The following is a 57,184-nucleotide window of genomic DNA, read 5'->3' as shown; positions in this document are numbered from 1 at the left end:
CGGTTGAACGCGTAGAATAGCACGCTCGGTTGTCGATTTTGTCATCTGGACATTTACTTACAGGCGGATACGCAATGCCCGAACTACCCGAAGTCGAGACCACGCGTCGCGGCGTGGCGCCGTTTCTTGACCAGGCCCGCCTTCGCGGCGCAGTGGTGCGCGAGGACCGCTTGCGCTGGCCGGTGCCGCCGGGTCTTGATGCCTTGCTCAATGGCCAGACAGTACGCGCAGTGCGCCGCCGTGCCAAGTACTTGCTGGTGGAGCTCGACAGCGGCAGCCTCATCATCCACCTGGGCATGTCCGGCAGTCTGCGCCTGGTGCCGGCAGGCTCGCCGGCGGAAAAACACGACCATGTAGACCTGCTGCTCACTGACAGGATACTGCGCTATCGCGACCCGCGCCGCTTCGGCGCCATTCTCTGGCATGTCGGCCCGCTGGAATTCCACCCCTTGCTCAAGGATCTCGGTCCGGAGCCGCTGGGAGAGGCGTTCAACGGCGCCGCCCTGCACGCCGCCATCGCACGACGCAGCAGCCCGATCAAGACCGTGATCATGGACAACCATGTGGTGGTGGGCGTGGGCAACATCTACGCCAACGAATCCCTGTTCAATGCCGGCATTCATCCTACCCGTCCGGCCAACTCGCTCAGACCGGGAGAATGCGACAAGTTGGCCGAAGAGATACGGCGGGTGTTGCTGCGCGCCATCGAAGCCGGCGGCAGCACCCTGCGGGATTTTGTCAGCGCGGAGGGCAAGTCGGGTTACTTCCAGCAAAGCTATATGGTGTACGACCGGCAGGATCAGCCGTGTCGCGCCTGCGGTACGCCTATCCGTCAGATGCGGCTGGGCCAGCGGAGTTCCTACTATTGCCCGCTGTGCCAGCCATGCTAGAGTGACGGGCATTCACTCTGCAGATAAAGCGTTTCACACCTTGAAGGCTTCCCCTACTACCTCGTCGGCGGTCCGTCTGGGCCGCCTCGCCCGTCTTGGCTGGCATTTCGCCCTCGGCATTTTCATCGTGGCCACCCGCTACCGCCGGCTGGCGCAGGCCGAGCGCGCGGTGATCACTCGCCGCTGGTCCACTCAATTGCTGCATATTCTGGGCATCCGCATCGAGATAGAAGGCGTCAACCCGGGCTTCTACCCCCCTAATACCTTGCTGGTAGCCAACCATGTGTCCTGGCTGGACATCTTCGCCCTCAATAGCTGCACGGTGTCCCGCTTTGTCGCCAAACAGGAAATACGCACCTGGCCGGTGATAGGCTGGCTGGTGGAAACCGGCGGCACGCTGTTTATCGATCGCAGCAACCGCCGCGACGCCAGCCGGGTCAACCAGTTGCTGTCCAACGCACTGGCCAACGGCAGTTGCATGGCGGTGTTCCCCGAAGCCACCACCTCCGACGGCACCGGCATGCTGCCGTTCAAGGCTTCGCTGTTCGAAGCGGCACTGCCATCCAGCAGCATCGTGCAACCGGTGGCCTTGCGTTACCAGTTGCCGGACGGGCGCCTCACCACCGCGGCCGCCTATGCCGGCGACACTACTTTCTGGCAAAGCCTGCGCGCCGTGCTCGCCACGCCGTCCATGGTGGTGAAGATCAGTTACGGCACGCCGCTGAAAGCCGGCTGCGGCGAGCTGACCACGCGCTTCGCCTTGTCGGACGCCGCCCGCAGAAGCATCGCCGCCAGTCTCAAACTACCAGCTCCCGAAACGCCGGACACGGCAAGGACTGCGCCTGCCGATCCTCCAGCCGTAGCGCGGTAAGGCTGCCGCCCCACAGGCAACCGGTGTCGATGGACAGGATGTCCTCGCCCAGATACAAGCCCAGCGCCGACCAGTGCCCGCAGATGATGGGCGTGTGGCGGCTGCGTCGGCCCTTGGCTTCGAACCAGGGGATGAGATTGGCCGGCGCGGTATCCCGCTCGCCCTTGAACGCCAGGTCCATTTCCCCATCCCGGTTGATAAAGCGCATGCGCGTCATGGCATTGACGATCACACGCAAGCGATCCGAGCCTTTCAGCTCTTCGCTCCAGCGCAAAGGCCGGTTGCCGTACATGCGCGAGAGAAAATCGCGGTAATGGCGACCTGACAAACCGGCCTCCACCTCCTCGGCCAGATCCAGCGCCTTGTTGATGCTCCACTCCGGCAGCAAGCCGGCATGCACCATGGCATAGCCCATTTCCTCGATCATCAAGGGCTGGCAGCGCAGCCAGTCCAGCAGCACCTTGCCGTCGCCCGCCTGCAGTATCTCGCCGATGGTGTCGCTGCGGTGCAGTTTGCCGAAGCCCTCCGACACCGCCAGCAGGTGCAGATCATGGTTGCCCAACACAATCTGCACGCGATCCTGGTTTTCAAACACCCAACGCAGCACCTGCAGCGACTCCGGGCCGCGATTCACCAAGTCACCGGTCAGCCAGAGCGTGTCTTTGCCGGGATTGAAATCGATTTGTCTGAGCAATTGCTGGAAGGGGCCGAAGCAGCCCTGGATATCGCCGATCGCGTAAGTTGCCATGTTGTGCCTCTGGTAAGCGGAGGGCGGGGAAACCGACCTCCGCGAATGGAGTCATGATACCCCATGCTACAATGCACGGCCTGCGTTACCGATTTGCAATGCAGCAGCTCATCATTCAGCCAGTCAGGGCGCACAGCCCTCTTCCCCGCCCGGAAAACACCATGTCACAACCCCTGCTCAATCCGCCGCAGCGCGCGGCCATCGATTACCTTGACGGCCCTTTGCTGGTACTGGCCGGCGCGGGCTCTGGCAAGACGCGGGTGATTACTTTCAAGATCTGTCATCTGGTGCGCCACGGCAATGTGCCGGCGCGCCACATCGCCGCCATTACCTTTACCAACAAGGCCGCGCGCGAGATGCTGGAGCGGGTGGGCAAGCTGCTCAGCTCGCAGGAGTTGCGCGGCATCACGGTTTCCACTTTCCACTCGCTGGGCATGCAGATCCTGCGGCAAGAAGCCCCTCACTTGGGCTATAAGCCGCAATTTTCCATTCTGGACGCGTTTGACGCCGGCAAGATCATCTCCGACATCCTGAAAACCACGCACAAGGACGAAGTGCGCAAGGTGCAGAGCCAGATATCCCTCTGGAAGAACGATCTCAAAGGCCCGGACGAGATGCTCGCCGAGGCCGCCGGCGAATGGGAATCAATCTGCGCCCGAACCTATCTGGCCTATCAGGACACGCTTACCGCCTATCAGGCAGTGGATTTTGACGACCTCATCCGCCTGCCGGTGCAGCTGTTCCGCAGCCACCCGGAGGTCTTGCTCAAATGGCAGGGCAAATTGCGCTATCTGCTGATCGACGAATATCAGGACACCAATACCTGTCAGTACCTGATGGTGAAACTGCTGGCCGGCGTGCGCGGCCTGTTCACCGCCGTTGGCGACGACGACCAGTCCATCTACGCCTGGCGCGGAGCCAATATGGAAAACCTGCGTCTGCTGCAGCAGGACTACCCCGAACTCAAGATCATCAAGCTGGAGCAGAACTACCGCTCCACGGCCCGCATCCTGCGGGCGGCCAACTCGGTGATCGCCAACAATCCCAAGCTGTTTGAAAAGCAGCTGTGGAGCGAACTGGGTCTGGGCGAACCCATTCACGTGGTGCAATGCAAGGACGAAGAGCACGAAGCGGAAACGGTGGTGCAGCGCCTGATGGCGCACAAGTTCGAACACCGCACCAGCTTCAAGGACTACGCCATTCTCTATCGCGGCAACTATCAGGCGCGCATTTTTGAACAGGCGCTGCGCAATCAGCGCATCCCCTATCAGATGGCCGGCGGGCAAAGCTTCTTCGACAAGCCGGAAATCAAGGACATTCTTGCCTACCTGCGGCTGCTGGCCAATCCGGACGATGATCCCGCCTTCATCCGCGCACTGACCACCCCTAAACGCGGCGTGGGCGCCAGCACTTTGGAAAAACTGGGCGGCATCGCCGGTCAGGCCGGCAAGAGCCTGTTCGCCAGTACTGGCGAACCGGGCTTCCGCGTGCAGGTGCAAGCCGCTCAGCTCGAACCACTGGCGCAGTTTTGCGAATTCATCAGCCGCCTGCAGTACCGCGCCACCCGCGAACCCGCCGGCGAACTGGCGATGGAGCTGGTGAAAGCCATCAATTACGAAGGCTGGCTCTACGACAGCGAGGACAGCCCCAAAATCGCCGAAACCAAGTGGAAGAACGTGATGGAGCTGGTAGCCTGGCTGGCGCGCAAGGGCGAGGCTGACGGCAAGGGACTGATCGAGCTGAGCCAGACCATCGCCCTGATCACCATGCTGGAAGGGCGCGATGAAGGCGAAGTGGATGCGGTAAAGATGTCTACCCTGCATGCATCAAAGGGGCTGGAATACCCGCACGTGTTCCTGGTAGGCACTGAGGAAGGCATCCTGCCGCACAGCGAATCCGTGGATAACGGCATGGTGGAAGAAGAGCGACGCTTGATGTACGTAGGCATCACCCGCGCCCAGCGCAGCCTGACGCTCAGCTACTGCGTGAAACGCCGCCGCGCCGGCGAATGGCAGTTTGTCGAACCGTCGCGCTTCATCGCAGAGATCGACCAGAGCGATCTGCGCCACTTCGGCAAACCCGGCGCAGAGCCCATCGTCAGCAAAACAGAAGGCAAATCCCGCCTGGCCAGCCTCACCGCCATGCTGGCGGAGAAAACGGCCAGGCCGGCGGAGCCGGAAAACTGAGAGCCATGTCCTTATAAATGACGGGGAAATGTTGCACAATATCTCACTGTGCAACATCGACGAAACGCAAAAATATCATCAGCATTTCCATTTATCGAAGAAACACGATTCGGCAACTGGTTTCTGAAGTCCGACACGTGGAAAGTCCATGTGCTGCGCCGCGCCCTGAACGACCTGCAAGGCCTGCTGCCCGCAGAAGGCCGCTATCCGCTGATACTGGATGTTGGCTGTGGCTTCGGACACTCATTTGCAGAACTGGCTCAACGGTTCCAGCCAGAAAAAATCATCGGCCTGGATGCCGACCCCGGAATCGAACACCGGGCAGGGGAAGCCGCCAGGCTTTGCAACCGCCCCGTAGAACTGATGTTTGGCAACGCTGCCGACATGCCATGGCCGGATGCCACGTTCGACATGGTGTATTGCCACCAGAGCTTCCATCACATCGTCGAACAGGAAGCCGCCATGCAAGAGTTTTTCCGCGTGCTCAAGCCTGGCGGCGTACTCCTGTTTGCCGAATCCACCAGAAAGTACATTCATTCTCTGCCGATCAAGCTACTGTTTCGCCATCCTATGGATGTGCAGAAAACCGCCGATGAATATATCGCCATGATGCGATCCACCGGCTTCTCATTGCCTGATCAGCGTATTTCTCTGCCTTACCTCTGGTGGAGCCGCATCGATATCGGCTTTCTCGAATGGATTGGACGGCCAGTCCCACCCCAAGGGCAACGCGAAGAAACGCTGGTCAATGCCGTAGCCATCAAGCCGCAGGCAAATTAAGTCAAAAAAAAAGCGCTGCCATCGCAGCGCTTTTTTCATGTTTGCCGAAGGAATTACTTGGCGGCGTTGACCATGTATTCGATGGCAGCGCGGAATTCCGCATCGCTGCCGCCGAAACCACCCTTGGCCGGCATGGCGTTCAAACCCTTGGTGGCGATCTTCTGCACCTCGTCCAGACCCACCTTGGTGCGCTCGGCCCAAGCGGCCTTGTCGCCAAACTTCGGCGCGCCGGCAGCGCCGCTGCCGTGGCAGGCCACGCACACGCTTTCGTAGATTTTCTTGCCTACGGTAGCCGGGTCGGCCGCTGCTGCCGCGCCACCAGCGCCGCCTACCGGCGGCTCGGTGAATTTAGCACCGCCCGCATTCCCCATATAGGCCACAGCGCGCTTCACTTCGTCATCGGTCAGGTCAGCGGCGCCGCCCTTGGCCGGCATGGCGTTGAAGCCCTGCAGCGCATGCTGGGTCAGCGTGTCCCAACCCTTGGCGATGCGGGGGCCCCAGGCGCCGGCGTCGCCAAACTTGGGCGAGCCCGCCAGACCCTGGCCGTGACAGGAAATACAGATGGCCTTGAAGACCTGCTCGCCAGTGCGCATGCCCGGGGGCGCGTCGCTGGCTTTGGATTCGCCGACCGGTTTCAGGCGGGCCGCAACGGCTTCCTTGGTCATGACTTCGGCGTCAACGTTGTAACCGCTGGTGGCCAGTTTGGCCAACAACCAGATCGCCACTACCAGAAAGACAACGACGCCAACCAGGACCTTGAAGATCTGACCGGAAGCCATCCCGTTCTCATTACTCATTCCGAGCCTCGCCTGAAAATAAATGACAATTAAGATTGCCAGATTATACGGGAAGCCGCGACCCAAGGCAAAAACCATACACTGGACTCGGGCAATACCTTTGCGCTATTATCGCGCCTGCCTTGCAATACAGGCTCTCCGCGCACCCGTAGCTCAGTTGGATAGAGTGTCAGTTTCCGAAGCTGAAGGTCACAGGTTCGATCCCTGTCGGGTGCGCCACCCCTCCCCCGCGTTCCTTTGTTTTCACCAATTTCCTTGCTGCTCAATAGGTTGCGCTGCCCTTTTGGCGCTAGCGACCCATTTTGACTTTGCCTGTGTCACCGGTCGCAACCGAGAGAAAAGCACGCGGGCCGCATCGATAGGCTTTTTGCCACAATCCGCCGCCTACGACGTATCTCATGAGCGCTAGACGCCCGCTTTCAGCGCCCGATCATCACCGCTTCGTCGGTCAAACGCCCCAACTCCTCCTCAAGCCCCAGTAGCAAGCTGTCCATGGCCAGCGTCAACGCCGTCATTTCCGCCATCCCCGGCGAGACGGCTTTGCCCGTGAGGCAACGCGCTTCCAGCAAGCAGCAGCACTGAGCGGCGGATTCGGCGGCGATGATGCGGGCTGCGCCCTTGATCTGGTGGGCCAATCGCTTGGCGTTGTCGGCGTCGGTTGCCGCCAGCGCCTGTCGCAAGGCCGCCATATCCTGCTCGAAACCCTGCACCAGTTGCGTAAGCAAGCCGACTTGCCGTTCGCCATCCATAAAGCCCAGCGAAGCCAGGCTGAATACCCGGCCCTCTTCGGCCAACCTTGGGCTGGCCGCGTCGCCAGGCAAGCCGGTGAGATAAGCGTCCAGCGCGCTCAGGTCGATGGGTTTGAACAGACAATCGTCCATGCCAGCGCTGATGCAGCGCTCGCGCTCGTCGGGCAAGGCGTTGGCGGTGAAACCGAGGATGTGACAAGACGCCAGGCCAGACAGCTCTTCGGCTTCGCGGATGGCCGAGGCCAACTGATAGCCGGTCATGCCAGGCATGTTGCAGTCGGTAATGATCATGTCGAAGCCGCCTTCTTCCCACAATTCCAGCGCCTCGCGCGCATCGGCCGCCGCTGCGGACTGATGGCCCAGATAGTCCAGTTGCTGGCTCAGCAACATCCGATTGGCGCTGTTGTCGTCCACCACCAGAATGCGCAAGGATTTTTTGTCCCGCTTCGGCAAGGATGCGCCGGGAAGACGCGCTTCCATCAATCTGGGCGCAACGGCGGCAGGCAGGCGCAGCACGGCGCTCAAGCGGGTGCCGATGCCGTAACGGCTTTCCATGTGCAAGGAGCCCTGCATCATTTCGCACAATGTGCGGCTGATGGCGAGACCCAGCCCCGTGCCGCTCTGGGTATTGACGCTTGGACCGCCCACTTGGCCGAAGGGTTGGAACAGCCGCAGTTGATCCTCGTCGCGAATGCCGATGCCGGTGTCGACGACAGCCAGCCGGCACTGATGGGTTTCACCATCGGCAATCACATCCGCCTCAATGATGACGCTGCCGCGCTCGGTAAACTTGATGGCGTTGCTCAGCAGGTTGGACAGCACTTGCTTGAAGCGCAGCGGGTCCACCATGGCTTGCCAGGCAGCGGCAGTGTCGTCGCGGATGTCCACTTGCAGGCTCAGCCCCTTCTGCCGCGCCAGGCCGTCGAATACGCGGGCTACGGAATGGATGAGGTCCCGCAGGTTGGCGTTTTCCGGATTCAAGGACAGATGGCCGGACTCGATGCGCACAATATCAAGAATGTCGCCAATCAGGCCCAGCAAGCCTTTGGCGGAGTCATAGGCCACCTGGATGGAGGCATGATCCGCCTTGCCGGCTTCCGCCTGCCGCAACGCCAACTCCAGCATGCCGATGACGGCGCTCATCGGCGTGCGGATTTCGTGGCTCATGGTGGCCAGGAAGGTGGTTTTAGCCTGATTCGCGCGGTCCGCCTCTTCCTTGGCTTGTCTGGACTCCTCAAGCAGGCGCAGGCGTTCGCTGATGTCGATCCAGCCGCAGATAACGCCGCGAATGATGTTTTCAGAATCCCGGAAGGGCTGAATCCAGTGATAGACGCAAATCGGCCTGCCCTTAAGCACCACCTGCCGGTCGCACTGGATGGATACGCCGTACTCGATCGCTTGCCGGTAATCCTCTTCCAGGCTAACGCGGGTTTCCTGGTCGATATCGACAATCTGGCGGATGAATTGCTCCTGCCCAAGGGCTTGCTCCCGTCCCAAGCCCACCGCTTGCAGATAGGGCTCGTTGCAACTGAGCAGATAGCCTTGCCGGTCGCGTACGTACACCGGATAGGGCGTGACATGGATCAGCGTGCTCATGAAGTTGAGCTGGTCGCTCAAGGCCTTTTCCGCCTCATGCCGCTTGTCTATCTGCTTGCGCAGCCGGCTGTTCCAGGCCAGCGACACAAGCAGCAGCATGGAAGCAACGCAGATCACAAGGTAGATGATGACCCGGCTATAGTCTCGCCAACTCTGATTGCTGGCCGAGACATTGGTGCGCCATCGCTCATTGATGATGATGCTCATCTCCTCCGGCCCGATGCTGGCCAGCGCCTTGTCCAGGATGGACAGCAGCAGCGGATTGCTGGCCGACGTGGCGAAAGCCAGTTGCCCGGTCGGCATGCCGGGCAAGGGCACTTCGCGCAGCTTGCCGTTGAACAGCGTGGGCAGGTAATAGCGGCTGTGGATGCTGCTGACGATGGCGGCATCCACCTTGCCGTTTTCCACCAAGTCGAATGCCGACAGCGGGTTGTCCACCTCGATGAACTTGGCATCGGGAAACACTCCTTTCATCCCCGTGCTCAGATCGTTGCCGCGCGACACGGCAATGCTCTTGCCCGCCAAATCTCTGGTGCGCTGCGGTTGGTCGGCATTTTCACGTATGACCAGCTGGGAATTCATGAAGGCGATAGCGCGGCTATAGCGCAACAGTCCGTCCGATTTCTCGGGGTCGAAGGGCAATACCGCCATATCCGCCTCTCCGCGCTGCAACATGTCGCGGATGCTGGGCAGGGTATTGGTTTTGCGCACCTCCACCTGCATGCCGGTACGCTGGCTGATCAGCGTCAGCAGATCAGCGGCGATGCCGCGTAGCTGGCCATTGCTGTCATAGAAAGTGATGGGCGCGCGGCTATGGCCGGCCGCCAGGCGCAGCACTTTGTGCTTGGCAAGCCAGGCTTTTTCGTCCGGTGTCAGCCGCACCGGAATGGCTTCGGGCAACAGCAGTGGCGCGCCGCCGCTCCAGCGGCGCAGCAATCCCTCTTTGGCTTCTTGCGGCAAAGCCCCCAGCGCGGCGTTGAGCACGCGCAGCAGACCCGACTGACCACTGCCCACCGCCATGGCCCAACCATCGTCCGGCGGCCGGTAGGACACCACTTTCAGGCCGTCCACCATATTCTGGTTGGAGAGATAATTGATGCTGGTGGCGTCGCCCAAGAGCAAATCCTGCTGCCCGGCCACCACCGATACCAACGCATCAGCAAGATTTTCGAAAGGGGTGTACACCGCGTTGGGATAACGCTGGCGCAGCCAGCCGGGTACCGGTTCCCCTCTTTGCAGAGCGATATTAGCGTGATAGGGCTTACTGTCAGCATCGCGGCCCACCAGCACCTGCTGATGCAGCAGATAAGGTCGCGTCAGCGCGAGACCCGGCGGCCTGGCGGCCGCGCTGCTGATGCCAATCAATGCATCCAGCTTGCCTTGCCGCAGCGCCTGCGCGGCATCCTCCACCGACTGGTAATGCCGGGCATCCACCGTCAGCTGCAAGGCGTTTTGCAGATAACCGACGATGTCCACGTTGATGCCCTGCAGCTCAACCCGCGCCATATACATCTCAAACGGCGGCGGGCTGTGCACGAAACCGACGCGCAAGGGCGCGCCCACTTTCAACCACAGGCGATCGTCGCGCCCCAGATCGAACTTGTCGCCGGTCAGCGCCTGGCTGCGCAGCGACACCGGCAGTCCCTCTTCCGCCATGGCGGGCGACGACAACCAGGCCAGCAACAGCGCCAACAATCCCCAAAAGCGCATGATGTCCTTCCTTGAACTTGCGAAATCAGGCAAGCCTAAGAGGAGGACGACATCGTTTAAGTCAGCTACGTCTTATTACTGCTACAGAATTTTCTGATTTTAATAGCGGAATGACGGGGTCATTGACTGGGAAACATTGGAAATTCCATCCATCAGGACAGCTCTTCCAGCTTCTCTGTTTTGCGCAGACGCAAATCAACCACTTTGTGGATTTCTACGCGGATATTGCCCTTGTACACTAGGGTCATGAGACGAGCGGCCTCTCTGGCCTGCTCGTGGGTAGCGTGCAACGGCCCCTTGTCATCGACGCCGAAGTGCTTGGAAAACAGCTTTAGCCGATACATGGCGACTTCCCCTTGATACGACTTATGTTCTTTTTATCAGTTGCTTGTTTACAGCATTGTCATTCTACCCCGCCAGACGGGGTCATCGAAAATAAAAAAGCCGACTAGCGTCGGCTTTGTGGCACAGGATGCCAAACTTGTCGGCGTTCAGGCACCGGCGTGAATACAGGTATCGGGTGGCAGCGTGACGCCGCGCAGCGCATCGGCGATCCGCGAGCCGGCTTCGCGCCAATAACCCAACCGCAACAGACAGTCGCTGGCCACCAGCGCGGCGTCAATCATGAAGCGCTCGTCCACCAGCAGTTGCTCCACCTCGGCCAGCGGCAGCAGGACATGCTCGGCCACTTCGCCATCCTGATTACAGGGTGTTTCGCCGGCTTGCAGCCACAGATCGAACACATAGAGCCATTCGCGATGCAGCCCGCGCTGCACCGGACGTTCGGCCAACACCAGCGCGCTTTGCGGCAGCAGTTCAAGACGATCGGCAGGAATGCCGGCCTCCTCCCAACCCTCGCGCTCCAGCGCCAGCTCAATGGATTCGCCGGCTGCAATGCCGCCGCCCATCATATTGTCCATGCGGTTGGGGTCCACCGCCTTGTGGGGACTGCGCCGGCCGATCCACATCCGCACTTCGCCGTCCGGCATGCGGGTGAGGCCGTTGAGATGCACGGCGCGGCTGGTCAGGCCCAAGGGGCGGAAGGCGGCGCGCTCCAGTTCGAATACCGGGCTGCCGTCCGGCAGGAAGGCGGTGAAGTTTTCATCGCGCCAGCCGTTAAGCCAGCCGGCGGTTTGCCAGCGGCGGGCCGCCGCATGCAAGGCGGCGCTGATGGCGGCGTAATCGCCGTCGACGCGGCAGATCAGTCCGTCAGCTGTTTCGGCAAACAAGGCTGCTTCCGTCTCAAGCAGGCGCGCCTTCCATTGCGCGTTGACACAGCCCATGCGATGCGGGCCGATGAAGAGAGGGGTAAACGCGCTGCGGTCGTAACGGGTGACCTTGCTCAGATACCCCAGAACGCCATCCACTTGCATGACAACTCCCAGCCGGTGATATCGGGAAGGCGCCATAATAGGATGTCAAAGCCATTTTGCCCAACTTTTTCAGTGGCTTGGCGCAAGAATGCGGGATATTCCAGATGGAAGTGTTGCGGATCATTCACTTTGAGGCTCATCGCTCGCGCGGCGATGCTCGCCAAGTAGACAAACTGCGCTGCAAGACGGCCGGCGCAGACCGGCGGAATGAGTTGGCCGGCCTATAGCAACTGGTCCGGCAAGCCGGAGTAACGCACGTTGACACGAGACACCGCGTCATCCCATACCGGTTTGGCGCCGGCCAGCACAAAGCGCCGCCGCGCGCGGGTAATGGCGGTGTACACCAAGGGCCGGTCCAGCACATTGCCGGGACGATCCGGCAACGCCAGCCACACCTCATCGAACTCCGAGCCCTGGCTTTTGTGCACCGTCATGGCGAACACCGTGTCGTGCTCGGGCAGGCGGCCGGGCGCGAATTCGCGCCACTCGCCGTCCGGCATGGGAAACGCCACCCGCACGCCCTCGTCCCGCGCCACGGCAAAACCGATGTCGCCGTTGAAGAGGCCCAAGCCGTAATCATTGGCGGCAATCATCACCGGCCGGCCGGGATACCAATCCCGCCCTGGCTGTTTCAGTCCTTCCGCTTCCAGACTTCGCTCCATCGCCGCATTGATCTGCGCCACTTGCCGGCGCTCGCCGGCCAACGCCATGAAGCGGCCGAAAGCCGCTTGCGCCTCATCCAGTGGCGCGCCTGCGCGGATGGCCTGCAAATAATCGCGCCGGCCCGCCATCAGCGCCGTCTCATCCAGCGCCGGTCGCAGTTCAATATCGTCGAACCTGCCCTCCTGTAACACCCGCCAAGCCGCCTCTCCCTCGCCGGCGTTGACGCTGCGCGCCAACTCGCCAATGCCGGAATCGGCGCGAAAACGGTGGCTGTGGGTCAGCAGCATGACGCAGTCGGCCAGTTTGCCGAGCGCATCCGGTGTTTCCGGCAAGGTTTCGCCACTGGCTTCGGCCAACCACTGACGCGTAGCTGGCCGGTAGGCCACGCGGCCGCACAGGTCGGCCAGCACGGCGCCGGCGTCCACCGAAGGCAGCTGGTCCCGGTCGCCCAGCAGCACCAGTCTGGCGTGCGGCGGCAAGGCATCCACCGTGCGCGCCATCAGTTCGAGGTCGATCATCGAGGCCTCATCCACGACCAGCACGTCCAGCGGCAGAGGCTGGCCCGCGTGATAGCGCGGTCGGGCCTGACCGGGCCGCAGGCCTAGCAGTCGGTGCAGGGTTTGCGCTTGCCCCGGCAGTTGTCCGCGGACAGCTTCGGCCACCGGCAGCGCGTCGCGCGCTTTTTGCACCGATTCGCTCAGGCGGGCGGCCGCCTTGCCGGTGGGGGCCGCCATCGCCATCACCAGCGGACGGGGCGACAGCGAGGCAATCAGCGCCAACAGCCGCACGACGGTGGTGGTCTTGCCGGTGCCGGGGCCGCCGGAGATCACCAGCAACCGTTGCCGCGCCGCCAATGCGGCGGCCAGCTTCTGCCGATCCGGCCCCTGGCCAAGGTTGGCCGAAGGAAACAGCGGGTCCAGCGCCGCCCTCACCCGGGCGGCGTCGGCAGGCTGCACATCAGCGGCCATGGCGGACAGCCGGACAGCCAGGCGGTGTTCATCGTGCCAGTGGCGGGCAAAGTAGAGTCGATCAGCCCCGTCCAGCAGCAGCGGAGCGTAATCGCCCGGTTTGCCCACCAATGGCGAGCTGCGCAAGCGCCGCGCGGCCTGACTGCGCAAGGGCAGGCAAACATGGCCCTGCGCATGGGCCGCCACCAGTTCCGCCACCGGCGCGGCCACATCAATACCGCTGTCGGGCGACAGACGGTTCAGCAGGCCGGCCAGCATGTCGGCCAGTGGCGAAACGGTGGCGGAATTCTCAGAGGAAGACATCAGCGGGGCTTCTGGAAAATGGCTTTAAGGCGACCGTTGGCGGTCAGTTGCGCAATGGCCTTGTTGATGGCTGGCAACAGTTGGCGGTGCTGCGGATGCAGGCGCAGCATGACCTGCTGCACGCTGACCACCGCACCCGGCTCGCAACGGCTGTCCGGCGGCAGGGCGGCCTGGTGCTCAAGCTGGCGCTTTTCCAGCACCACGGCCGGCAGGCGGCCAATGCGCAGCTTGTTGAGCATCTCCGCCTCGCTTTGCGAGACTTCGGCGCGGACATCGTGGCGCTTGAATTCGGCGGCGAACACCTGTACCGGCTGACCTTGCAACACACCCACCGGCTGACCGCGCAAATCGGCCAGCGTGCGGATGGGGTGGCTCACCGTGGGGCGCAGGCACAGCTGGTATCCAAGCTCGCCCAGCGGTTGGGAATAAAAGCCGCCCACTGGCGACAGGGCGCGCCAGCCCGGATTGACGCCCACCTCCACATCCAGCCGGCCCACCTCGAACAACTGCTGGGTGCGCTGGGCGGGAAAGTATTCGATATCGAAACGGATGCCGGACAGCCGGCTGATCTGCTCCAGCGCGTCACGATACACCGACGCCATCGGGCTGTCCGGGGTGTAGCTGTAAGGGCCGGGACTATCCACCACCACGCCGGCCCGCAGGGAAGGCTCCGCCGCGACGGCGCTCAGCGGCGCCAGCGCGATGAGGAGCGACAACAGGAAACTACGCACCCAGCCTTGCCTCCAGCGCGTCGCAAATGGTGCTCAGCACCTTGATGCGCGCGTAATACTTGTTATTAGCTTCCACCAGCGTCCACGGCACCTTGCTGGTGCTGGTGCGGTCCACCATGTCGCTGACGGCCAGCTTGTAGGCGTCCCACTTCTCGCGGTTGCGCCAGTCCTCTTCCGTGATCTTGAAGCGCTTGAAGCCGGTTTCCTCGCGCAGCTTGAAGCGCGCCATCTGCTCCTCATTGCTGATGGCCAGCCAGAACTTCAGCACGACCGCGCCGTTTTCGCTCAGCTGGTGCTCAAAGTCGTTGATCTCGTAATAAGCGCGCATCCAGTCGCGCTCTTGAGCAAAACCCTCCACCCGCTCCACCAGCACGCGCCCGTACCAGGTACGGTCGAAGATGGTGATGCCACCCTTGGGCGGCACTTGCCGCCAGAAACGCCACAGCCAGGGCTGGGCTTTTTCTTCCAAGGTGGGCGCGGCCACCGGCACCACGCGATAGGTGCGCGCGTCCAGCGCCTGGGTGATGCGACGGATGGTGCCGCCCTTGCCGGCGGCGTCGTTGCCTTCAAACGCCAGCACCAGCGAGCAGTCCTTGAAACGCTCGTCGCGGGTGAGGCGGTTGAGGCGCCCTTGCAACTTGGCCAGCTTTTCCTTGTACTCCGACTTGTCCATTTTCTGATCCAGTTCCAGCGTATCCAGGATCAGCTTGTTGTCGATCGGCGCCAGCAACGGGGGCGCTTCGTTGGCGTCCACATGCTGGTTGCCCTGCTCCAGCCGGTTGCGGATGGCCTGCAATATGGTGCGGCCCACGGTCAGGCTGCGGAAATTGGCGTCCTCGCCGTCCACCACGATCCACGGCGCATAGGCGGTGTTGGTAAGCCGGATCATGTGCTCGCCGTATTTGCGGATGGTGTCGTAGCGCTCCATGTTGTCCTTGTCGTCCGCCGTCACCCGCCAGCGGGTGTCGGGGTTCTTTTCCAGCTCCTTGAGGCGCTTACGCTGCTTGTCCTTGGTGAGATGGAACCAGAACTTGAGGATGAGCGCGCCGTCCTGGCTGATCATGCGTTCAAAACGCATGATGTCGAAGATTTCGCGGTCGTAGGCGTCGTGGTCGATGCGGTCGTAGACGCGATCGAACAGCGGCGCGGAGTAGTAGGAGCCGAAAAACATGCCGATGCGGCCCTTCTTGGGCAGCTCGCGCCAGTAGCGCCACATCCACGGGCGGGAGCGGGCGTCCTCGTTTGGCGAGCTGAAGGCCACGGTGCGGATCAACCGCGGGTCCAGCCATTCGTTGATCAGGTTCATGGTTTCGCCGCGCCCGGCGCCGTCAAAACCGTGGATCAGGATCAATACCGGGAAATCGGCCTTTTCTTTCAGATCGTACTGGACATCCAGCAAAGCCTCGCGCAAGGCCGGCAATTGCTGGCGGAAGGTTTCCTTGTCGATGGCGTGGCCGATTTCGGCGGATTCGAACATGTTTTTCTCCTGTTGCCTGACCGGGCGCGGATGGTAACACAGGGGGCGTCCGGTCTCGGCGAATGACGGTATCAGGCAGGGTAACTGATCAGCGCGGCCTCTAGCGCCGTCAGCAACGCGGCGGCGGGCTGGTCGGCCCACACGCCGCAGCCGGGCCGGCCCATGCCCCTCAGATAGAGATAACGCACGCCGCCGAAGCAGTAGGCGTAATCCAGTCCGCGGCTGGCGAGATAGCGTTTGAGCGCCACGCAGTACAGCAAATACTGCAGGTAATAATGCTCTTGTGCTATGGATTGCGCCAGACTGTCCGGCAGGTAGTCCTCGGGCTGATCGCCCAGATAATTGGATTTGTAATCCACCAGATAAAAACGTCCGCCGGATTCAAACACCAGATCGACAAAGCCTTTCAGATAACCGTTGACGGTGTGGAAATCCAGCCGCTGCGCCGCAGCGCGCAAGGGCGCGGCCAAGCCGTGTTCCGGCGCGCTCAGCACGGCAATCAGGCGCTCCACGGCAAATTTGCCCAGGGGCAGGGTGAATTCCAGCTCCACCAGTCGCCGCGCGGGCGGCACGTCGGCCAGCCGCACCCCGGGGTCCAGCTCTGCCTGCAGGGTTTGCCGAACCAGCGCGACTGCGGATGGCAGCCACGCCTCGTCAAAGCCGTGCCGGGACAACTGTTGCGCCGCCAGCGGCGTCCACGTTGCTTCCGGCGTGGTGAAGTCAATATTTTCAAAAATGGCGTGCAGGCAGGTACCGGCGCGCGATCCGCGCGGAAAGGCGAAGGGGCTGTCCGGCGGCGGCGCGTCGATGGCTTTTTCCAGGGCGTCCGGCGCGGCCGGCGTCGGCAGGGCATCATGGTCCGGCCTTTCGGCCAACCTTGACCCCGCTCCGTGCGCCAGCGAGGTAAAGCTGGTCACCCGCCACGGGGTGTAGAGCGAGCGCTTGAGCGTCTGCGCGGCCAGCACGGCGTGGTCGGCGGCCTCCGCCGGCAAGGGCGCAGCGCCCGCCAGCGCATCGCGCACGGCCAGATCCGTGCCGGCCAGCGCGGCCAGATCCGCCCTGATGCGTTCGGCGGCCAGCTCCAGCTCGCGCAAATCGGCCAGGCCCGCGCAGTCGCGGCCATGCAGCAGCCAGGAGAGCGCGGCGGTCTGCATGTCTTTCACCCGGCTCCAACACAGGTACTGCCTGTGCTGGGCGCGCGTCAGCGCCACGTAGAGCAGGCGCAGTTTTTCCGCCAGCGTTTCACCGGCGGCTTGCTCTCGCACGGCATCGTCGGCCAGCAAATCCGGCGCGAGACGGGGCTGGCCCGCTTCGCGATAACGCCAGAAGGCGGTGCCGCGCCGTTCCAGCGCGCCATCCCACAGGAAGGGACAGAACACCACCGGGTATTGCAGACCCTTGGACGTATGAATGGTGACGATCTTCACCAGGCGCGCATCGCTTTCCAGCCTCAGCACCGCCTCTTCGCCGCCGGGCGGGCTGGCCACTTGCGCTTCGAACCAGGCCAGCAGCGGCGCCATGCCGCGCCGGCTGTCGCTTTCCTTTTGCAGCAGTTCTGCCAGATGGGAAAGATTGGTCAGCCGGCGCTCGCCATCCGGCAGCGGCAGCAGGCGCAAGGCCAGTTTTTCTCGCGCGAAAAACTGCCGCCAGGCGGCCATGAAGCCTTTTTCCAGCCAGCGTTGGTGATCTTGCTGATTGGCCGACAGCCGCGCTTCCCAGCGTGTTTCGTCTTCCACTTCGGCCAACAGCCCCGCAGCGTCCAGTCCGCATAGTTCAGTCACCAGCGCGGCCCGCAGCCGCGATTCGCTGGCAGGCTCGGCCCAGGCGCGCAGCACGGCGAGAAGATCGGCCGCTTCATCGCTGGCAAACACGCTAGCCTGCGTCAGCGACACGCTGGGCACGTTCAGCGCCGCCAGTGCTTCGCGCACTCGGTCTCCCTGCCGGTGGGTGGACACCAGCACCGCGATGTCGCCGCCGTTGAGCGGCCGCTCGCCTTGCGGCCCGGACAGCGTGGCCTGGCCTTGCCCGGCCAGCGCCAGCAAGCGGGCGATCTCGGCGGCGCTGGCCTTGGCCGACCATCCGGCAGCCAGTTCCTTGCTGCTCGGCTTGTCGCCGTCCAGCTCGCCCGCCAGCACGGTGAACGGCGCGTCGTCATCCGCCACGCTCAGCGTCTGGCCGGAGCTGGGCGCGGCGTGCACCGGCAGGTACTGGATGTCGCTGAGCAGGAAGGGAGAGGCGCGATTGAACAGGCGGTTGACCGCCGACACCAAGGGCGCGTCGGAGCGCCGGTTGGTATCCAGCGAGTACTGTGTGGGCGCGTCCTTGGCCGCGGACAGATAAGTGAAGATGTCCGCGCCGCGAAAGCTGTAAATGGCCTGTTTGGGGTCGCCCACCAGAAACACGGTGCGATCTTGCAGAACAAAGCAGTCGCGGAAGATTTCGTACTGGATGGGGTCGGTATCCTGGAATTCGTCGATCAGCGCCGCATGAAACTGGCGCGACACGGCCGCCGCGAGGCTGGGCCCCAGCTCGGGATGTTTCAGCGCCGCGCCCAGATCGGTCAGCAAATCGTCAAAGCCGCGCACGCGTTCTTCCGCACGGCGGCGCATCATCTCGCTGTTGATCCAGTCGATCAGTTCCAGCTTCATGCCGGCCACCGACAGCGCCAGTGCCGCGCGGTAATCGTCCCAGGCGGCAAGAAAGCTTGCTACGCGCTCAAACAAGGCGTGCGCCGGCGCGGCAAAGCCCTTTTTCATGCCCCGCGCCAGGCCGTCCGGCGTGAGTTTGCCCAAGAGCTTGACCACATCCGGCCCCAGCGGCGGCAATCCGCCGCCCGGCTGGCACAGCGCGCTCAAGGCGTCTGCGGCGCGCGCCAGTTGCGCCGGGCTGTGGCTGGTGGCCTTGAAACCTTCGGCGGCCAGCAGCAGCTCAAGGCCTGCTGTCAGCGCGTCGGCATCGGCCGCCAGCGCGCGCCAAGCCTGCTCCGCCTCGGCGCGGGCCCGGGTCAGCTCGCCAGGCGGCGGGCGGCGCAAATCCAGGTAGGGCTTGGACAACCAGGGTTTGACCTCCGCCAGCCAGACTTCCGGCGTGTCGCCGGATTCCGCCAATACCTGGGCGAGGAAGGCGTCGTCCAGCACGCGTCGGCGCCAGAAATCATCGGCCACCTCCACCAGCAGGCGATCATCGTCGCTCACCAGTTCTGCAGTGAAGGTCTGCCCGCTTTCAAAAGCGGCGTCGGTCAGCACGCGCTGGCAAAAGCCGTGAATGGTGTAGATGGCGGCGGCGTCGAAGCCGGTAACGGCCGCCAGCAGCCGCTGTATCGCCAGCTCGCGCGCCGGCCCCGGCGGAAAGCGCCCGGCCATGGCCAGCAGGAAGTCGTCCGCGCTGTCCGCGCCGCGCATCACCGCCAGCAAACTGGCCAGCCGCGCGCGCAAGCGATCGCGCAGCTCTGCCGTGGCGGCCTTGGTGTAGGTGACCACCAGCAACTGATCGACACCCGGCGGCGGGCCGTCGCGTTCTTCCAGCAACAGGCGCACATACAGCGCTTCAATAGTCCAGGTTTTGCCGGTGCCGGCGGAAGCCTCGATCAGGTTGACGCCCGACAGCGGGCAGTGCAGCGCGTCCAGCGCCCGCAAACTCATGACTGCTCTCCCAAAAGACGGGCCAGCGGCAGCAGCAGCGCTTCGGCCAACATGGCGAACAAAGGGTCGGACAAGGGCTCCAGATGCCGGAACACCAGCCGGTTCACCGGCTCGTCGCGCTGCGGCATGGCAAAGTCGGCCACAAAGGCCGGCGCCCATTTGGCCAGAGCCGCGTCCATCGCCTTGTCGGGATGGTCTTCATCCTTGGCCAGCGCTTCGGCGTAAGCCCAGCTGGTGCGGCCAAAGAAAGGCAGCGGCTGTTGCTGGCCTTGCCGCCAGTAAAGCACCCAGGGCTCCAGCAGTTCGCGCGCCAGCGCCTGGTCTTCCAGCAGCCAGCCGCCCAGATCGTCGTGTAGTTCGGAACGGCAAGCGACGCCGGCCGGCCGCGCCGCGCACAGCAGCAAGTGCCGCAACCACCAATCCACCCGCTCAGCGGCGTTCATCTTGCCGATGACGAGGCGAATCTGCCCTTCTGGCCGCAAGCCGTCCAGCTCGCCGGCCAAGGCCAGTTGTGCAAACGGCAGGTGCAGCGGCTGGGGTGGCAGCACCGCCTGCGTCAGCACCGCCGGCAAGCGGCGTGCCAGGCGGGCGCTGGCATCGGCCTCGCCCTCCAGCCAGGCCTGCCCCAAGGCGGACGGCGGCAACAATCCCGCCGCGCCCAGCTTTTCCTTGACAGGGGTCAGCGGCTTGCCGGCCAGCAGGCTCTCCACCAGCGACTGGCGCAGCTGGCGACTGACATCGCGATCCACGCTGAAGGGTTCGCGCACCGGCACGTCTTCTTCCTGCCCGGCCAGGCGCACCGCCAGCCGCTCGGCCAACCAGGCGCGCGCCGGGTTTTTCCAGAAGCGGATGAAGTCGTTCACATGCAGCACCGTGGGCGCGGCGCGCTCGGGCAAAGGCGCGACAAAGGGGCGCGGCTGGGCCGGCGGCTGCGCCAGCGCCTCGGCAAAAGCGGGCTCGAAGCTGGCCAGCGCGGGCGATGCGCCGTCGTAGCAGCGCGGCGAGAAGGGTTGCAAGGGATGCCGGGTCAGCAGCGCCGGCGGCGAGCCGCACATGGTCTTGAAAATGTCTTGCAGCTCCGCCACCAACGGCGAGGGCGGCAGGTGCTCGTTGGTGCGGGCGGACAGCCCTACCCAGGACAGGTACAGGCGCTGGCGGGCGGAGAGGATGGCTTCCAGAAACAGGTAGCGGTCGTCAAAGCGGCGCGAGCGGTCGCCGCGTTTGGGGTGACGCGCCACCAGGTCGAAACTCACCGGGCGTTCGTCGCGCGGGTAGGCCCCGTCGTTCATGCCGATCAGGCACAGCACGCGGAAAGGAATGGAGCGCATCGGCACCATGGCGCAGAAGGTGACGCCGCCGGCGAGAAAACCGCCAGGCGAGGCCACGGTCAGCTGGCGCACCAGCCAATCCCGCGCCACCGGCAGGCTTACCGCTTCGGCAAACCCCGCCATCGCGGCATCGTCGCGCAGGCCGTCCAGCGCATCGCGCAGCACTTCCAGCGCCCGCGCGTCCTCTTCATCCGGCTCCAGCAAGGCTTGCTGGGCGGCCAGCAGACGCTCGGCCCATGCAGCGGGGGAGGCGGGCTGCTGCCATTCTTCGGCCAGCGCATCCAGCACCTCAAACAGCCTGGCAAAGCGGGCCAGCGCCTCGCTCAACTGGCCGCTGGCGCCCTCGCTGGGCAGCAGGCCGGCAAACAGGCCGCTGCCATCGCCCGCCAGCGCAGGCGGCAAAATCGCGCCCAGCAGCAGGCGATCCAGTCCCCAGCGCCAGGTATAAGCCGGGTCGGCCGGCAGGCCCAGCGCCGCCTTGTGGCGCGCGTGGCGGCCCCAGCGGATGCCGCTTTGCCGCACCCAGTCCTGAATGAAGGGAAGATCGTCCTCCTCCAGACCGAAGCGCCGCAACAAGGCCGGGCTGTCGAGCAAAGCCAGTACCGCGTCGGCGGGAAAACGGGAATCCATCAACTGCAGGATATCGATGAAGCCGGCCAGCAACGGTTCTTCGCGCTCGATGCGGCGGTCGGCAATGGCGTAGGGCAAGTTGGGCGCGTCGTCGCGCTGGCCGAACACGGCGTCGATATAAGGCGCGTAGCTGTTGATGTCCGGCGTCAGCACGGCAATGTCGGCCGGGTTTAGCGTGGGGTCGTCGCGCAGCATGGCCAGCAGGCGGTCTTTCAATACTTCCAGCTCGCGCATCGGCCCATGCGCGGCATGCATTTCCACCGAGGCGTCGCCCGCCGCAAGCGGCGCGGGCGGCTGGCCCGGTTCGTCCAGCTGCAGGATCTCGCGCTGCAGGCGCGAGAGCAGGCTGTCGCCTTGTGGCGGCTCGAACAAGGGCACGGCATCCATGTCGCCGTCTTCGGCAATCAGCTCGAAAAAGTCCCGTCCCTGCTTGCCCAGCGAGGCCAGCAAGGGGTGGCCTTCGGTGGCGAACAGATCGCCCTTCTGCTGCAGTTTCAGCTTGCGACGGGCATCGACGATATCGCCCCAGTAGGCTTCGCAGGGGTTGAGGGTAAACAGGCAGACATCGGTAAGCTCGGCCAGCCGCTTGACCAGCGCCAGGTACATAGGCGCCAGACTGGCGATGCCGAACAGGGTGATGCGCTCCGGCAGATGCTCGGCGCGCAGTTGGCCGAAGAACTCGTCCAGCATGCGCACCCGGTGGCGGCCTGGATCGCTGTCCGCCAGCCTCCGCCACAAGGCCGCCTGCCAGGCCTCATCCTCGCCCAGACCCAGCAGCAGCCCCGCCTCCCAGGCGCGAATCCATTCCGGCCGGAACACCAGATACTGGTCGTAGATGTCGGCCACCTTGCCGGCCAGCTCGAAACAAGCGGCTTCGCTCTTGCCGGCGTAACGGGTCAAGGGCGCAAACACCTCCCCCTCCAGCCCCGGCAGGATGGCCATCAGCCGCCAAGCCAGCACTTCCGGTGAAAACGAGGATTTCTTCGGCAAACCCGGCATCACCCGCTGCATCAGCCGCCAGGCAAAAGCCGCCGGCAGTACGAAGTCGATATTGGCGGCAATGCCGTTTTTCTTCGCCAGATCCAGCGTCATCCAGCGGCCCATGCCCCGGCTCTGCACGATGACGGTTTCGGCGGCGAACGGGCTGGCCAGCGGCGCGGCGCGCAGCATGCCGGCGAACAGTTCGCCCAGCTGCTCCAGCCGGTTGGACTGGTAAAGAAAAAGCATGGCGGGAACACAATGAGGAGAAGACGCGTCAGTGTACCATTACGCTTTGCGCCGTCGCAGCCATGCGACAGGCATAACCCTGACAGGACGCTCGCCCGATGTACCCCTACCTCATTCTCAAGCACGCCCACATGGGCATGGCCTATCTATCGATTCTGCTGTTCGCCGCGCGCGGCGGCATGATGCTGGGCGAGCGCCATGCTCTGCTCGCCTCCTGGCCGGTGCGCATCCTGCCGCATGTGATCGACAGCCTGCTCTTGGCGCTGGCGGTAACGCTGGTGGTGATGGGCGGCTGGCCGGTGCTGCACTCGCCGTGGATTCTGGCCAAGATCATCGGCCTGCTGCTGTATATCGTACTGGGTACGGTGGCGCTCAAGCGCGGCAAGACCCGGCAGATTCGCGCGGTGGCCCTGTCGCTGGCGCTGATTGTGGCCGGCTACATCGTGCTGGTGGCCAAAACCAAGATGGTGGTGCCGTTCTGAGCGGCCGGGGACGCGACGCCCGCCCGGCCGCGCCCCCGGATGCTTGACGCAGAACAAATCCCCCGCCGCGGGGCTCTGCTACTGTCTGCCGGTTTTCCTGACAGACCTCGCGCCATCATGAATGCCATCCGCGCCCTGCCGGAGCTGGTATGCCCGGCTGGCAGCCTGCCTGCCCTCAAGGCCGCCGTAGACAACGGCGCCGACACTGTTTATCTCGGCCTGAAGAACGACACCAACGCCCGCAATTTCGCCGGGCTCAACTTCGACGACAAAACCGCCCGCGAAGGCATACGCTACGCGCGCGACCGCGGCCGCAAAGTGCTGCTGGCGATCAACACCTACGCGCAAGGCGGCGACATCAGCCGCTGGCAACGCGCCGTGGACGAAGGCGCGGATCTGGGCGTGGACGCGGTCATCCTGGCCGACCCCGGCCTGATGGCCTATGCCTGCCGCCACCACCCCGATCTGCGTCTGCACTTGTCGGTACAGGGCTCGGCCACCAACTACGAAGCCATCAATCTGGCGCAAGAATTGTTCGGCGTGCGCCGGGCGGTGCTGCCGCGCGTGCTGACATTGGATCAGGTGCGTCACGTCATCGATCACACGGCGGTGGAAATCGAAGTATTCGGCTTTGGCAGCCTGTGCGTGATGGTGGAAGGCCGCTGCCTGCTGTCCAGCTACGCCACTGGCCAATCGCCCAATACCCACGGCGTGTGCTCGCCGGCGCGCTTTGTGCGCTGGGAACAGGGCGAGCAGGCCTTGGGCGCACGGCTCAACGGCATCCTCATCGATGAATACGCCAAGGACGAACCGGCCGGCTACCCCACGCTGTGCAAGGGACGTTTTGATGTGGAAGGCGACACCTACTACGCGCTGGAAGAACCTACCAGCCTCAACGTCATCGCCATGCTGCCGCAGATCATCGACATCGGCGTGGCCGCCATCAAGGTGGAAGGCCGCCAGCGCAGTCCGGCCTATGTGGCCCAGGTGACGCGCACGCTGCGCGAAGCGCTGGATCAGGCGGCGCGCGAACCCTCCCGTTTCTCGGTAAAACCCGGCTGGGTGCAATCGCTGTCAAGGTTGGCCGAAGGCCAGCAACAGACGCTGGGCGCGTACAACCGCCCCTGGAAATAAACCGGCGCGGGCCGGCCACCCAAGCCGGCCCGGCGCTGTTTTCACTGAACCCGCATCCACCCTCCTTGCCCGACAAGGCCGCTCCGCCAAGGGGAGCGAGGTGGGCGCCAAATTCGAGGCAGGCCGCCGCCGGCCTCATTCGTCGAGGCTTTGATGACTACCGCCGCAATCGAACTGACGCTGGGCCCGGTGCTGTTTTTCTGGTCCCGCGACGACATCTACCGTTTCTACAGCGAAGCCGCCGCCTGGCCGCTGGATCGTATTTATCTGGGCGAAGTGGTGTGTTCGCGCCGCCAGCAATTGCGCACCCAGGACTGGATCTCGCTGGCCAATGATCTGGCCGACGCCGGCAAGCAAGTCGCCTTGTCCAGCCAGGCGCTGCTGGAAAGCGAATCGGACCTGCGTCGCCTGCGCAAGCTGGTGGAAAACGGCCGAGTAACACTGGAAGCCAACGATATGGGCGCGGCGCGACTGGCGCGCCAGCACAAGTTGCCCTTTGTCGCCGGGCCCTTCATGAACATCTACAACGCCGACACACTGGCGGTGCTGCAGCAACTGGGTGCCGCCCGCTGGGTGCCGCCGGTGGAGATGGACCGCGCCACGCTGACCGCCGTGCTGCGCGAAGCCGCGCAACAAGGCTGCGACATTGAAACCGAGCTGTTCGGCTGGGGCAAACTGCCGCTGGCTTTGTCGGCGCGCTGCTTCACCGCCCGTTACTACAATCTGTCCAAGGACGACTGCCAGTTCCGCTGCCTGGAGCACCCGGACGGCCTGCGCCTGCGCACGCGGGAACAGCAGGACTTCCTCACCATCAACGGCATCCAGACGCTGTCCGACGGCTGCCACAGCCTGCTGCCGCACCTGGCGGACATCCGCGATCTGGGCGTGCGCGCCGTGCGCATCAGCCCACAGTGGGAACACAGCGCCGACATCGTTTCCCGCTGGCGCGACGCCATCGACCAGCTCAATGCCGACGGCGACATCCGCCCTACGCCGATGCAAGACTTCAGCGCCAGCCAATTGGTAGACGGCTACTGGCGCGGCGAAGCCGGCATCGCCCCGCAACTTTGAGAAAGCCCGCCATGCGAGTACCCGATCTCACTCTGCCCCCGACCCTTGCCGCCTTGCTGGGCAAACTGCCGGCCACCCCGCCCGCCTGGGCGCTGGTGACCACGCTCAATCAGCTGAAGGAACGCGAGGTATTGCCGGCCGACATGAGTCTGCTGGCCGGCCGCCGCTTTGAAGTGCGCATCCTCGACGCCGGCATGAGTCTGCATTTCACCGCGGACGAACAGCGCTTCGCCGTCGACAAGGCCGCCGGCGAGCCCGACTTGCGCCTTTCGGCCAACCTGGCCGACTTTGCCCGCATGATGCTGCGCGAGGAAGACCCTGACACGCTGTTCTTCAATCGCAAGCTGATCATCGAGGGCGACACCGAGCTGGGCCTGATCGTGAAGAACCTGCTGGACAGCGTGGACTGGAGCAGCACGCCGCTGTCGCGCTTCATGGCGGCCTGATCCTCACGGCGCGGCTGCAAGCAAAAAGCCCGGCATAAGCCGGGCTTTTTGCTTGGCGGGACAAACCGCTTACAGCGCGTTCTGCGCCGCCGCCTTCCGCTTGGCGCTGAGATCCAGGCCCGGCAGGTCCGCCATGATGTCCGGATGGTCCGCCAGTTTTTCCACCACGTAATCCACAAACACGCGCGTGCGCGGCGCGATGTGGTCGCGATGCGGGAAGCAGATGTAAATGGAACGCTCCAGCGACACCACGTCGGTCAATACCGGCTCCAGCTCGCCGCTGCGGATGTAATGCACCACCTCATGACCCGGCAGTTGCGCCACGCCCATGCCCAGACGGGCCAGTTCGCACACCGCTTCCATCTCATTGAGGGTGTAAGTGCCGGTGACTTCCAGCGGAATCCGCTCGCCGTGGCGATCGAACTCCCACTTGTACAAGCGGCCGGAGGTGGGAAACTGGAAGTTGATGCAATCGTGATTGCTCAATTCTTCGGTGGTGGTCGGCCGGCCGTGGGTATCCCAGTAAGCCGGCGAAGCCACCACGTATTGTGGAATCTGCGCCAGATTGCGCGCCACCATGCGGCTGTCCGGCATCATGCCGATGCGCACGCCCACGTCGTAACCGTCTTCAATCAGATCGCTGAAGTGGTCGTCCAGGCCGAAGAACACCCGCACCTTTGGATAACGCTCGCAGAACTCGCCCATGATGGGGAGAATGAAGCGTCGGCCAAAAGAGTTGGGCATGCTCACCCGCAAATGGCCGGCCGGTTCGTCCCGGCTCGCCTTCAGCTGGTTGATGGCCGAATCCAGGTTGTTGACCGGGCCACGGCACTGCGCGTAGAAACGCCGCCCGTCTTCGGTCAGGGTAAGCTGACGCGTGGTGCGGTTGAAGAGACGTACCTCCAGCTCCTGCTCCAGCCGGGCGATGCTCTGGCTGATGGCGGCGGGAGAAACGCCGAGTTTTCGTGCTGCGTCCGAGAAACTGCCATTCTCGGCGGTGGTCATGAAGACCATGAGCGCTTTCAGGGTATCCATAGCTGAGACGTTCCATGGTTGGCATCACAATCCGGGCCCGGGTCCGTCAGACGGCTGTTCCCCGCTCCGGGCATCGAACTTGCCAACATCATTATTAAGTAGTTCTTGTTTAAAAATCGTACAACAAAACAACCCGGTGTAGAAGCGATGTCCGCATCGGACGCTTTACGGCGGCGGCCATGCGTTGGTTTCCGCCCCCAGCGACACGTGTCGTCCGTCGCGCCGGCAGGCTGTCGTCTCGCCAGCCGGATAATCCATCGTCGTGGTTTTATTTACATGACATAACACAAAATCCGGCAGATGAGAGTATGCCCGTCTCTCGTCGTCCTTACCATAAAATTGCCGTTGCCGACTGTTTTCCGCCCTGCCGAAGTGGCAAACCACTCTCATCCGGCAAACATGTTTCCACCCAGAAAACCCCGGTCGTTCTGTCGATCTGTCCTGCAGGAGCTGCCTGTCGGCGCACTGTTTCATCCCGGAACATCCTTAACAGAGTGTAATCAACCTTTTGCGACCTACTGCTTAATATTGGACAAAGCCACTGGAAATGAAAGGGTTTCTTTAAGCTGCTTGCCGTTTCCATGATCAGGCACAAGTGTTCTGTCGCCGGCATGGCCCCGCGTCTGCCCGGCCGACGCCGATGCCGTACGCTGGGCTTGATCCGCATCAAGCAAACGCCAGCCCACTGAGACAACAGAAAAAACACAACATATAGTGCAAAACATACAAAACAGCACAATATGTAAATATGACCCCGCTACCACACAATCGCCCTGGCGCCATGGTGGACGCCGTTGCCACCCTGCACGAATACCTCTCCCGCGCAGACTGGCGCGTCAATGCCAATGCCAATCAGGGCTACAGCCTGGGCGGCATGATTCTCAACATGGCCGGCAAGCTCACGGCCAATTACTGGCTGGAAAGCATCTTCTCCGAAGCCGCCGCCGTTGCCCATCGCGAGGGCGACCTGCACATTCACGATCTGGACATGCTGTCCGGCTACTGCGCGGGCTGGTCGCTGCGCACACTGTTGCAGAACGGCTTCAACGGCGTGCCGGGCAAAGTGGAGTCGCGTCCCCCGCGCCATCTGTCCAGCGCATGCGGGCAGATCGTCAACTTCCTCGGCACCCTGCAGAACGAGTGGGCCGGCGCTCAAGCCTTCAGTTCTTTCGATACCTACCTCGCCCCCTTCATCCGCAAGGACAAACTGGATTACCCCCAGGTGCGCCAATGCGTGCAAGAGCTGATCTACAACCTCAATGTACCCAGCCGCTGGGGCACGCAGACGCCGTTCACCAACCTCACTTTCGACTGGACCTGCCCGGAAGACGTCGCCGGCCAGATCCCGGTGATAGGCGGCGAAGAAATGCCCTTCCGCTACGGCGACTGCGTTGCGGAAATGGCGATGATCAACCGCGCCTACATGGAAGTGATGCTGGAGGGCGACGCGCTGGGCCGCGCCTTCACTTTTCCCATTCCCACTTACAACATCACCAAGGATTTCGACTGGTACGGCGAAAACACCGACCTGCTGTTTGAAATGACCGCGCGCTACGGCCTGCCGTATTTCCAGAACTTTGTTAACTCCGATCTGGAGCCGCAGATGGTGCGCAGCATGTGCTGCCGGCTGCAGCTGGATCTGCGCGAACTGCTCAAGCGCGGCAACGGCCTGTTCGGCAGCGCCGAACAAACCGGCTCCATCGGCGTGGTGACGCTCAATTGCGCCCGGCTTGGCTACCGCTTTGCCGGCGACGAGGCCGCGCTGTTGGCCGAAACCGACCGCTTGCTGGAGCTGGCGAGCGACGTGCTGGAAAAGCGCCGCGAAACCGTACAGCGCAATATGGACAACGGTCTCTACCCCTACAGCAAACATTTCCTCGGCAGTTTGCGCAATCACTTCTCCACCATCGGCGTCAACGGCGTCAACGAGATGATCCGCAACTTCAGCCGCGACGCCTTCGACATCACGGCCGATGCCGGCCATGCCATGGCGGTGCGTCTGCTGGATCACATCCGCGCGCGGCTGGCGATGTTCCAGCAGGAAACCGGCCACATGTACAACCTGGAGGCCACACCGGCGGAAGGCACCACCTACCGCTTCGCGCGAGAAGACCGTAAGCGCTTTCCCGGCATCCTGCAGGCCGGCACCCCGCAGCAACCCTACTACACCAACTCAAGCCAGCTGCCGGTGGGCTTTACCGACGACCCCTTCGAAGCCTTGAGCCGGCAGGAGGATCTGCAGCGCCGTTACACCGGCGGCACCGTGCTGCACCTGTATCTCACCGAGGCGGTCAGCAGCGCCGAGGCCTGCCGCAAGCTGGTGCAGCGGGCGCTGTCCGGCTTCCGGCTGCCCTACATCACCCTGACGCCGACTTTCTCCATTTGCCCGACTCACGGTTACCTGAAAGGCCGGCACGAATTCTGTCCCGTCTGCGACGCCGAGCAACTGGCCCGGCTGCAGGCCAATACTCCCTCCGCATCATGAAAGGAAACACAATATGAACGACCGCGCGCCCAACAAGGCCGAACAACTGCCGGAATCGCTGCGCACCCGCTGCGAAATCTGGACCCGAGTCATGGGCTATCACCGCCCGGTGACCGCCTTCAACACCGGCAAGCAGGGCGAATTCAACGAACGGTTGCACTTCATCGAGCCCGCCGATGCCTGAGCGCGCCCGCATTGCCGGCTGGGAACCCTGCTCCAGCTGCGACTGGCCCGGCCGCCTCGCCGCCGTGCTATTCCTCGCCGGCTGCCCTTGGCGCTGCGCTTACTGCCACAACGCTCACCTGCAAAGCGCCTCTCAGCCGCCGGGCGGCTGGCTCGCGCTGGCAGAGAGGCTGGCGGCGCGCACCGCCTTCCTGGATGGCGTAGTGGTATCTGGCGGCGAGCCGCTGGCCGACCCCGCGCTGCCTGAGCTGCTGCAAGCCTTGCGCGAAATGGGCTTTGCCACCGGGCTGCACACAGGCGGCGCCTATCCCGACCGCCTGCAACGCGCACTGCCCTGGCTGGACTGGGTAGGACTGGACATCAAGACCGCCTTCGACGATTACCACACCGTCACGGGCGTACCCCGCAGCGGCGAGCCGGTACGCCGCAGCCTGGATATCCTGCTGACGTCCGGCATCGAGTTCGAATGCCGCACTACGCTGCACCCCGCCTGGCACGACGAGACCGCGCTGGCCGCTCTTGCCGCCGAGCTGGCGGCGCTGGGCGTAAAACACTACCACTGGCAAACCGCGCGTTTGCCGAAGCCATGGCCAGCCGCCCCGGCAGACTGGCCCGGCTCGCTCCTTTTACAACAGGCCGAACGGCTGTTTGAGGCTTTTTCGCTGCGTGCCGCCTGAGCACAGCTCAGAAATATCTTTAATCAACCCGATAAAAGACTGATTCCCCTTGGCGGCACTGGCTTCAAGAACGGGCCGCTCCCTAGACTGCGGGCAGGTACCTCCTGCCCGTCGGTCGCCGAGCATCACCCACCGTCCACGGCTACCGGCAGGCGCATTCGTCAACCCACCGCGAAGGCTTACATCATGCTCGGTAAACCCCAATTCGCCCGCCCTCTGCCGGGAAGCCTGCCGCTGCCGCGCCAGTGCTCGCTGCTGGACTGGATTCACACCTGCGGCCAGATCGACACCGGCAACGAACTGCGCGTCTTTCTCGAATACCTGCAATCGCAACTGCCCGTCCGTCACATGGCGCTGGTACTGGCGCGCCTCAACGCCCAGCAATGCATCCATCGCATGGAAATGGTGCTCAACATCAGCTTCCCGCCGGCCTGGGTGGAGCGCTATCAGGAAGAGCGCATGCAGGGCAACGACCCGGTCATGCGCTCGGTCATGGGGCGCGGCCCCATCAACTGGCAAGAGCGTTTCGTGCGCTCGCGCGCCCGGCAGGAAAAAGAATTCATCGAAGCGGTGCGACAGCAGGGCTTCGAGCACGGCGTCACGCTGAGCCATCTTTGCGAACGGCTCAACATCGCCTGCGTACTGGTGATGGCGGGCCAGGACATCACGCGCGACCTGCAACTGATCGACATGGTGGACAGCCTGCTGCCGCACTTGCACAAGGCTGCCGCGCGGGTGGCCAACCTTGCTCCCGCCCTGCCGGAGACACTGCCGCTGTCGCAGCGGGAATACGACATCTTCCACTGGATGAGCCAGGGCAAGACCAACTGGGAAATCGCCACCATTCTCGGCATCAGCGAACGCACGGCCAAATTCCACGTGGCCAACATCATCCGCAAGCTGGGCGCCAACAATCGCACTCACGCCATCGTTCTGGGCCTGCACCGAGGCATTTTTACCCAGCCGCTGGCGGAGGCCTGACAACTGCCAGCCCTGCCAGTAGGAAGCCTGTCGATCCGATGAAATAATGCCCCTCTTTGCAGCGTACTCACAGCCAGCAAAGAGGCAGATCGACTTAGCAGACCGCTTCGGCGGCAACTGCCCCCCTCTCTGGCGGGCTCCTCTCCGGGCCCGCTTTTTTTGCGCCATCCCCCCAGCCAATGCCTGCCCGGATGGATGATCCGTTTGCCCTGCGCAGGCAAGGAAAGATGCCGGCCCCAAGGCGGTTTTGTTCATGGATGCGCTCCCAAGCATCGTCCGCTGCGCAACCGGCAAGCACGAAGCGCTGTCCACCCCCGTGGGCATCCGACCCCAAGCAGCGCCTGAACGCGAGCTTGCCCTGCCCGTCACCGGGCTTTTTTGTTACAGTCGAACATCTTTACCGTCCCACGCTCTTGTCCGGCCATGACCGCCTTTACCAGCTGCAATCCCGCCACCGCCGAGGTGGTGTTCACCCGCCCGGCCTGGCCGGAACCCCGATTTGCCGACTGTCTCGCCGCCTTGCGTCAGGCGCAGCGCCGTTGGGCAGCGCTCGATATTCACGAACGCGCCGGCCAGCTGCTGAGGTTGGCCGAAGGACTGGAGGCGGAACGCGAAGCGCTGGCGGCGCTGGTGACGCTGGAGGTGGGCAAGCGCACCGCAGAATGCCTGGCGGAAATCGACAAATCCGCGCAACTGATCCGTTACTACGCCGATCTGGCCCCCAGCCTGCTGGCCCCGCAAGCCATCGCCACCCAGGCGAGCGACAGCGGCGTCTCCTTCGAGCCCCTGGGCTGTGTGCTGGCGGTAATGCCTTGGAACTACCCAATCTGGCAAGTGCTGCGCTTTGCCGTGCCGGCACTGATGGCCGGCAATGCCTGTCTGGTGAAGCCCGCACCTTCGGTGCCGCAGTGCACCCAGTTGTTGCTGGAGTTGGTGCGCACGGCCGGGCTGGACTGTCTGGACGTGGCCTGGATCGATCACGAGCAAGTAGAAGAAGCCATCCGCCACAGCGACGCGGTGGCCTTCACCGGCTCGACCCAGACTGGGCGCGTCATCGCCAGCCTGGCTGGCAAGCACCTGAAAAAAACCGTGCTCGAACTGGGCGGCAGCAATCCCTTCATTGTGCTGGCGGACGCCGATGTGGACACCGCCGCGCAAGAAGCGGTGAACTCCCGTTTCCGCGACGCCGGACAAAGCTGCAATGCGGCCAAGCGCATGATCGTGGTGCCGGAAATCGCCGATCGCTTCATCGCGGCGTTTGTAGAAGCGGCCAGCCGCTTGCAGCCGGGCGACCCGCGCGATCCGGCCGCCACGCTGGCCCCGCTCACCCGCGCCGACCTGCGCGAGGCGCTGCACGCCCAGGTGATGGATGCCGTGCATGGCGGCGCAACGGTACTGCTGGGCGGGCAGATGCCGGCCACGCCCGGCTTTTTCTACCCGGCCACGGTGCTGGATCACGTCAGCGCGGCCTGTCGCGTTTATCACGAAGAAGTATTCGGTCCGGTGGCCAGCATTCTGCGCGCGCGCGACGAAGCCGATGCCATCCGGCTGGCCAACGACACTCCCTTTGGCCTTGGCGCATCCATCTACACCGCCGACGAAACCCGCGGCCGCGCGCTGGCGCGCCAACTGGAAGTGGGCAGCGTGTTCATCAATCGCCATACCAGCTCGGACCTGCGCCTGCCTTTTGGCGGCGTGAAAGCCTCCGGCTATGGTCGCGAGCTGTCGGAGTTCGGCCTGTATGAATTCGTCAACGTGAAAACCTACTGGCAGAAATAAACGCTGTTGTTGACCCGGCCGGCAACGGCCAGCCGGGCCCCGCTCAGAGCCGCTGACAACACCTCGCCAAGACTCAGAACCCAGGCCCGCCGGCGCAGGCCGGTGCCCGACGAGCAACAAGAAAGCGCGAAGCGGGGTCTGTTTTTTTGTTAGCGGGCCTTATCGCCCGATCACAAGGTTTGCCGAAGAAGTCTCTCCATCATGCACCTTCGCCTGTCCGCCGCGCTGATTCTCGCGGCCACTCTCGCCTACTACGCCGTCCTGGCGTGGTACCCGTCCGCGCTGGCCTTCCGTCTGGGCGGCTGGCCGCTGTCCTTGCTGCTCGCTGTCGCTCTGATCGCCCTCTTTGCCGCGCTGGCGGTCTGGCTGGGCTTGCGCGACGACGACAAGGATGCGCCGCGATGAGCCACGCCCTGCTGTTTTTCCTGCTCTTTCTCGCCGCCACCCTGTGGCTGACGCGTCAGGCCGCGCGCCGCACCGGCAGCGCCGGCGCTTTCTACACCGGCGGCGGGCGCTTGAATGCCGCGCAAAACGGGCTGGCGCTGGCCGGCGACTACCTGTCCGCCGCCGCTTTTCTCGGCGCCATCGGCATGTATCTGGGACAGGGTTATGACTCGTTGGCCTATGCGGTGGGCACGCTGGCCGGCTGGCCGCTGCTGATGCTGCTGTTTGCCGACAAGCTGCGTTCGCTGGGGCGCTTTACCGTGGCCGATGTGTTGGCCAGCCGCTTCGAGCATCGCGGCGTTCGGCTGATGACGGTGGCCGGCTCGCTGACCGTGACACTGTTTTATCTGATCGTGCAGATGGTGGGCGCCGGCAAGCTGCTTGGCCTGCTGTTCGGCCTGCCCTATTTGCCTGCGGTGCTGATCGTGGGCGGTCTGATGGTGCTGTACGTATCGCTGGGCGGCATGCTGGCCACCAGTTGGGTGCAGATGCTCAAAGCGGCGCTGATGCTGTTGTGCGGCCTGTTGCTGACGGGCGGCGTGCTATGGCGCGCCGGCGGCCTGACTGCCTTGCTGCAAGCGGCCGAAGCCGTACGCGGGCCGGGCATCCTGCAACCGAGCAAGGCGCTGGGCGGCGCGTGGGACATCCTCTCGTTGGGGCTGGGCCTGAGTCTGGGCTTGCTGGGCTTGCCGCACATCCTGATGCGCTTCTTTACCGTACCGGACGCGCGCGCCGCGCGCCGCTCCGTCGGCTGGGCTACGCTGCTGGTGGCGGCTTTCTTCCTGCTCAACATCGTCATCGGTTATGGCGCGGTGGTGATGGTGGGGCCGGAAGCGCGCTTTCATGACGCTGCCGGCAAACTGCTGGGCGGCGGCAATATGGCGGCTTTGCATCTGGCCGGCCTCCTCGGCGGGCCCTGGCTGGAGGGGCTGGTGGCGGCAGTGGCCTTCGCCACCATTCTGGCGGTGCTGGCCGGCCTTGCCATGGCCGGAGCCAGCGCGGTCAGTCATGACTTCTACGCCGTGTGGCTCAAGCGCGGCGACGCCGACAGCCGCCAGGAGTTGCGAGTGTCGCGCCTGGCCACGTTGGGTCTTGGCTTGCTGGCCGTGCTGCTGTCTACGCTGTTCCAGAATCAGAACGTGGCCTTTCTCTTCGGCCTCGCCTTCGCCATCGCCGCTTCGGCCAACTTTCCCATCCTGCTGCTGACGCTGTACTGGCCGGGCCTGACCGCGCGCGGCGCATTGCTGGGCGGGCTGGTCGGCATGTTGGCCTCGCTGGCGCTGATCGTCGCCGGGCCGGCGGTGTGGGTGGCGGTGCTGGGCCATCCCGCCCCGCTGTTTCCGCTGGCCAACCCCGCCCTGTTGTCGGTGCCGCTGGCTTTCGCCGCCGCCTGGCTGGGCTCGCAAGGCGGCAAGGCCTCATGAGCGCCGCCCCCTTGCGCTTTGACAGTCTGTCCGGCTGGCTGCGCCATGTCGAGACGGCCCGACGCGAGCTGCCCGCCGGCCACACGCTGTATTTTCGCGGCCAGCATCATGACTGGCCCTTGCTGCCCGGCATTGCCCGCGCCGACCGGCAGTCCTTGCTGGCCCGCGAGAGCCGGCTGCTGCAAGACTTCCGCCGCCAGGCACCCGTTTCGCTGGACCACGCGCCCAAGACGCTGAAACGCTGGCAAGCGCTGGACTGGCTGGCCCTGGGTCAGCACTACGGTCTGCCCACCCGGCTGCTGGACTGGACGCTGTCGCCCGAGGTGGCGCTGTGGATGGCGCTGCATGATTTCGCCAGCGGCCGCTTGCGCCATCAGCCCGATCAGCAGCCGGTGCTGTGGCTGCTGCGCGTGGACCGTCAGGTCAGTCATGCTTCGGCCAAGCTGTTTCGCGAGCCGCTGGCCGTTCGGCAAACCTGGTTCCTGCCCCACCCGCTGGATCACATCGCCCGCGTGCGCGCCCAGCAAGGCAGCTTCACCCTGTTCTACCAACCCGCCGGCGGCTTTGTGCCGCTGGAAAAACAAAAACGCTTTGCCGACAGACTGACGGCCTTCCACCCGGAAGCCGCTTCTCTGCCACAATTGAGCGAAGAACTGGCGCAAGCGGGCTTCGACCATGCCCGCCTGTCGCCCCCGCAGCTCGAAGCGCTCACCAAACAACTACAGAAAACACCGCTCCCATGACTACCCTTACCCTTTACGGCAACCGTTTCTCCGGCCACAGCTACAAGGTGCGGCTGGCGCTGATGCTGGCCGATGTCTCCCACGACTATGTGCATGTGGATCTCACCCTGCCGCGTGCAGAGCGCCCGGAAGACTTCCGCGCCGTCAGCCGCTTCGGCGAAGTGCCGGTGCTGGTGGCGGACGGCACCGCCATGTGCCAGTCCAACGCCATCCTGCAATGGCTGGCCGACAGCTACGGCCACCTGGACGGCATTGGCGGCGAACGCCAGCACATCCGCGAATGGTTGAGCTGGGAGGCTAATCGCATTGGTTTCTCTGTCCCCAACCTGCGCTTTTACCAGCGCTTCGCCAAGGCCGAGCCGGCGCTGCTGGCCTGGCTGGAAGGCCGCGCCCGCGCCGATCTGGATACGCTGCAAGCCACGCTGACTGAACGCCAGTGGCTGGCCGGCGACAATGCCAGCATCGCCGACGTGTCCGCCAGCGCTTACTTGTGGTGGTTGGCCGAAGCCGGCCTCGACATTGCACAATGGCCGGCCGTAGCAAGCTGGCTGGCGCGCATCGCCGCCCTGCCCGGCTGGCAACACCCGGACGAGCTGATGTCGCCGGACATTCCCGACTGAGTCTTGCAAGGAGCACGCCATGAGCCGTCATCCCGCCATTGTCCACTGGCAGGACATCCGCCAGCCTGACGACGCCTGCTATCCGGGCAGCGAGGAAAAACTGTCCATCGGTTCGCCGCTGGGCCGGCACTTCGGCTTTGCCCGCATCGGCATTCATCATGAACTGCTGCCGCCGGGCCGCCGAACCAGCTGGCCGCACGCGGAAGAAACCGAGGATGAGTTCGTGCATGTGCTGGAAGGCGCGCCGGACGTCTGGCTGGACGGCGTGCTGCACCGGCTGCAAGCCGGCGACTCGGTGGGCTTTCCCGCCGGCAGCGGCATCGCACACACCTTCATCAACAACACCGACCGCGATGTGCGCCTGCTGTGCGTGGGCGACCGCGACCGGGACGACAACCGCATCCACTATCCGCAACACCCGGCGCGCAACGCCGCCATTGGCGCGCGCCACTGGCGGGACTGCCCCTTCACGCCGCAAGGCGAGCACGACGGGCTGCCGGACGCGCAACGGGAAGACGGGAAAGAACACTGAGATGGAACAGCTGCTGCGCGACATCGCCGCCGTGATCGGCCCTGCCCACTTGTTGACCGATCCGGCCGATACCGCCCCGCTGGCGCTGGACTACCGCCGCCGCTATCAGGGCCGGCCGCTGGCGGCCGCCCTGCCCGGCAGCACCGCCGAAACCGCCGCTATTGTCAGCCTGTGCCGGCAGTACGGCGTGGCCATCGTGCCGCAGGGCGGCAACACCTCCACCTGCGGCGGCGCCACGCCGGATGCCTCCGGCCGGCAATTGTTGCTCAATCTGCGACGCCTGCGCGCCGTGCGCAATATCGACACCGACAACAACAGCCTGACCGTGGAGGCCGGCCTGACGCTGGCCGAAGTGCAAAGGTTGGCCGAAGAAGCCGGCCGGCTGTTTCCGCTGTCGCTGGCCAGCGAGGGCAGTTGCCAGATAGGCGGCAACCTGTCCACCAACGCCGGCGGGCTGGCCGTACTGCGTTACGGCACCATGCGCGAACTCGCGCTGGGGCTGGAAGTGGTACTGCCGGACGGGCAGGTGCTGCATGCGCTCAGCGGCCTGCGCAAGGACACCAGCGGACTGGACGTCAAACAGCTGTTCATCGGCGCGGAAGGCCAACTGGGCCTGATCACCGCCGCCACGCTGCGGCTGTTTCCACAACCCACCGCCCGCGCCACCGCGCTGACGGGCTTGAGCGACAGTCGCGCCGCCATCCGGCTGCTGTCCGGCTTGCGGCAGGCATTTGGCGACCGGCTCACCACCTTTGAAATCATGTCTTCGGCCTGCCAGTCGCTGCTGGAGCGCCACCACCCGGGCCAATTGCCGTTTCAGGCCCCGTGGATGGCGCTGATCGAGCTGTCGGACAACGGCGGGCACGCCGCGCTGGAAGACGCGCTGGTGAGCTGGTTGGCCGAACAGCCGCTGCAAGACGCCGTGCTGGCGCGCAGTGAAACGGAGCGCGCTCAGCTGTGGCGCTTGCGCGAGGCGATGTCGGAGACGCAAAAGCTCGACGGCCCCAGCATCAAACACGACATCGGCGTGCCCAGCTCGGCCATTGCGGACTTTCTCGAAGACTGCGACGCGGCGCTGCAAGCTGCCTTCCCGGGCATACGCATCATCGCCTTCGGTCATGCCGGCGACGGCAATCTGCATTACAACATCAGCTTTACCCGGCCCGGCAACGCGCATCTGTTCGATGACGAGCCGGCGGTGAACGCCATCGTCTACGACACGGTGTACCGCTATCAGGGCACGCTGGCGGCCGAGCACGGCGTGGGCCAGCTCAAAACCGGCTGGCTGGAACGCTACAAGGACCCGGCCTCGCTGCAATTGATGCGCGGCATCAAACAACTGCTGGACCCTGACAATCTGATGAACCCGGGCAAGTGGCTGTCGCCCGGCCCGCATGGCTGAACAACACCCGGGCAAGCCAAGGCGGAACAGGGCGAGAGCGGTAGGCAAGGCGGCCCGTCCGCTAGGCGCATGAGCATGTTGAATCCGGTTTCGCCGCCCTATCGCCCATGCGCCATGCATCGTAAACCGGTTTTCAGGCTTCCAGTTCGCGCGCCATGTCGTCAATCACACCAGACCAGTCACCCGCCTCGCGCTGGCGGAACAGCCGCATGCCCGGATACCAGACCGAGGCTTCGCCGCTCAGGCCCCAGCGCCAGTCCGTATGCGCGGCCGACAGCAGCAGCCAGCATGGCAGGCCCAGCGCCCCGGCCAGATGCGCCATGGCCGTATCCACGCTGATCAGCAGATCCAGCTCCTCCAGCCGGCTGGCGCTTTCGGCAAACCCGCCGCTCAGCGCCTCGGCGTCCATCACCTCTTGCGCCGCCAGCCAGCGCCGCTCATCAGCGTCGGGGCGATATTGCAAGGAGCGCCATTCAATATCGACATTGGCCGTCAACGGCCCCAGCAAGCCGATATCCGGCAGCGAGCGGCAATGATCAAAGGGATGGTCCGCGTTGCCGCGCCACACCAGACCCACCCGCAAGCGGCCGTCGCCATGGCGCAGGCGACGGGGCTGCGCAGGGCGCAGATAGGCAAAACCGGCCTCCGGTCCGGCTTTCAGCAGCCAGGGCAAGCTCATGCTGTACACATGGCGATCGTGCGCCGGCAGCGCCGCATCACGCGCCGGCATGGGCAGCCAGTCGATATCCGGCCAGCGCTCGGCAAACAGGGTCTGCAAGGGTGGTGGGCACAGCGCGGTCACCGGGCCGCGATGCCGCAGCAACAACCCGTCCAGATAACGGGAAAACTGGATGGCGTCGCCATAGCCCTGTTCAAACAGCAGCAGGAGCGTGGCCTCGCCCAACGCCTCGCCTTGCCAGCGCGGCGAAGACGGCGTCGGCAATAACGGAGAGACCGGACGCGACTCATGGCAGTGCCAGCCTTCGGCAAACGCGCCGCGCGCCAGCAAGAGATATCCCAAGTTCTGCCTCAGGCGGGCATGACCGGGCTCAAGGCGCAGCCCCTCGCGCAGCAAAGCCTCCGCCTCCTCATGCCGGCGCAGCTCCATCAAGGCCAGCGCCCGGTGATGCAGGCGCTCTCCCGTTGCGCCATAACGGGCGATCTGCACGCGCAGCAGGCTTTCCGCCTGCGCCGCCCGGCCACTGTTTACCAGTAGGATGGCCAGATTGCCCGGCGCGGTGGCGGCCCCGGCCTCCTGCGCCGCCCGCAGCAAGTCCTCAGCCTCCGCCCAGCGCCGCTGCGCCATGCGCAACAGCCCCAGATTATTCAGCGCGCCCGGATGCCGGGGCTGCAAGCGCAAAGCGCCTTGCAACAGCAATTCCGCCTGCGCGGCGTGGCCCAGTTCGCGCTCCAGCTGACCAAGCAACTGCAAAGTGTCGACATCCTCGGCTTGGGCGGCAAGGCAGGTTTGCAAGGCCTCCCGGGCCTCCGCCAGCCGGCCTTGCCGGTATAGCAGCTTGCCCAGATTGAAACGCAGCCAGTGCGCCTGCGGCGCTAGGGACAAGCCCGCCCGCCAAGCCGCTTGCGCGCCCTCGTCGTCGCCTGCGGCTTCCAGCGCCGCGCCCAGATTGCCCAGACTGGGCACATGTGCCGAATCCCGCGCCAGTTCGGCACGGAAAGCCGCCGCCGCATCCTCGGCCCGTCCTTCGTCCAGCGCGAGACAGCCCCGGTGATAGAACAGCTCTGGCAGGTCCGGCATCAGGGCTTCGGCGCGATCCCAGCATTGCCCGGCCAGCGCGCCCTGCCGCAAGCGAGCTGCGCAAACACCCAGCAACTGCCACAGCAAGGCATTGTCCGGATCGGCGGTCAGCCCTTGCTGCGCTGCGGACAAGGCACCGTGGATATCGTCTTCGGCCAACAGGCGCGCCGTTTGCAGACTGAGGGGGGTGAAAGACGCCATAAGGGCTCCGGAAAAACGAATCCACCCATCATAAAACGACAACGCCGCCAAGCAGGCGGCGTTGTTTGCATGCTAACGAATATTTACAGGCGGAACTTGGCGAATTCGGCCTTCATCTTTCCCGCGCTGTCGGCCAGGCCGTGCAGGGTGGCGTTGACGCTTTGCAGCAGCTCATCGTTTTCCAGCACGCTGTTGTTAATCAGCTCCGAGCTTTGCGCAATCATGGTGGTGGCTTTGTGTTGTTCATGAGTGGAGTCCGAAATCTCCGTCATCTTGTTCACCACCTCCAGCATGGAAGCTCGCACCGATTCGATGCTGGCCACCGCGTCGCGCGTCAGGCCCACGCCGTCGTTGACCACCGTGACGGTTTGCTCCACATCGTCCACTGCCTTGCCGGTTTCGGCGCGGATGGCGCTCACCATGCCGGAAATCTGCAAGGTGGCTTGCGCCGTGCGTTCCGCCAGCTTGCGCACCTCGTCGGCCACCACGGCAAAACCGCGGCCCTGTTCGCCGGCGCGTGCGGCTTCGATGGCGGCGTTCAAGGCCAGCAGATTGGTCTGATCGGCAATATCGCGGATCACATCGGTGATGCCGGAGATTTCGCCGGAACGCTTGTCCAGCGAAGCCAGCATGGTTTCCAGACCGCGCACCGACTGTACGGTGGTTTCCATGCCGTCGGCCAGGCGGCGCATGGTGTCTGAACCGCTTTCCAGACTGGCCCCGGTGGCGGACGCCAGATCATCGGCAGTGCGCGCGTTGTCGGCGATATGGGCAATGCTGACGGTGATTTCCTCCAGCGTGGCCGCATTGGAAGAGGACACATCGGAAATCTGCCGCGAGCTGTCCGCCACGCCCTCCACCTGCCCGGAGGCTTGCCTCACGCCGTCCACCACGCCTTCGGCGTCGGTGCGCAGGCCGCGGAACAGCTGAGCCAGCTGCGCTACAAACTGATTGAAAGCGCGCGCGGTGGCGGCGATTTCATCCTGCCCGTCATCTTTCAGCCGCAAAGTGAGGTCCCCCTGGCCGCGAGCAATGTCCTCCATCGCGCCTTTCAGCGTCACCAGGCCGGACAACATGCGCCCCACCAGCCAGCCGGCCAGCGGAATCAGCAGCACCAGCACGCCGATGATCAAGCCGCCGATGGTGTACAGCAGGGTGTTGAGCGGCGCAAGAATCTCGTCCTTGTGCGTAGCGAGGCCGATCAGCCAGTCGCTGCCGGGAATGCGCGTTACCGATACCAGCATCGACTGCCCGCCGATGGCCACATCATCCAGATGGTTGCTGTCGGACAATGCTTTGAGACGGTCGGCGGTGAGTTCGGGCGACAGCTGAGTGGCGGGTTTCAGCGTCAGCGCGGCGTCGGGATGCGCCAGCACCGTGCCCTTGCTGTCGGTGATGAAGGCGTAGCCGTTGCCGCGAATCTGCAGCGACAGTACCGATTTGACCAATTCGTCCACAAACACGTCGCCGCCCACCACACCCACGGCCTTGCCATCATGCGCAATCGGCGCTGCCACGGTGATGGTGAGCTTCTTGCTGGCTTCGTCCACATAGGGCTCGGTCACCACCGGCTTGCCGGCCGCCATGGCCTGCTTGTACCAGTCGCGCTCCGTCACTTTGTAGTCGGCCGGCGCGCTCCAGTCATCGGAAAACATCGATTTGCCATCGGCAAAACCCGCGTAGTTGACGTTGTAGCCGGCCTTGGCGCCCACCTTCAGAAAGCGCAGGGCGTCCGGCTCGGCGGCGATGGTGGCCTGCGCCGCCATTTGCTGCTTCTTGTCGTCCAGCCAGGTTTTCACCACGCTGCTCTGGCCCTTCAGCGCGGAATCGAATTCATGATCCAGTCCCTGCAGGATCTCGCTGCGCATCTGCATGAAGACGAGCACCAGCAACACCAGGCCAAACAGCACCAGCAGCAGCGCGTTGAACGCGATCAGACGGCTTCGCAATGATTTCATGTCACCTCCCAAATGGCACACCGCGGAATCGAATAGTCGTTATGCATAGACATTTTTGCTTGTCGCTATTGTATGCGGCTTTTCTTTCAATCGAGACACAATTAGATACCTGCCGGCAATCGGCGAGTTGATCCAACTCAGTATATTCATTAGAAAACGCTGATTTTCAACATGCATACGACACCACTGCGCCGATGGCTCCTGGCCGCCCTGCCTATCATTCTTTCATAAGCCTTAATCCGCTCAGGCCGCCCCCTCACCCAATCGTCCAAATAATTCCAAAGTCATGTCACTTGCCGCGACTGCATGACTTGTGCAGATGGCGCTCGTATAATTCCTTCAAGTCGAGCCAAAATCACAAAACAGCCATAAGCATATGTTTTTGTTGAGGTTAATTACATTTCAGGCAGCTGATCGCCAGTCACGAGATGAGCCTGCGGCTGGCCTCAAGACAAGGAAGTTCTCCTTTGCGCATGAACGACAACACGCCACAAATCGAATCGCCGCCGGCGCTGCGGCAGCATCACGCTTTACGCGCGCACCTGACGCTGGACGACCTGAAAGCCGGCTCAGCCTCGGTGCTGCAGCTGGTGGACCTGGGCTGCTATCTGCAAGTGGCTTGGCATGGCGCATGCCGCCAGTTCAAATCGCCCCCAAAGCGGCTAGCGCCTGCGCAGAAGGTGGTGATTGGCCTGCTGGAGAGCGTGGAGCGCAATGAAACGCCAGCCCTCAGCGAGAGCGAATGGGAGCAGGTAAGGGACGGAGTGGTCTGCGCTGATGGCGTCTGGGAGCGGCTGAGCGCGAGCAATCTGATGGCCGGCATGAAGGCCATGCGCGACGATCTGGCCTGAGTCGCGGCAAAAAAAATCCCCTGAGGGGTTACCGACAGGGGCCAACACGAGGAAGAAACATCGCGCCGGGTTCACCGGCAGATGCTTCGAGGGGCTAACACCACAAAAAGCCTTGCGGCTTTCAGTGCGACGCACAATCTAACGTAATTGCTCTAGTTTGTCCATCAAATTGATTTGATTCGTACTACTTCCACTGATAATCCTTGAACATTTCCCGAAGTTTCATCTTTTGCAATTTGCCGGTTGCTGTATGCGGCAACTCCTCCAGGAACACCACATCGTCCGGTGTCCACCACTTGGCGATCTTGCCTTCGTAATAGCCAATCAGTTCGTCGCGAGTGGCGCTGGCGCCGGGCTTGAGCACGACGGCCATCAGCGGGCGCTCATCCCACTTGGGATGCACTACGCCGATGGCGGCCGCCTCGGCCACCGCCGGATGTCCCACCAGAATGTTTTCCAGTTCGATGGAGCTGATCCACTCCCCTCCGGACTTGATCACGTCCTTGGTGCGGTCGGTAATCTTCATGTAGCCGTCGCGGTCGATGGTGACCACGTCGCCGGTATTGAACCAGCCGTCGTCGGTATGGCTGTTGTCCAGCTCACGCTTGAAGTAACGGGAGAGCACCCAGGGGCCACGCACCTGCAGATTGCCGAAGGCCACGCCATCGTGCGGCAGCGGTTTGCCGCCGTCATCCACGATGCGAATGCCCACGCCGTAGATTGGCCTGCCTTGCTTGGTTTGCAGCTGACGCAGCGTGGGCGTGTCGCAGCCGATGTGCTTGAACTTGGGCGTGCTGGTGGTGCCGCACGGCGACAGCTCGGTCATGCCCCACAATTGGCGCACTTCGGTGCCGTGTTCGGCCAGTTGGTCGATCATGCTTTCCGGCGCAGCCGAGCCGCCGATTACCACGCGCTTCAGGCCGTGGATTTTCAGATGATTGCGCTGACAGTGTTGCAACAGCATCATCCACACCGTCGGCACACCGGCGGTCATGGTGACGTTCTCACTTTCTATCAGCTCATAGAGGTTGACGCCGTCCATCTTGGGGCCGGGCAACACCAGCTTGGCGCCGTTCATGGTGCAGCTGTAAGGCAAGCCCCAGCCATTGACGTGGAACATGGGCACCACTGGCATCACGCAGGCCTGCGCGGAGATATCCAGGCTATCCGGCAGCGAGCTGGCAAAGGCGTGCAGCACGGTGGAGCGGTGCGAATACAGCACGCCCTTGGGGTTGCCGGTGGTGCCGGAGGTGTAACAGAGACTGGAGGCGGTGTTTTCGTCGAACTCGGGCCACTCGTATTCGTCGCTGTGGCTGTTGACCAGGTCTTCGTAGCACAGCAAGTTGTCGATGCTGGTCTCGCGCGGCATGTTGGCCTTGTCCGTCATCAGCACGAAATGGCGCACGGTAGTGAGCTCGGCGGCAATCTGCTCCACTTGCGGCAGGAAAGACAGATCGAACATCAGCACCTGATCTTCGCCGTGATTGATGATGTAGCTAATCTGTTCGGCAAACAGGCGCGGATTGACGGTGTGGCAGATGGCGCCGGCGCCGGAAACAGCGAAGTAGATTTCGTAGTGGCGGTAGCCATTCCAGGCCAGGGTGCCGACGGCATCGCCGTGCTTCACGCCCAGGCCGGCCAGCGCATTGGCCAGCTGGCGGGAGCGGCGGGCCGCTTCGCGGTAGGTGTAGCGGTGAATCGGGCCTTCCACGGTGCGCGATACGATCTCGGTATCGCCATGGTACGTTTCAGCATGCTTCAGCAAGGCGGAGATCAACAAGGGTTGATCCATCATCTGTCCACGCATTCTTTTCCCCTCTTATGTCATGGTTTCGCGTACTCCGAATAAAAGACCATAGGCATTTTGGGGCAATCACTCCAATCACATTTTCTGATTGAGAGTGAAAAGGTGCACTGATGAAAAGCAGGCTTGCCGGCAAGCGCGAGAACAATCATCGTCAAACCCGCCTGCATGCCTTTCAGGGCGCGGCTCTTTCCTTTGCGGCCGCCGGCTGCAAGCTGATGGAAAGCCAACCGGCAAGCAGCTTGCCAGCCATCGCGCCGCCATGCCGTGTAGTGCCGATGCTACATAAGCATGGCTTCATGCCAGCCGGCAAAAACGACGGCAAGATCACGAAAACCAGAAAAACAAGCCCGGCAAGGGTTATTGCCGCACCGGCTTCTTCGCCAGCATGCGTTGCAGCGTGCGGCGGTGCATGCCCATGGCGCGGGCGGTGGCGGACACATTGCCGTCGTTTTCCGCCAGCACCCGTTGCAGGTGCTCCCAGGTGACGCGGCGCAAGGACATGGGCTGCGGCGACAAGGACAGCTCAGGGTTGGCCGATACCTGTTCGAAAGCGGCGAGGATGTCGTCCACGCCGGCGGGCTTGGCCAGATATTGCACCGCCCCCAGCTTAGTAGCCTCCACCGCGGTGGCGATGCTGGCGTAACCGGTCAGCACCACGATGGCGGCTGTCGGGTAACGCTGGCGCAGCAAGGGCAACAGGCGCAGGCCGCTTTCGCCTTCCAGATTGAGATCCAGCACGATGTGCGCTGGCGTTGCGCGCTCGGCCGCCAGCGCCTCCTCGCCACAGCGAGCAGTCGCCACGGCATGGCCCCGCCGCGACAGCGAGCGGGACAAAACCGACAAGAAAGCCTCGTCGTCGTCGATCAGCAGAAAATCGCCAGTCATTGTATTTCTCTCAGCGGCAGGCGGATGCGGGCGCGCACCCCGCCGGCCTGTTGATTGTCCAGCGTCAGCGAGCCGCCCAGCCGGGTCAGCGTGGCGTGGCTGAGCATGACGCCCAGCCCCATGCCGGCCGGCTTGCCGGACTCCAGCGGCGCCAGCCCGGCGCGCAGCAATTGCGCGTCGCTCAGACAGCCTTCCGGGTTGACGATGTCCAGCAGCAATACGCCGCCCTGCCGGCTGGCGCTCACCGACAAGGCGCCGCCGCCGGCTTCGGCCGCGTTGTTTACCAGATTGAACAAGGCCGGCCAGAAGCTAGGGTCCAGCATCACTTGCGGATCCTCGCCTGCCGGGCGCGACCACTCCAGCGCCACGTCGGGCCGCAGCGAACGCCAGCCGGACAATTCCTGCTCCAGACTGGCAAACAGCGGCCTGGGACCGCTTTGCGGCTCCACGCCCCGCTTGAGCCGCGCCAGCGCCTCGCGACAGTGATGGAGTTGCTCGCTCATCAGTTGCAGGTCTTCGGCCAACAGGGGCGCGCCGGGCTCGCGCGCCAGCTCATCCACCAGCAAGGTCAATGTATTCAGCGGCGTGGACAGCGAATGCGCCGCGCCGGCCGCCTGCAAACCCACCGCCAGCAATTGCTCCTCGCGCAATTGGGTTTCCCGCGCCTGCGCCAGCGCCGCTTCGCGCGCCGCCAGCTGTCGCGCCAGCCAAGAGACAAAGCCGGCGATCAACAAGGCGGACAGCGCAAACGTGATCCACATGCCGATCAGGTGCAGGTTGAAAGCGTAAGCAGCGTCTTCGCCGCGCGATGGCCAGGGCAGATGCCAGCGGAACAGGGCACCGTAGGCCCCCATGGACAGCGCCGCCAGACACCAGGCGAACACGCCGGGCGACAGCAAGGCGGCAAACAATACGGGCGGCAAATACAAGGACGCCAACGGATTGGCCGCGCCGCCGGTGAAAGCCAGGCATTCGGTGAGCGCCAGCACATCAAACAGCAGGCCCAGGCGCACCGCCCCCAAGCGGGCCCGCCCCTGCCGCTCGCGACGGTGCAGCAGCGCATTGACCACGGCCAGGGTCAGCAGGGCCTGCCCGACCAGCCAGCCGGGCAAGACCAGTCCCTGCGCCAGTCCGGCGCCCAGCGCAATCGCGCCCAGCGCCAGCATCATCCAGCGCAGACGGATCAGTTGCCGGCCGGTATCGGCCAGCTGGGAAAATGCATAGAGGTCGGGCAGCATGAGGCGCACTTTACCACCGTTGCCATGTGCGCCGGCTGCGGCATTTTGTCGCGCCGGAGACGGGCTCTCGTCGCCGAGGCCGGCGTCTGCTAGGCTGTAGGCCATTTTTCCTTGCGCATGCCGATGAAACGTCAATTGCAATTACTGGCCGTCGCGCTGGTGCTGTTCATTCTGCTGGGCCCGCTGGTAGGCCTGCTGGCCACCGGCGTCATTCCCCTGTTTGCCTATATGGTGGGCGCCTTGCCGGCCGCCGTGGCTGGCTTGTTGCTGGGGGTGCTGCGCCTGTCGCTGGACAAGGCGATGGACCATTGGCGCGCGCACTGGCATCCGCTGTTGTTCTTGCTGGCCGCGCTCATTCCGGGTGCGCTCATCGGCGGACTGGTTGCCTTCTACGACAGCCTGTATCTTCGCCCCGCTATTTACACCCCGCTGTTCAGCTATTTTCTGGGCGCAGTGGCCGGCGGTGTTTGCAATGCGGTGTTCTGGTGGCATTTCCGTCAAGCTCCCGGTGCCCACTCGCGCCAGGATTCCTGACGCGCTGCCGGGTAGAAGCACAAAAGAAAGCCCGCCTGGTCAGGGCGGGCAGCAACTCTTGGAGTGGCGCTTGGCAGATCTTCAGCGTCAGCCTTCACGATAGCGCGATGCGGCGAATGACGGAATGCGGCGGATTGTCGCAGCTCAGCGCCGCGCCAGCCGCGCGGCAAGCCCGCCCTCGGGCCGGTTTTCCAGCGTCAGCGCCAAACCGTGCAATTCCGCGATGCGGTCCACAATGGACAAGCCCAGCCCGCTGCCCGGCACATCCTGTCCGGGGGGACGGAAAAACCGCTCTCTCACTTGCTCCAGCCACTGTGTTTCTATACCCGGCCCCCGATCCAGCACGCTGACGGCGTCGGCCTCCAGCCTGAGCGTCAGCTCGGCCCCCGGCGGCGAATAGCGCACGGCGTTGTCCAGCAGATTGCGCAAGAGCAGTGTCAGCAAGGTGGCGTCGCCGCGCAGCGGCAACACCGGTTGCGCCGGCTGGCTGTCTTCCAGCTGCGGCGAAATGTGTTTCTCTTCGGCTAACATGGCGACGTCGGCCAGCGCGTCGCGCGCCGCCAAGCGCCAGTCTACCGGCTCTTTCGCCGCCAGCTCCTGCAAGGGGTCCAGCCGCGACAGGGCCAGCAGCTGCTCCACCAGCCGCGTGGCGCGGTCGATACCCAGCTGCAACTGCCCCAGCGCGCGGCGGCGGCCCGCCTCGTCCGGCATCAGCGACATCACCTCGGCCTGCACCTTCAAGGCCGCCAGCGGCGTGCGCAATTCATGCGCAGCGTCGGCGGTGAAGCGGCGTTCGTGCTCCACGGTTTCGGCAATGCGCCCGAACAGCGCATTGAGCGCCCTCACCATGGGCAGAACCTCGCCCGGTACGGCCTCGCTGACCGGGGAGCGATCCAGCGGATCGCGCGCGCCCAGCTCGCCGGCCAGTCGATCCAGCGGCGACAGGCCGCGCCGCACCGCCCAGAAAATCAGCAACAGCAGCACCGGCAAACCCAGCAGCCAGGGCAGCAGCTGAGCCTCGATCACTTTCCATACCACCTCATGGCGCAGCGCCTGCCGCTGCCCCACCGCCACCAGCCGGGAACCATCCGGCGCGGGCAGATAAAACAGCCGCCATTCATCATCGCCATGCCCCCCGGTCACGCTGTAAAAACCGCGCCGGCCGGCATCCCAAGTAAAACGTCTTCCCTTGCCGTCGCTCAGCAGCAGTTCGCCACGCTCGTTCCACACCGCCACGCCAACACCGTCGTCTTCCATCTCGCCGCGATCGCCATCGCGGATCAGCTTCTTGGTTTTCGGCAGCGCCGACAGTTCTTCATCGCCGCGCTCGCCCATATTGACGATCAGCAACTGGCGGGCGAACTGGGACATCTGGGTGTCGTACAGTTCATCCACTTCGTGATGAGCCACATAAACGGCAACGCCGGTGGCCACCAGCCAGATAAGCGGCACGGTGATCAACAACAGGATGGCGAGGCGACGCTGCAGGGTAACAGCGGGCTTCATGCCGGCTCACCCAAGGTGTAGCCTACGCCGCGCTGGGTGCGGATGAAGCTGGCGCCCAGCTTCTTGCGCAGATGATGCACGTACACCTCTACCGCATTGCTTTCCAGTTCCTGACCCCAGCCATAGAGCTTGTCTTCGATCAGTTCCCGCGGCAGCACCCGGCCCTTGTGAGTCAGCAGCAATTCCAGCAAGGCCATTTCCCGCGCGGTCAGCTCGAGCGGCGCATCGTCCAGCCAGGCGCAACGGCCCTCGGGATCAAACGTCAACCGGCCATGGTTCAGGCGATTGGCGCTGTGACCGTGCCGGCGACGGATGAGCGCGCGCAACCGCGCGGCCACCTCGCCCAGCGCAAACGGCTTCACCAGGTAATCGTCCGCTCCGCTGTCCAAGCCCTTGATGCGGTCGCTGACGCCGTCGCGCGCCGTCAGCACCAACACCGGCGCGTCTTGCCCGGCCTTGCGCCAGCATTGCAGAATGTCCATGCCATCCATCCCCGGCAAACCGAGATCCAGCACCACCGCGTCGAACGGCGCTGCGGACAGGGCGGACAGCGCCTCCTTGCCCTGGCGGAACCAGTCCACCGTGAAACCAAGCTGCTCCAGCCCGGTTTTCAAACCATCGCCGATCAGCAGATCATCTTCCACCACCAGCACTCGCATAAGCGTTTCTCCCGACAATGCCCCGATCACACCGCATCCGGCTTAAACCTGCCTTAATGGACAGCAAGAAACATTGCCTTCCCGCCGAGCCATTCAATAGCATACCAAGCCGCAACATAAAGGCAGCTTCCCGATGATTCCTGCCCGCGCCAGAAAACTCAGCTTTCAGGACTTGCTGATCTTCAGCCTTATCAACCGGCACCGCAGCGTTACCGAGGCGGCGGAAGCGCTGGGGCTCAGCCAATCCAGTGTCAGTTATGGTCTCAAACGCCTGCGGGAAGCCTTCGGCGACGTGCTGTTCACACCCGGCCCCCGCGGCATGCAGCCCAGCCCGCGCGCGCTGGCCCTGCAAGCTCGCGTCGAAGAAATGCTCAGTGCAATGGAAGCCTGTACGCCAGCGACCGCCGCGCCGGGAAGCGCCGTCCGCTTTACCGTACTGGCGCCGGAATACTTCGAAACCCTGTTGCTGCCAAAGCTGCTCGCCCGTTTGCAGGCCCATGGCCACAACGTCTCCTTGCAAGTGCTCAAGCCGGAGCGCGAGTTGCCGTTTGCCCGCATCGCCGGCGGCGACATCGATCTGGCCTTGCTGTTCGGCCCGGATCACTACCAGCTGCCGCCGGGTTTGCACAGCGCGCATCTGCTGGATGACCGTCTGTGCGTGGTCACTGCCGGAGAAAACAATGAGGTGCTTCCCATGCCGCTGGACGACTTCCTCGCCCGCTCGCATGTGTTCTCCACCCCCTGGCTTGGTCAGCGCAATATGGTGGACGACTGGCTGGCCGGCCTGGGCCGGGCCCGGCTGGTGGCCGCCCGCACCCACAGCTATTACAACGCCTTGCAGCTGCTGGACGGCGGTGCGCTGATACTGTCGTTGCCCGAACGACTGTGGCCGCTGCTCCGTCGCCCCGGTCTGGCTTGCCGACCCGGCCCGGCAGGTTTGCCGCCTTTCACGCTGGACATGGTCTGGGGGCCTGGCCGCGCGGCGGAGCCGGACAATGTCTGGCTCCGCCGCGAGCTGGCTGCCGTCTGCGCGGACTTGAGCGCCGCCAACCCAGCCTCGCAAGGCCCCTGAGCCAAGGCGCGCCGACTCAGGGCACTCCGTTGTGCGGCAAGGAGGGGCAACGCAGGATGGGGGGGTAGCCTCGCTTAGCCGGTTCAAGCGCCTGAACCGGCAAACTGGCGCGCATAGTGCTTGGGTTGGAAGCGCGCAGCCAGCCACAGCATGCTGACGGTGCAAGCCGCCAGCAGCAGCCAGGACTGCGTGAAACCGTTGCTGGCATCGCGGATCCAGCCTGCCGCCAGCGGCGACAAGGCGGCAATCAGATAGCCCACGCCTTGCACGAAGGCAGTCAGACGGCCGGCCCGGGCCGCATCCTCCAGATGGTCCATCGATACGATCATGCTCGTCGGAAACAGCCCGCCAATGCCCAGCCCCAGCATGGCCGCCCACAATAGCGCCGCCGCATCCGGCGCCCAAGCCAGCCCACAGAAGCCGGCAATGATCAGCAACAGCAAGACAAACAACACTGGACGACGATCCAGGCTGCGCGAAGCCAGAGCCGGCGTCAACAAACCGGAAGCCACTTCCATGCTGGTCAGCCATGCCAGCAAACCGCCGGCCTGACTGCCCGACCAGCCCAGTTCCACGTAGTACTGCGGCAGCCAGGCCAACACGCAGGTATAAGACGCCGTACCCAGTCCGAAGAAAATGCCCAGCGTCCAGGCGCGCGGCGCAGCGGCGAACTCTCCCGCGCCCTGCCCTTGCGCACAGCCCGCCTTGCCTGCCGCGCCCTCAACGCCTTGGGCAAACGTCCATGCGGCCAAGGCCAAGGCCGCCAGCGCAGACCAGCTGGCAAGCGCCCCGCGCCAGCCTCCCAGGGCATCCAGCAGCGAGGAAGACGCCGCCGCCGCCAAAGCGGCGCCGCCCATGATGGCCGTCACATACAAGCCCATCATGCCTGCGGCCCGAGACGGAAAGCAGCGCTTGATCAGTCCTGGCATGAGGGCCTGGATCAGGGCGATGCCGCAGCCCGCCGCCAGCGCGCTGGCGATCAATACCTGCGCCGACGACAACTGCGCCCGCGCCAGGCTGGCCAGCCCTATCGCCAGCAAGCCGGCCACAATCACCCGGCGCTCGCCATAGCGCGCCACCACGCCAGGAGCCCAGAACATTGCCAGCCCCATTGCGACTACCGGCAGCATGGTCAGCAAGGACAACATACTGAAGCTGAGCGGCAAATCCGCCCGGATATCGCCCAGCAAAGGGCTGATTGCCGCCAGAGCGGGGCGCAGGTTCAAACCGGTCAGCACAATGGCCAGCAATAAGGCCAAGGAATGGTGGCGGTGGTTTTTCACTGTCATGGCTACTCCAAAAATGTAATCAACGCTCGCATTCTGATTGCCAAAAGCAATTGATAACAAATCAAAAATCGCATCCCCTTATCGGCATTTCCAATTTGCCCCTGCCCGCCACGTGTCTTTGCCTTCACCGATTCGTCAACAAACCGAGATGCGACTGTCACCTTGCCCGGGCAGCATGTGTCTGTGCCAACGGCCCACGGAACCTTCACCATGCAGCCTGACACCGACAGCGGCGGCCGACGCTTCCGCGCCATCTGGATTTCCGACGTCCATCTCGGCACCGCCGGTTGCCGGGCGGATCACCTTCTCGACTTCCTCAAGCACAACGAATCGGACTACCTCTATCTGGTGGGCGATATCGTTGACGGCTGGCAACTGAAAAAATCCTGGTACTGGAAGCAAAGCCACAACGACGTGGTGCAAAAAGTGTTGCGCAAGGCGCGCAAAGGCACTCACGTGGTGTATGTGCCGGGCAATCACGACGAGGCCGCGCGTCATTACACAGGGCTGGATTTCGGCGGCATCGCCATCCGCCGCGAGGCCGAACACCGCACCGCCGACGGCAAGCGCCTGCTCATCATCCACGGCGACGAATTCGATGGTGTGATCCAGCACGTCAAGTGGCTGGCCTACGTGGGCGACAGCCTCTACACCGTCATTCTCGAACTCAACCGCAGCTTCAACTGGATACGCAGCCGACTGGGCCTGCCTTACTGGTCGCTGTCGCAATACCTCAAGCACAAGGTGAAGAACGCGGTGAACTTCATCAGCAATTTCGAGGAAATCCTCGCCGGCGAAGCGCGCCGGCGAGGATTTGACGGCGTGGTGTGCGGTCACATCCACAAGGCGGAAGTGCGCGACATCGGCGGCATCACCTACGGCAACAGCGGCGACTGGGTGGAAAGCCTGTCGGCGCTGGTGGAGCATGCCGACGGCCGGCTGGAAGTGGTGTACTGGACACAACTGGAGGCCGCGCCCGTCGAACCGCGCCGTACGCGCCGCCGCAAGCATGCCGACGCAGGCCTGCCGCCTACGGAAGCGGAACCGGCCGCCACCCCGCTAACCGCTTTCGCCCCTTCGGCCAACCTTGACGACCCTTCACAGGAGACACCATGCGCGTCCTGATCGTGACTGATGCCTGGAAACCGCAAGTCAACGGCGTGGTGCGCACGCTGACGGAAACCAGCCGCGAGCTGACCCGTTTCGGCCATGTCGTGGACATGATCACACCGCTGGAATTCAAGACCCTGCCCTGCCCCACCTACCCGGACATCCGCCTATCCATCCTGCCTTACCGGGAGGTGGCGTGCCGCATCGAGGCGTTGGCGCCGGACGCCATCCACATCGCCACCGAAGGTCCGCTGGGACTGGCAGCCCGTCGCTATTGCCTGCGCCGCGGACTGAACTTCACCACCGCTTATCACACCCGTTTTCCGGAATACATCCAGGCCCGCACCCGCCTGCCGGTATCGGTGAGCTACGCCTGGATGCGCCGTTTCCACAATGCATCGCGCGCAGTAATGGTGCCCACCCAATCCATTGCCGACGACCTGATTGCCCGCGGCTTCAAGAATGTGGTGTTGTGGAGTCGCGGCGTCGATACCCATCTGTTCACCCCCGGCGACCGCGACCGCCTGGAAGAGAGCAACCCGCCCCGCTTTGTCTACATCGGCCGGGTTGCAGTTGAAAAGAATATCGAAGCCTTCCTCAAGCTGGACTTGCCCGGCAGCAAGTGGGTAGTGGGCGACGGCCCGCTGATGGAGCGGCTGAAGCGCGAATACCCGGAGGTCTATTTCGCCGGCGTCTTCCCGCAAGCGGAGCTGGCGCGCTTCTACCGCGCCGCCGATGTGTTCGTATTCCCCAGCCTGACTGACACCTTCGGACTGGTGTTGCTGGAGGCGATGGCCTGCGGCACACCGGTAGCCGCCTACCCGGTAGCCGGCCCGCTGGACGTGGTGGGCAATAGCGGCGCCGGGGTGCTGGATCAGGATTTGCGCGCCGCCTGCCTGGCCGCCCTGCATCTGGACCGCTCACATGTGCGCAAGGTGGCGGAGGCCTTCTCCTGGGAAGCCGCCGCGCGCCAGTTCGAACACCATCTGCATCCCAATACGCCGCGCAGCGCCCCCGTCACCGCCCAAGCGGAGGCCGGTTAGAGCGGTTCGCGACGCCGTTGCAAAATCGGCACCTGGCGTCGGTGCTTGTCCGCACTGACGTCAGGACATTTGCATCCGATATTTCCACATAAAGAATCAGAAATATCTTGAGTCGGAAAACAAGAAGCCTATACTGAAATCGTCAAACAACAGGGAGGGAGCGGAATGAGTCAATGGCACAAAACCGACGGCCTTGTTATGTATCGCGTTCAGACCCCGCAGCCTTCTCAGGCCTGATGGCGGGTAAATCTTCCTACCCCCGAACGCACTTAGCGTCCATTGCGGATGCATCGATCAAACCGGCGTCGGCAGCCAGACACAAGACAACCTGAAGTCAGCTACACAATTTACGGCGAGTCTTACGGGGCGTAGTCGGCCCCTTACAGCTGCGCCCTGCGAGGCGCAGGTCTGATACCACGCAGCATCAAGCAGTGGTATCGGCGTTGCACCGTACTTGTCCGCGCCGCTTGGCGGCCTGATCTTTGGTAGATGTCGCATGGCCTGTAGTACATCGTTGGCAGACGCAAGGGCCGTGCAGAGTGTGTTGGTGTTGTTTTCGCGATCCGCTTTTCGCGGGTCATGTGCCGAGGCACAACATGTCATACCCCGGGGCGGCCGGTAAAGCCGCCCCTTTTCATTTTCAGCCGGTCAGTCGCTCCATGACCGCCCGCGCCACATGCTGGGTACCCACGCCCGGCGTGAGTATGTCCGGTGTGGCAACGCCGTCCTGCAAGGTTTGCCGGACAGCAGCCTCCACCCTCGCCGCCAGATCGTCCCGCCGCCACCACACGCGCAACAGCATCGCCGCGCTGAGAATGGCAGCCAACGGGTTGGCGATGCCCTTGCCAGCGATGTCCGGCGCGGAACCGTGCACGGGTTCTGCAATAGCGGCGCGTTCGCCCAAATTGAGCGAAGCCGCCAAACCCAGCCCACCGCCGAAGGCGGCCGCCAGATCGGACAGGATGTCGCCGTACAGATTGGGCGCCAGCAACACATCAAAGCTTTCCGGCGCCTGCACCAGCCGCATGGCCGCGGTATCCACCAGCATTTCATCCACCTGGATGCCGGGGTACTCGGCAGCCACTTCGCGCGCGCAATCGCGGAACAGACCATCGGTGCGCGGCAGGATATTGGCCTTGTGGATGATGGTGACGCGACGACGGCCGGCATGACTGGCCAGCTCGAACGCGCTGCGCGCCACGCGCAAAGAGGCGGTACGGGTAATACGCTTGATGGCCAGCGCCACCTCGCCGTCCGATTGCTCGTCGCCCACGTACAGGTCTTCCGTGTTTTCCCGCACGATTATCAGATCTACACCCTGCCGGCAAATCGACAGCGGCAGACTGAGCGTGGGGCGCAAATTTGCGTGACAGCCCAGTTCGCGCCGCAGCTGCACAATCGGCGAGCGATAGCCCTCCACCAGCCGCATGGGCGAGCTGACCGCGCCAAAGAACACCGCGCCGCACTCGCGGGCGCACTCCAGTGTGGCGCCGGGCAAGGCCGCGCCCTGCCGCTGAAAGGTTTCCCACCCGGCTTCGGCAAACCTCAGCTCCAGGTCCGGCAGCAACGCCTCCAGCACGCCCACGGCTACCGTCACCACTTCCTTGCCGATGCCATCCCCTTCTATTACACAAAGCTTCATGGCCAGTCTTTCGCGAAAGAGGTCCACATCTTAACAAGCAGGCCAGTCCCCGCCCATTGAAATATGCCAAACAACTCAAGCTTTTCACCGACTGTCGTCTGTCCGACAGCCGGGCACAAGGCAATGCGTGGCATGCCTTACCGCAACGCACCATCAAATTTTCTGATCTAAGTCAAAATGGCTTTAAGAACGCCGCGGAATAAACACAGCGAAAAGAAATCGTTAGAAAGCACACACTCATTAAGGTAACATCCTGTTCCTGCTGGATTTATCCTGCAGCCGCTTCGCCGCCGCCTTGCGCGGGCAATTTCAGGGCGAAAACCGGACGAATACAACATTATGCAAATTTGCATAGTGAGAACGGCTTGCAATGTTTGGGCAAAATGCCCCGCTACAGGTAAAATCGCGACATCAAGCCATTCCCCGATTTCTTTTGGATAGCGAGCAGCACACACTATGTCCTCCCCCAATCTGACCGCTGAGAAGGTTCTGTCCGTTCACCACTGGAACGACACCCTGTTCAGTTTCACCTGCACCCGCGATGCGGGCCTGCGTTTCATCAACGGCCAATTCGTCATGATCGGCTTGGAAGTCAACGGCAAGCCGCTGATGCGCGCCTACTCCATCGTCAGCTCCAACTACGAAGAGCACATGGAGTTCTACAGCATCAAGGTGCAGGACGGTCCGCTGACCTCCAAGCTGCAACACCTGCAAGTGGGCGATACCGTGCTGATCAGCAAGAAGCCCACCGGCACCCTGGTGCAAGACAACCTGCTGCCTGGCAAGAACCTGTATCTGCTGTCCACCGGCACCGGCCTTGCTCCGTTCATGTCCATCATCAAGGACCCGGACGTGTACGAGCGCTATGAAAAGGTGATCCTGACCCACGGCGTGCGTTGGGTCAGCGAGCTGGGCTATCACGACTACATCACCAAAGAGCTGCCGGAAAACGAATTCTTCGGCGACATGGTGAAAGAAAAGCTGATTTACTACCCCACCGTTACCCGCGAGCCGTTCCGCAATCAGGGTCGTCTGACCGACCTGATCACCAATGGCAAGCTGTGCGCCGACATCGGCCTGCCGCAGCTGAATCCGGAAACCGATCGCGTGCTGATCTGCGGCAGCCCGTCCATGCTGCACGACCTGTGCGATATACTGAACGGCCTCGGCTTCAAGGAATCCCCGCGCATGGGCGAGCCGGCCGACTACGCCATCGAACGCGCCTTCGTGGAAAAATAATCTGCCGGGCAACAAGAAAAACGCCACCTCTTGAGGTGGCGTTTTTTCATGCCCGCTTCCATCCGCATCTCGTGGCACCCGTCAAACCATCACCACTGGAAATGGGCAAAAGAAAAGGGAGGCCAGAGGCCTCCCTTGTTTTTTAGCGAGCCAGACTGTGGTCAGTCAGAGCTTAGTTGGCAGCGGAAGCAGCCGGCTTCTTGGCAGCGTGGTGCTTCTTGGCGTGAGCCTTGTGAGCCTTCTTGGCCGGAGCGGAAGCGTCAGCGGCTTGAGCCTTCTGAGCGG

General features: G+C 63.6%; 45 protein-coding genes and 1 tRNA gene. 26 read left to right on the top strand and 20 right to left on the bottom strand.

What is annotated here, in order from left to right; translation table 11 throughout:
* The first annotated feature begins 74 nt into the window (after positions 1–74).
* Both mutM and Q0P52_RS17030 read left to right on the top strand, forming a co-directional pair.
* Positions 75–890 carry a bifunctional DNA-formamidopyrimidine glycosylase/DNA-(apurinic or apyrimidinic site) lyase gene (gene mutM / locus Q0P52_RS17035; protein ID WP_293765719.1) on the top strand — a complete coding sequence of 272 codons (816 nt, stop codon included), beginning with the start codon at positions 75–77 and terminating at the stop codon, positions 888–890.
* Between the two features lie 40 nt (positions 891–930).
* Complete coding sequence (locus Q0P52_RS17030) at positions 931–1,761, top strand: lysophospholipid acyltransferase family protein (RefSeq protein ID WP_293765718.1); 831 nt, start codon at positions 931–933, stop codon at positions 1,759–1,761.
* Here the strand turns inward: Q0P52_RS17030 and Q0P52_RS17025 are convergent.
* Positions 1,688–2,509: a symmetrical bis(5'-nucleosyl)-tetraphosphatase gene (locus Q0P52_RS17025; protein WP_293765717.1), complete on the bottom strand. Its 822-nt coding sequence runs from the start codon at positions 2,507–2,509 to the stop codon at positions 1,688–1,690. The two genes, Q0P52_RS17030 and Q0P52_RS17025, sit on opposite strands and share 74 nt — an antisense overlap.
* Positions 2,510–2,670: 161 nt before the next feature.
* Here Q0P52_RS17025 and Q0P52_RS17020 point away from each other — a divergent pair, with 161 nt between their 5' ends.
* Together Q0P52_RS17020 and Q0P52_RS17015 are read left to right on the top strand one after the other, a co-directional pair.
* Positions 2,671–4,695: a UvrD-helicase domain-containing protein gene (locus tag Q0P52_RS17020; RefSeq protein ID WP_293765716.1), complete on the top strand. Its 2,025-nt coding sequence runs from the start codon at positions 2,671–2,673 to the stop codon at positions 4,693–4,695.
* Between the two features lie 48 nt (positions 4,696–4,743).
* Positions 4,744–5,475, top strand: a complete 732-nt coding sequence (locus tag Q0P52_RS17015; RefSeq protein ID WP_293765715.1) for a class I SAM-dependent methyltransferase — start codon at positions 4,744–4,746, stop codon at positions 5,473–5,475.
* A gap of 53 nt (positions 5,476–5,528) precedes the next feature.
* Here the strand turns inward: Q0P52_RS17015 and Q0P52_RS17010 are convergent, their stop codons facing one another.
* Complete coding sequence (locus Q0P52_RS17010) at positions 5,529–6,254, bottom strand: c-type cytochrome (RefSeq protein ID WP_293765714.1); 726 nt, start codon at positions 6,252–6,254, stop codon at positions 5,529–5,531.
* Positions 6,255–6,414: 160 nt separating this feature from the next.
* Between Q0P52_RS17010 and Q0P52_RS17005 the strand changes: the two genes are divergently transcribed.
* Positions 6,415–6,491: transfer RNA gene (locus tag Q0P52_RS17005), tRNA-Arg, on the top strand.
* 200 nt (positions 6,492–6,691) lie between these two features.
* On the opposite strand, the gene Q0P52_RS17000 is transcribed toward Q0P52_RS17005, so the two are convergent.
* The 8 genes from Q0P52_RS17000 to recC form a co-directional block, all read right to left on the bottom strand.
* The gene (locus Q0P52_RS17000) at positions 6,692–10,327 is read right to left on the bottom strand and encodes a transporter substrate-binding domain-containing protein (RefSeq protein ID WP_293765713.1); all 3,636 of its coding nucleotides are present in this window, start codon (positions 10,325–10,327) and stop codon (positions 6,692–6,694) included.
* A gap of 152 nt (positions 10,328–10,479) precedes the next feature.
* On the bottom strand, positions 10,480–10,671 hold the full coding sequence (locus Q0P52_RS16995) for a hypothetical protein (RefSeq protein ID WP_293765712.1): 192 nt from the start codon (positions 10,669–10,671) through the stop codon (positions 10,480–10,482).
* 147 nt (positions 10,672–10,818) lie between these two features.
* Positions 10,819–11,700 carry a DUF4743 domain-containing protein gene (locus Q0P52_RS16990; RefSeq protein ID WP_293765711.1) on the bottom strand — a complete coding sequence of 294 codons (882 nt, stop codon included), beginning with the start codon at positions 11,698–11,700 and terminating at the stop codon, positions 10,819–10,821.
* 221 nt (positions 11,701–11,921) lie between these two features.
* Positions 11,922–13,634: an exodeoxyribonuclease V subunit alpha gene (recD, locus tag Q0P52_RS16985; protein WP_293765709.1), complete on the bottom strand. Its 1,713-nt coding sequence runs from the start codon at positions 13,632–13,634 to the stop codon at positions 11,922–11,924.
* Positions 13,634–14,365 carry an ABC transporter substrate-binding protein gene (locus Q0P52_RS16980; RefSeq protein ID WP_293765708.1) on the bottom strand — a complete coding sequence of 244 codons (732 nt, stop codon included), beginning with the start codon at positions 14,363–14,365 and terminating at the stop codon, positions 13,634–13,636. Before Q0P52_RS16980 ends, recD begins: the two co-directional genes overlap by 1 nt.
* Positions 14,358–15,842, bottom strand: coding sequence for a polyphosphate:AMP phosphotransferase (gene pap, locus Q0P52_RS16975; protein ID WP_293765707.1), 1,485 nt, complete (start codon positions 15,840–15,842; stop codon positions 14,358–14,360). The genes Q0P52_RS16980 and pap overlap by 8 nt, the downstream gene beginning before the upstream one ends.
* A 71-nt stretch (positions 15,843–15,913) precedes the next feature.
* A complete protein-coding gene (recB, locus tag Q0P52_RS16970) occupies positions 15,914–19,483 on the bottom strand; it encodes an exodeoxyribonuclease V subunit beta (RefSeq protein WP_293765706.1) in 3,570 nt (1,189 codons plus the stop codon).
* Positions 19,480–22,668 (bottom strand): exodeoxyribonuclease V subunit gamma, encoded by a 3,189-nt coding sequence (gene recC, locus Q0P52_RS16965; RefSeq protein WP_293765705.1) that lies wholly within the window; start codon positions 22,666–22,668, stop codon positions 19,480–19,482. The genes recB and recC overlap by 4 nt, the downstream gene beginning before the upstream one ends.
* A 98-nt stretch (positions 22,669–22,766) precedes the next feature.
* On the opposite strand from recC, the gene Q0P52_RS16960 reads away from it, so the two are divergent.
* The 4 genes from Q0P52_RS16960 (at position 22,767) to Q0P52_RS16945 (ending at position 25,801) form a co-directional block, all read left to right on the top strand.
* The gene (locus Q0P52_RS16960) at positions 22,767–23,150 is read left to right on the top strand and encodes a SirB2 family protein (RefSeq protein ID WP_293765704.1); all 384 of its coding nucleotides are present in this window, start codon (positions 22,767–22,769) and stop codon (positions 23,148–23,150) included.
* 126 nt (positions 23,151–23,276) lie between these two features.
* The gene (locus tag Q0P52_RS16955) at positions 23,277–24,284 is read left to right on the top strand and encodes a peptidase U32 family protein (RefSeq protein WP_293765729.1); all 1,008 of its coding nucleotides are present in this window, start codon (positions 23,277–23,279) and stop codon (positions 24,282–24,284) included.
* Between the two features lie 153 nt (positions 24,285–24,437).
* On the top strand, positions 24,438–25,355 hold the full coding sequence (locus tag Q0P52_RS16950) for a U32 family peptidase (RefSeq protein ID WP_293765703.1): 918 nt from the start codon (positions 24,438–24,440) through the stop codon (positions 25,353–25,355).
* Between the two features lie 11 nt (positions 25,356–25,366).
* On the top strand, positions 25,367–25,801 hold the full coding sequence (locus Q0P52_RS16945) for an SCP2 sterol-binding domain-containing protein (RefSeq protein ID WP_293765702.1): 435 nt from the start codon (positions 25,367–25,369) through the stop codon (positions 25,799–25,801).
* Between the two features lie 69 nt (positions 25,802–25,870).
* Here Q0P52_RS16945 and Q0P52_RS16940 read toward each other — a convergent pair whose 3' ends face one another.
* The gene (locus Q0P52_RS16940) at positions 25,871–26,836 is read right to left on the bottom strand and encodes a LysR family transcriptional regulator (protein WP_293765701.1); all 966 of its coding nucleotides are present in this window, start codon (positions 26,834–26,836) and stop codon (positions 25,871–25,873) included.
* A gap of 748 nt (positions 26,837–27,584) precedes the next feature.
* Between Q0P52_RS16940 and Q0P52_RS16935 the strand changes: the two genes are divergently transcribed.
* From Q0P52_RS16935 to Q0P52_RS16885, 11 genes are all read left to right on the top strand, one after another.
* Complete coding sequence (locus tag Q0P52_RS16935; protein WP_293765700.1) at positions 27,585–29,321, top strand: ribonucleoside triphosphate reductase; 1,737 nt, start codon at positions 27,585–27,587, stop codon at positions 29,319–29,321.
* Positions 29,322–29,334: 13 nt separating this feature from the next.
* The gene (gene nrdD / locus Q0P52_RS16930; RefSeq protein ID WP_293765699.1) at positions 29,335–29,505 is read left to right on the top strand and encodes an anaerobic ribonucleoside-triphosphate reductase; all 171 of its coding nucleotides are present in this window, start codon (positions 29,335–29,337) and stop codon (positions 29,503–29,505) included.
* On the top strand, positions 29,498–30,181 hold the full coding sequence (locus tag Q0P52_RS16925) for an anaerobic ribonucleoside-triphosphate reductase activating protein (protein ID WP_293765698.1): 684 nt from the start codon (positions 29,498–29,500) through the stop codon (positions 30,179–30,181). The genes nrdD and Q0P52_RS16925 overlap by 8 nt, the downstream gene beginning before the upstream one ends.
* Before the next feature lie 186 nt (positions 30,182–30,367).
* The gene (locus tag Q0P52_RS16920; RefSeq protein WP_293765697.1) at positions 30,368–31,162 is read left to right on the top strand and encodes a LuxR family transcriptional regulator; all 795 of its coding nucleotides are present in this window, start codon (positions 30,368–30,370) and stop codon (positions 31,160–31,162) included.
* 423 nt (positions 31,163–31,585) lie between these two features.
* A complete protein-coding gene (locus Q0P52_RS16915) occupies positions 31,586–32,941 on the top strand; it encodes an NAD-dependent succinate-semialdehyde dehydrogenase (RefSeq protein WP_293765696.1) in 1,356 nt (451 codons plus the stop codon).
* 201 nt (positions 32,942–33,142) lie between these two features.
* Complete coding sequence (locus Q0P52_RS16910) at positions 33,143–33,346, top strand: hypothetical protein (protein ID WP_293765695.1); 204 nt, start codon at positions 33,143–33,145, stop codon at positions 33,344–33,346.
* A complete protein-coding gene (locus Q0P52_RS16905) occupies positions 33,343–34,809 on the top strand; it encodes a sodium/solute symporter (RefSeq protein WP_293765694.1) in 1,467 nt (488 codons plus the stop codon). Before Q0P52_RS16910 ends, Q0P52_RS16905 begins: the two co-directional genes overlap by 4 nt.
* A complete protein-coding gene (locus Q0P52_RS16900) occupies positions 34,806–35,552 on the top strand; it encodes an FRG domain-containing protein (RefSeq protein ID WP_293765693.1) in 747 nt (248 codons plus the stop codon). The genes Q0P52_RS16905 and Q0P52_RS16900 overlap by 4 nt, the downstream gene beginning before the upstream one ends.
* Entirely contained in the window at positions 35,549–36,172 is a 624-nt protein-coding gene (locus Q0P52_RS16895; protein ID WP_293765692.1) for a glutathione S-transferase family protein, read from the top strand. Before Q0P52_RS16900 ends, Q0P52_RS16895 begins: the two co-directional genes overlap by 4 nt.
* Positions 36,173–36,191: 19 nt before the next feature.
* Positions 36,192–36,704, top strand: coding sequence for a cupin domain-containing protein (locus Q0P52_RS16890; protein WP_293765691.1), 513 nt, complete (start codon positions 36,192–36,194; stop codon positions 36,702–36,704).
* Position 36,705: 1 nt separating this feature from the next.
* Complete coding sequence (locus Q0P52_RS16885; RefSeq protein WP_293765690.1) at positions 36,706–38,106, top strand: FAD-binding oxidoreductase; 1,401 nt, start codon at positions 36,706–36,708, stop codon at positions 38,104–38,106.
* Between the two features lie 133 nt (positions 38,107–38,239).
* Here the strand turns inward: Q0P52_RS16885 and Q0P52_RS16880 are convergent, their stop codons facing one another.
* On the bottom strand, positions 38,240–40,066 hold the full coding sequence (locus Q0P52_RS16880; RefSeq protein WP_293765689.1) for a tetratricopeptide repeat protein: 1,827 nt from the start codon (positions 40,064–40,066) through the stop codon (positions 38,240–38,242).
* Between the two features lie 83 nt (positions 40,067–40,149).
* Positions 40,150–42,024: a methyl-accepting chemotaxis protein gene (locus Q0P52_RS16875; RefSeq protein ID WP_293765688.1), complete on the bottom strand. Its 1,875-nt coding sequence runs from the start codon at positions 42,022–42,024 to the stop codon at positions 40,150–40,152.
* Between the two features lie 473 nt (positions 42,025–42,497).
* On the opposite strand from Q0P52_RS16875, the gene Q0P52_RS16870 reads away from it, so the two are divergent.
* Positions 42,498–42,875, top strand: coding sequence for a hypothetical protein (locus Q0P52_RS16870; RefSeq protein ID WP_293765687.1), 378 nt, complete (start codon positions 42,498–42,500; stop codon positions 42,873–42,875).
* A gap of 184 nt (positions 42,876–43,059) precedes the next feature.
* Here Q0P52_RS16870 and Q0P52_RS16865 read toward each other — a convergent pair whose 3' ends face one another.
* From Q0P52_RS16865 to Q0P52_RS16855, 3 genes are all read right to left on the bottom strand, one after another.
* Complete coding sequence (locus Q0P52_RS16865; protein WP_293765686.1) at positions 43,060–44,682, bottom strand: 3-(methylthio)propionyl-CoA ligase; 1,623 nt, start codon at positions 44,680–44,682, stop codon at positions 43,060–43,062.
* A 357-nt stretch (positions 44,683–45,039) separates the two neighbouring features.
* Positions 45,040–45,567, bottom strand: a complete 528-nt coding sequence (locus Q0P52_RS16860) for a response regulator (protein ID WP_293765685.1) — start codon at positions 45,565–45,567, stop codon at positions 45,040–45,042.
* Positions 45,564–46,910, bottom strand: coding sequence for an ATP-binding protein (locus Q0P52_RS16855; protein WP_293765684.1), 1,347 nt, complete (start codon positions 46,908–46,910; stop codon positions 45,564–45,566). Before Q0P52_RS16855 ends, Q0P52_RS16860 begins: the two co-directional genes overlap by 4 nt.
* Positions 46,911–46,928: 18 nt before the next feature.
* On the opposite strand from Q0P52_RS16855, the gene Q0P52_RS16850 reads away from it, so the two are divergent.
* Positions 46,929–47,339 (top strand): hypothetical protein, encoded by a 411-nt coding sequence (locus Q0P52_RS16850; protein ID WP_293765683.1) that lies wholly within the window; start codon positions 46,929–46,931, stop codon positions 47,337–47,339.
* Between the two features lie 144 nt (positions 47,340–47,483).
* Here Q0P52_RS16850 and Q0P52_RS16845 read toward each other — a convergent pair whose 3' ends face one another.
* Positions 47,484–48,845 (bottom strand): ATP-binding protein, encoded by a 1,362-nt coding sequence (locus Q0P52_RS16845; RefSeq protein WP_293813778.1) that lies wholly within the window; start codon positions 48,843–48,845, stop codon positions 47,484–47,486.
* The gene (locus tag Q0P52_RS16840; protein WP_293766857.1) at positions 48,842–49,504 is read right to left on the bottom strand and encodes a response regulator; all 663 of its coding nucleotides are present in this window, start codon (positions 49,502–49,504) and stop codon (positions 48,842–48,844) included. Before Q0P52_RS16840 ends, Q0P52_RS16845 begins: the two co-directional genes overlap by 4 nt.
* 133 nt (positions 49,505–49,637) lie before the next feature.
* On the opposite strand from Q0P52_RS16840, the gene Q0P52_RS16835 reads away from it, so the two are divergent.
* Entirely contained in the window at positions 49,638–50,576 is a 939-nt protein-coding gene (locus tag Q0P52_RS16835) for a LysR family transcriptional regulator (protein WP_293766859.1), read from the top strand.
* A gap of 83 nt (positions 50,577–50,659) precedes the next feature.
* Here Q0P52_RS16835 and Q0P52_RS16830 read toward each other — a convergent pair whose 3' ends face one another.
* Positions 50,660–51,865, bottom strand: coding sequence for a cyanate transporter (locus tag Q0P52_RS16830; protein WP_293766862.1), 1,206 nt, complete (start codon positions 51,863–51,865; stop codon positions 50,660–50,662).
* Between the two features lie 210 nt (positions 51,866–52,075).
* On the opposite strand from Q0P52_RS16830, the gene Q0P52_RS16825 reads away from it, so the two are divergent.
* Together Q0P52_RS16825 and Q0P52_RS16820 are read left to right on the top strand one after the other, a co-directional pair.
* Positions 52,076–52,990 (top strand): UDP-2,3-diacylglucosamine diphosphatase, encoded by a 915-nt coding sequence (locus Q0P52_RS16825; protein ID WP_293766865.1) that lies wholly within the window; start codon positions 52,076–52,078, stop codon positions 52,988–52,990.
* Positions 52,978–54,018, top strand: a complete 1,041-nt coding sequence (locus Q0P52_RS16820) for a glycosyltransferase family 1 protein (protein ID WP_293766867.1) — start codon at positions 52,978–52,980, stop codon at positions 54,016–54,018. The genes Q0P52_RS16825 and Q0P52_RS16820 overlap by 13 nt, the downstream gene beginning before the upstream one ends.
* Positions 54,019–54,658: 640 nt before the next feature.
* Here the strand turns inward: Q0P52_RS16820 and Q0P52_RS16815 are convergent.
* Positions 54,659–55,660, bottom strand: a complete 1,002-nt coding sequence (locus Q0P52_RS16815; protein WP_293766869.1) for an isocitrate/isopropylmalate dehydrogenase family protein — start codon at positions 55,658–55,660, stop codon at positions 54,659–54,661.
* 456 nt (positions 55,661–56,116) lie between these two features.
* Here Q0P52_RS16815 and Q0P52_RS16810 point away from each other — a divergent pair, with 456 nt between their 5' ends.
* The gene (locus Q0P52_RS16810; protein WP_293766871.1) at positions 56,117–56,899 is read left to right on the top strand and encodes a ferredoxin--NADP reductase; all 783 of its coding nucleotides are present in this window, start codon (positions 56,117–56,119) and stop codon (positions 56,897–56,899) included.
* Positions 56,900–57,184 lie beyond the last annotated feature (285 nt).

It is taken from the genome of uncultured Aquitalea sp. (genome assembly GCF_945957525.1).
GTDB lineage: Bacteria > Pseudomonadota > Gammaproteobacteria > Burkholderiales > Chromobacteriaceae > Aquitalea.
This window is presented reverse-complemented; position numbering and strand designations above follow the sequence as displayed.

Excerpts from the sequence above, each read along its gene's own strand:
- Q0P52_RS16990 (WP_293765711.1), bottom strand. The coding sequence starts at position 11,700 with ATGCAAGTGGATGGCGTTCTGGGGTATCTGAGCAAGGTCACCCGTTAC.
- Q0P52_RS16830 (WP_293766862.1), bottom strand. The coding sequence starts at position 51,865 with ATGACAGTGAAAAACCACCGCCACCATTCCTTGGCCTTATTGCTGGCC.
- Q0P52_RS17000 (WP_293765713.1), bottom strand. The coding sequence starts at position 10,327 with ATGCGCTTTTGGGGATTGTTGGCGCTGTTGCTGGCCTGGTTGTCGTCG.
- Q0P52_RS16875 (WP_293765688.1), bottom strand. The coding sequence starts at position 42,024 with ATGAAATCATTGCGAAGCCGTCTGATCGCGTTCAACGCGCTGCTGCTG.
- Q0P52_RS16860 (WP_293765685.1), bottom strand. The coding sequence starts at position 45,567 with ATGACTGGCGATTTTCTGCTGATCGACGACGACGAGGCTTTCTTGTCG.
- Q0P52_RS16870 (WP_293765687.1), top strand. The coding sequence starts at position 42,498 with ATGAACGACAACACGCCACAAATCGAATCGCCGCCGGCGCTGCGGCAG.
- Q0P52_RS16920 (WP_293765697.1), top strand. The coding sequence starts at position 30,368 with ATGCTCGGTAAACCCCAATTCGCCCGCCCTCTGCCGGGAAGCCTGCCG.
- recC (WP_293765705.1), bottom strand. The coding sequence starts at position 22,668 with ATGCTTTTTCTTTACCAGTCCAACCGGCTGGAGCAGCTGGGCGAACTG.
- Q0P52_RS16895 (WP_293765692.1), top strand. The coding sequence starts at position 35,549 with ATGACTACCCTTACCCTTTACGGCAACCGTTTCTCCGGCCACAGCTAC.
- Q0P52_RS16900 (WP_293765693.1), top strand. The coding sequence starts at position 34,806 with ATGAGCGCCGCCCCCTTGCGCTTTGACAGTCTGTCCGGCTGGCTGCGC.
- Q0P52_RS16940 (WP_293765701.1), bottom strand. The coding sequence starts at position 26,836 with ATGGATACCCTGAAAGCGCTCATGGTCTTCATGACCACCGCCGAGAAT.
- Q0P52_RS16995 (WP_293765712.1), bottom strand. The coding sequence starts at position 10,671 with ATGTATCGGCTAAAGCTGTTTTCCAAGCACTTCGGCGTCGATGACAAG.
- Q0P52_RS16950 (WP_293765703.1), top strand. The coding sequence starts at position 24,438 with ATGACTACCGCCGCAATCGAACTGACGCTGGGCCCGGTGCTGTTTTTC.
- Q0P52_RS16925 (WP_293765698.1), top strand. The coding sequence starts at position 29,498 with ATGCCTGAGCGCGCCCGCATTGCCGGCTGGGAACCCTGCTCCAGCTGC.
- Q0P52_RS16850 (WP_293765683.1), top strand. The coding sequence starts at position 46,929 with ATGAAACGTCAATTGCAATTACTGGCCGTCGCGCTGGTGCTGTTCATT.
- Q0P52_RS16820 (WP_293766867.1), top strand. The coding sequence starts at position 52,978 with ATGCGCGTCCTGATCGTGACTGATGCCTGGAAACCGCAAGTCAACGGC.
- Q0P52_RS17025 (WP_293765717.1), bottom strand. The coding sequence starts at position 2,509 with ATGGCAACTTACGCGATCGGCGATATCCAGGGCTGCTTCGGCCCCTTC.
- Q0P52_RS16935 (WP_293765700.1), top strand. The coding sequence starts at position 27,585 with ATGACCCCGCTACCACACAATCGCCCTGGCGCCATGGTGGACGCCGTT.
- Q0P52_RS16835 (WP_293766859.1), top strand. The coding sequence starts at position 49,638 with ATGATTCCTGCCCGCGCCAGAAAACTCAGCTTTCAGGACTTGCTGATC.
- Q0P52_RS16840 (WP_293766857.1), bottom strand. The coding sequence starts at position 49,504 with ATGCGAGTGCTGGTGGTGGAAGATGATCTGCTGATCGGCGATGGTTTG.
- Q0P52_RS16960 (WP_293765704.1), top strand. The coding sequence starts at position 22,767 with ATGTACCCCTACCTCATTCTCAAGCACGCCCACATGGGCATGGCCTAT.
- Q0P52_RS16855 (WP_293765684.1), bottom strand. The coding sequence starts at position 46,910 with ATGGCCTACAGCCTAGCAGACGCCGGCCTCGGCGACGAGAGCCCGTCT.
- Q0P52_RS16845 (WP_293813778.1), bottom strand. The coding sequence starts at position 48,845 with ATGAAGCCCGCTGTTACCCTGCAGCGTCGCCTCGCCATCCTGTTGTTG.
- recD (WP_293765709.1), bottom strand. The coding sequence starts at position 13,634 with ATGTCTTCCTCTGAGAATTCCGCCACCGTTTCGCCACTGGCCGACATG.
- Q0P52_RS16815 (WP_293766869.1), bottom strand. The coding sequence starts at position 55,660 with ATGAAGCTTTGTGTAATAGAAGGGGATGGCATCGGCAAGGAAGTGGTG.
- Q0P52_RS16945 (WP_293765702.1), top strand. The coding sequence starts at position 25,367 with ATGCGAGTACCCGATCTCACTCTGCCCCCGACCCTTGCCGCCTTGCTG.
- Q0P52_RS16865 (WP_293765686.1), bottom strand. The coding sequence starts at position 44,682 with ATGCGTGGACAGATGATGGATCAACCCTTGTTGATCTCCGCCTTGCTG.
- Q0P52_RS17020 (WP_293765716.1), top strand. The coding sequence starts at position 2,671 with ATGTCACAACCCCTGCTCAATCCGCCGCAGCGCGCGGCCATCGATTAC.
- Q0P52_RS16905 (WP_293765694.1), top strand. The coding sequence starts at position 33,343 with ATGAGCCACGCCCTGCTGTTTTTCCTGCTCTTTCTCGCCGCCACCCTG.
- Q0P52_RS17010 (WP_293765714.1), bottom strand. The coding sequence starts at position 6,254 with ATGGCTTCCGGTCAGATCTTCAAGGTCCTGGTTGGCGTCGTTGTCTTT.
- Q0P52_RS16810 (WP_293766871.1), top strand. The coding sequence starts at position 56,117 with ATGTCCTCCCCCAATCTGACCGCTGAGAAGGTTCTGTCCGTTCACCAC.
- Q0P52_RS16890 (WP_293765691.1), top strand. The coding sequence starts at position 36,192 with ATGAGCCGTCATCCCGCCATTGTCCACTGGCAGGACATCCGCCAGCCT.
- Q0P52_RS16910 (WP_293765695.1), top strand. The coding sequence starts at position 33,143 with ATGCACCTTCGCCTGTCCGCCGCGCTGATTCTCGCGGCCACTCTCGCC.
- Q0P52_RS16880 (WP_293765689.1), bottom strand. The coding sequence starts at position 40,066 with ATGGCGTCTTTCACCCCCCTCAGTCTGCAAACGGCGCGCCTGTTGGCC.
- Q0P52_RS16885 (WP_293765690.1), top strand. The coding sequence starts at position 36,706 with ATGGAACAGCTGCTGCGCGACATCGCCGCCGTGATCGGCCCTGCCCAC.
- pap (WP_293765707.1), bottom strand. The coding sequence starts at position 15,842 with ATGTTCGAATCCGCCGAAATCGGCCACGCCATCGACAAGGAAACCTTC.
- Q0P52_RS16915 (WP_293765696.1), top strand. The coding sequence starts at position 31,586 with ATGACCGCCTTTACCAGCTGCAATCCCGCCACCGCCGAGGTGGTGTTC.
- Q0P52_RS16825 (WP_293766865.1), top strand. The coding sequence starts at position 52,076 with ATGCAGCCTGACACCGACAGCGGCGGCCGACGCTTCCGCGCCATCTGG.
- mutM (WP_293765719.1), top strand. The coding sequence starts at position 75 with ATGCCCGAACTACCCGAAGTCGAGACCACGCGTCGCGGCGTGGCGCCG.
- recB (WP_293765706.1), bottom strand. The coding sequence starts at position 19,483 with ATGAGTTTGCGGGCGCTGGACGCGCTGCACTGCCCGCTGTCGGGCGTC.
- nrdD (WP_293765699.1), top strand. The coding sequence starts at position 29,335 with ATGAACGACCGCGCGCCCAACAAGGCCGAACAACTGCCGGAATCGCTG.